This window comes from Streptomyces sp. Isolate_45, assembly GCF_024721315.2.
Lineage (GTDB): Bacteria > Actinomycetota > Actinomycetes > Streptomycetales > Streptomycetaceae > Streptomyces.
Window position 1 is genome coordinate 1 of record NZ_JANFAK020000075.1, and the last position, 40,838, is coordinate 40,838.

General features: G+C 73.8%; 42 protein-coding genes and 2 pseudogenes. 22 read left to right on the top strand and 22 right to left on the bottom strand.

Translation table 11 applies throughout. The features are described from left to right. The 5 genes and pseudogenes from NOD94_RS23065 to NOD94_RS23085 all read left to right on the top strand — a co-directional run. Positions 1-336: pseudogene (locus NOD94_RS23065) on the top strand (histidine kinase); the annotation flags it as partial. A 334-nt stretch (positions 337-670) separates the two neighbouring features. After that, positions 671-1,279: a sortase gene (locus NOD94_RS23070; protein ID WP_281207963.1), complete on the top strand. Its 609-nt coding sequence runs from the start codon at positions 671-673 to the stop codon at positions 1,277-1,279. A 137-nt stretch (positions 1,280-1,416) separates the two neighbouring features. After that, positions 1,417-2,004 carry a sigma-70 family RNA polymerase sigma factor gene (locus NOD94_RS23075; RefSeq protein WP_281207964.1) on the top strand — a complete coding sequence of 196 codons (588 nt, stop codon included), beginning with the start codon at positions 1,417-1,419 and terminating at the stop codon, positions 2,002-2,004. Beyond that, positions 1,995-2,654 (top strand): hypothetical protein, encoded by a 660-nt coding sequence (locus tag NOD94_RS23080; protein ID WP_281207965.1) that lies wholly within the window; start codon positions 1,995-1,997, stop codon positions 2,652-2,654. Before NOD94_RS23075 ends, NOD94_RS23080 begins: the two co-directional genes overlap by 10 nt. Further along, a complete protein-coding gene (locus tag NOD94_RS23085; protein WP_281207966.1) occupies positions 2,651-3,001 on the top strand; it encodes an Asp23/Gls24 family envelope stress response protein in 351 nt (116 codons plus the stop codon). Before NOD94_RS23080 ends, NOD94_RS23085 begins: the two co-directional genes overlap by 4 nt. Positions 3,002-3,040: 39 nt before the next feature. Here NOD94_RS23085 and NOD94_RS23090 read toward each other — a convergent pair whose 3' ends face one another. From NOD94_RS23090 to NOD94_RS23100, 3 genes are all read right to left on the bottom strand, one after another. Beyond that, a complete protein-coding gene (locus NOD94_RS23090) occupies positions 3,041-3,613 on the bottom strand; it encodes a helix-turn-helix transcriptional regulator (RefSeq protein ID WP_281207967.1) in 573 nt (190 codons plus the stop codon). Between the two features lie 981 nt (positions 3,614-4,594). Continuing rightward, on the bottom strand, positions 4,595-4,780 hold the full coding sequence (locus NOD94_RS23095) for a hypothetical protein (protein WP_281207968.1): 186 nt from the start codon (positions 4,778-4,780) through the stop codon (positions 4,595-4,597). A 113-nt stretch (positions 4,781-4,893) separates the two neighbouring features. Further along, positions 4,894-5,517 (bottom strand): TetR/AcrR family transcriptional regulator, encoded by a 624-nt coding sequence (locus tag NOD94_RS23100; RefSeq protein ID WP_281207969.1) that lies wholly within the window; start codon positions 5,515-5,517, stop codon positions 4,894-4,896. Positions 5,518-5,643: 126 nt separating this feature from the next. Here NOD94_RS23100 and NOD94_RS23105 point away from each other — a divergent pair, with 126 nt between their 5' ends. After that, entirely contained in the window at positions 5,644-6,594 is a 951-nt protein-coding gene (locus tag NOD94_RS23105; protein WP_281207970.1) for an alpha/beta fold hydrolase, read from the top strand. 57 nt (positions 6,595-6,651) lie between these two features. Here NOD94_RS23105 and NOD94_RS23110 read toward each other — a convergent pair whose 3' ends face one another. Then, the gene (locus NOD94_RS23110; RefSeq protein WP_281207971.1) at positions 6,652-6,879 is read right to left on the bottom strand and encodes a hypothetical protein; all 228 of its coding nucleotides are present in this window, start codon (positions 6,877-6,879) and stop codon (positions 6,652-6,654) included. Between the two features lie 106 nt (positions 6,880-6,985). Here NOD94_RS23110 and NOD94_RS23115 point away from each other — a divergent pair. From NOD94_RS23115 to NOD94_RS23125, 3 genes and pseudogenes are all read left to right on the top strand, one after another. Further along, positions 6,986-7,229 (top strand): annotated as a pseudogene (locus tag NOD94_RS23115) (transcriptional regulator); the annotation flags it as partial. A 236-nt stretch (positions 7,230-7,465) separates the two neighbouring features. Beyond that, positions 7,466-8,389, top strand: a complete 924-nt coding sequence (locus NOD94_RS23120) for an AraC family transcriptional regulator (RefSeq protein ID WP_281207972.1) — start codon at positions 7,466-7,468, stop codon at positions 8,387-8,389. A gap of 60 nt (positions 8,390-8,449) precedes the next feature. Continuing rightward, positions 8,450-8,671, top strand: a complete 222-nt coding sequence (locus NOD94_RS23125; RefSeq protein WP_281207973.1) for a hypothetical protein — start codon at positions 8,450-8,452, stop codon at positions 8,669-8,671. 58 nt (positions 8,672-8,729) lie between these two features. Here the strand turns inward: NOD94_RS23125 and NOD94_RS23130 are convergent, their stop codons facing one another. The 4 genes from NOD94_RS23130 to NOD94_RS23145 form a co-directional block, all read right to left on the bottom strand. After that, the gene (locus NOD94_RS23130) at positions 8,730-9,542 is read right to left on the bottom strand and encodes an ABC transporter permease (RefSeq protein ID WP_281207974.1); all 813 of its coding nucleotides are present in this window, start codon (positions 9,540-9,542) and stop codon (positions 8,730-8,732) included. Beyond that, positions 9,539-10,585: an ATP-binding cassette domain-containing protein gene (locus NOD94_RS23135; protein WP_281207975.1), complete on the bottom strand. Its 1,047-nt coding sequence runs from the start codon at positions 10,583-10,585 to the stop codon at positions 9,539-9,541. The genes NOD94_RS23130 and NOD94_RS23135 overlap by 4 nt, the downstream gene beginning before the upstream one ends. A gap of 96 nt (positions 10,586-10,681) precedes the next feature. Beyond that, positions 10,682-11,098, bottom strand: coding sequence for a DUF2809 domain-containing protein (locus NOD94_RS23140; protein WP_281208000.1), 417 nt, complete (start codon positions 11,096-11,098; stop codon positions 10,682-10,684). A 79-nt stretch (positions 11,099-11,177) separates the two neighbouring features. Beyond that, entirely contained in the window at positions 11,178-11,546 is a 369-nt protein-coding gene (locus tag NOD94_RS23145) for a hypothetical protein (protein WP_281207976.1), read from the bottom strand. A 226-nt stretch (positions 11,547-11,772) separates the two neighbouring features. Here NOD94_RS23145 and NOD94_RS23150 point away from each other — a divergent pair, with 226 nt between their 5' ends. After that, positions 11,773-12,117, top strand: coding sequence for a hypothetical protein (locus tag NOD94_RS23150; protein WP_281207977.1), 345 nt, complete (start codon positions 11,773-11,775; stop codon positions 12,115-12,117). A 40-nt stretch (positions 12,118-12,157) separates the two neighbouring features. Here NOD94_RS23150 and NOD94_RS23155 read toward each other — a convergent pair whose 3' ends face one another. Next, the gene (locus NOD94_RS23155; protein ID WP_281207978.1) at positions 12,158-12,694 is read right to left on the bottom strand and encodes a hypothetical protein; all 537 of its coding nucleotides are present in this window, start codon (positions 12,692-12,694) and stop codon (positions 12,158-12,160) included. A 95-nt stretch (positions 12,695-12,789) separates the two neighbouring features. Further along, positions 12,790-13,455, bottom strand: coding sequence for a GNAT family N-acetyltransferase (locus tag NOD94_RS23160; protein ID WP_281207979.1), 666 nt, complete (start codon positions 13,453-13,455; stop codon positions 12,790-12,792). 155 nt (positions 13,456-13,610) lie between these two features. Between NOD94_RS23160 and NOD94_RS23165 the strand changes: the two genes are divergently transcribed. Together NOD94_RS23165 and NOD94_RS23170 are read left to right on the top strand one after the other, a co-directional pair. Continuing rightward, positions 13,611-14,825: a winged helix DNA-binding domain-containing protein gene (locus NOD94_RS23165; protein WP_281207980.1), complete on the top strand. Its 1,215-nt coding sequence runs from the start codon at positions 13,611-13,613 to the stop codon at positions 14,823-14,825. Positions 14,826-15,039: 214 nt separating this feature from the next. Then, on the top strand, positions 15,040-15,642 hold the full coding sequence (locus NOD94_RS23170) for a uridine kinase (RefSeq protein WP_281207981.1): 603 nt from the start codon (positions 15,040-15,042) through the stop codon (positions 15,640-15,642). A gap of 177 nt (positions 15,643-15,819) precedes the next feature. Here the strand turns inward: NOD94_RS23170 and NOD94_RS23175 are convergent, their stop codons facing one another. The 10 genes from NOD94_RS23175 to NOD94_RS41440 form a co-directional block, all read right to left on the bottom strand. Beyond that, positions 15,820-16,065, bottom strand: a complete 246-nt coding sequence (locus tag NOD94_RS23175) for a hypothetical protein (RefSeq protein ID WP_281207982.1) — start codon at positions 16,063-16,065, stop codon at positions 15,820-15,822. 173 nt (positions 16,066-16,238) lie between these two features. Further along, entirely contained in the window at positions 16,239-16,775 is a 537-nt protein-coding gene (locus NOD94_RS23180) for a DoxX family protein (protein WP_281207983.1), read from the bottom strand. Positions 16,776-16,930: 155 nt separating this feature from the next. Beyond that, positions 16,931-17,797 (bottom strand): hypothetical protein, encoded by an 867-nt coding sequence (locus NOD94_RS23185; protein WP_281207984.1) that lies wholly within the window; start codon positions 17,795-17,797, stop codon positions 16,931-16,933. After that, a complete protein-coding gene (locus tag NOD94_RS23190) occupies positions 17,794-18,156 on the bottom strand; it encodes a PadR family transcriptional regulator (RefSeq protein WP_281207985.1) in 363 nt (120 codons plus the stop codon). Before NOD94_RS23190 ends, NOD94_RS23185 begins: the two co-directional genes overlap by 4 nt. Before the next feature lie 93 nt (positions 18,157-18,249). Continuing rightward, complete coding sequence (locus NOD94_RS23195; protein WP_281207986.1) at positions 18,250-20,823, bottom strand: acyl-CoA reductase; 2,574 nt, start codon at positions 20,821-20,823, stop codon at positions 18,250-18,252. Between the two features lie 2 nt (positions 20,824-20,825). After that, positions 20,826-21,974, bottom strand: a complete 1,149-nt coding sequence (locus NOD94_RS23200) for an acyl-protein synthase (RefSeq protein WP_281207987.1) — start codon at positions 21,972-21,974, stop codon at positions 20,826-20,828. Beyond that, positions 21,971-23,116 carry a GNAT family N-acetyltransferase gene (locus NOD94_RS23205; protein ID WP_281207988.1) on the bottom strand — a complete coding sequence of 382 codons (1,146 nt, stop codon included), beginning with the start codon at positions 23,114-23,116 and terminating at the stop codon, positions 21,971-21,973. The genes NOD94_RS23200 and NOD94_RS23205 overlap by 4 nt, the downstream gene beginning before the upstream one ends. Next, the gene (locus NOD94_RS23210; RefSeq protein WP_281207989.1) at positions 23,113-24,519 is read right to left on the bottom strand and encodes an MFS transporter; all 1,407 of its coding nucleotides are present in this window, start codon (positions 24,517-24,519) and stop codon (positions 23,113-23,115) included. Before NOD94_RS23210 ends, NOD94_RS23205 begins: the two co-directional genes overlap by 4 nt. Beyond that, positions 24,516-25,796: an AMP-binding protein gene (locus NOD94_RS23215; protein ID WP_281207990.1), complete on the bottom strand. Its 1,281-nt coding sequence runs from the start codon at positions 25,794-25,796 to the stop codon at positions 24,516-24,518. Before NOD94_RS23215 ends, NOD94_RS23210 begins: the two co-directional genes overlap by 4 nt. A 436-nt stretch (positions 25,797-26,232) precedes the next feature. Beyond that, positions 26,233-26,520, bottom strand: a complete 288-nt coding sequence (locus tag NOD94_RS41440) for a hypothetical protein (protein WP_348652348.1) — start codon at positions 26,518-26,520, stop codon at positions 26,233-26,235. A gap of 173 nt (positions 26,521-26,693) precedes the next feature. Between NOD94_RS41440 and NOD94_RS41445 the strand changes: the two genes are divergently transcribed. The 3 genes from NOD94_RS41445 to NOD94_RS23230 all read left to right on the top strand — a co-directional run bounded on the left by NOD94_RS41445 (position 26,694) and on the right by NOD94_RS23230 (position 28,418). Next, a complete protein-coding gene (locus NOD94_RS41445; RefSeq protein ID WP_348652349.1) occupies positions 26,694-27,254 on the top strand; it encodes a hypothetical protein in 561 nt (186 codons plus the stop codon). Positions 27,255-27,473: 219 nt separating this feature from the next. Continuing rightward, on the top strand, positions 27,474-27,677 hold the full coding sequence (locus NOD94_RS23225; RefSeq protein ID WP_281208001.1) for a cold-shock protein: 204 nt from the start codon (positions 27,474-27,476) through the stop codon (positions 27,675-27,677). A gap of 201 nt (positions 27,678-27,878) precedes the next feature. Further along, entirely contained in the window at positions 27,879-28,418 is a 540-nt protein-coding gene (locus tag NOD94_RS23230; RefSeq protein WP_281207991.1) for a 2'-5' RNA ligase family protein, read from the top strand. Between the two features lie 22 nt (positions 28,419-28,440). Here NOD94_RS23230 and NOD94_RS23235 read toward each other — a convergent pair whose 3' ends face one another. Beyond that, positions 28,441-28,980 (bottom strand): EF-hand domain-containing protein, encoded by a 540-nt coding sequence (locus NOD94_RS23235; RefSeq protein ID WP_281207992.1) that lies wholly within the window; start codon positions 28,978-28,980, stop codon positions 28,441-28,443. A 341-nt stretch (positions 28,981-29,321) separates the two neighbouring features. Between NOD94_RS23235 and NOD94_RS23240 the strand changes: the two genes are divergently transcribed. The 5 genes from NOD94_RS23240 (at position 29,322) to NOD94_RS23260 (ending at position 35,570) form a co-directional block, all read left to right on the top strand. Beyond that, on the top strand, positions 29,322-29,738 hold the full coding sequence (locus NOD94_RS23240) for a hypothetical protein (protein WP_281207993.1): 417 nt from the start codon (positions 29,322-29,324) through the stop codon (positions 29,736-29,738). 159 nt (positions 29,739-29,897) lie between these two features. After that, positions 29,898-30,641 carry a two-component system response regulator CseB gene (cseB, locus tag NOD94_RS23245; protein ID WP_281207994.1) on the top strand — a complete coding sequence of 248 codons (744 nt, stop codon included), beginning with the start codon at positions 29,898-29,900 and terminating at the stop codon, positions 30,639-30,641. 5 nt (positions 30,642-30,646) lie between these two features. Further along, entirely contained in the window at positions 30,647-31,903 is a 1,257-nt protein-coding gene (locus tag NOD94_RS23250) for a HAMP domain-containing sensor histidine kinase (RefSeq protein WP_281207995.1), read from the top strand. A gap of 173 nt (positions 31,904-32,076) precedes the next feature. Then, complete coding sequence (locus tag NOD94_RS23255) at positions 32,077-32,859, top strand: ABC transporter ATP-binding protein (protein WP_281208002.1); 783 nt, start codon at positions 32,077-32,079, stop codon at positions 32,857-32,859. A gap of 176 nt (positions 32,860-33,035) precedes the next feature. Then, positions 33,036-35,570: an FtsX-like permease family protein gene (locus NOD94_RS23260; protein WP_281207996.1), complete on the top strand. Its 2,535-nt coding sequence runs from the start codon at positions 33,036-33,038 to the stop codon at positions 35,568-35,570. 23 nt (positions 35,571-35,593) lie between these two features. Here the strand turns inward: NOD94_RS23260 and NOD94_RS23265 are convergent, their stop codons facing one another. After that, positions 35,594-36,433 carry a class I SAM-dependent methyltransferase gene (locus NOD94_RS23265; protein WP_281207997.1) on the bottom strand — a complete coding sequence of 280 codons (840 nt, stop codon included), beginning with the start codon at positions 36,431-36,433 and terminating at the stop codon, positions 35,594-35,596. Between the two features lie 381 nt (positions 36,434-36,814). Between NOD94_RS23265 and NOD94_RS23270 the strand changes: the two genes are divergently transcribed. Together NOD94_RS23270 and NOD94_RS23275 are read left to right on the top strand one after the other, a co-directional pair. Further along, positions 36,815-39,838, top strand: a complete 3,024-nt coding sequence (locus NOD94_RS23270; protein WP_281207998.1) for an AAA family ATPase — start codon at positions 36,815-36,817, stop codon at positions 39,836-39,838. 224 nt (positions 39,839-40,062) lie between these two features. Beyond that, a complete protein-coding gene (locus NOD94_RS23275) occupies positions 40,063-40,656 on the top strand; it encodes an RICIN domain-containing protein (RefSeq protein ID WP_281207999.1) in 594 nt (197 codons plus the stop codon). Positions 40,657-40,838 lie beyond the last annotated feature (182 nt).

Sequence of the window (40,838 nt, forward strand, 5' to 3'; positions counted from 1 at the left end):
CGGCGCCGCTTCGCCGCCGCGGCCGCCGTCCCGGCCGGCTTCGCCCTCCTGACCCTCGTCTGCGTGGCGTACCTCGCACGGCAGCTCACCGCCTGCGTCCTGACGCCGACCGACTTCGCCACCCTGCGGCCGGGCCAGCAGCGGGCGGAGATCGCCCGCGTGCTGCCCGCCCAGGAGTTCCGCTTCGTGCCGGACGCGGTGAGGGCCCGGCCGGCGCCGGAGGGCACGGTGTGTGTGTTCTACCGCTCGAACGGCAACCTCCTGGACCCCGCGGACGTGTACCGGCTCTGCTACGCGGGCTCCCGCCTGGTGGTCGCCGACGTGCTGCCCGGCTGAGCGTCGGGGTGGCCGGCCCGAGAGCCCGGACCGCCGGGGCGGGGGCGGGGCGACCGGGGCAGGGCCCCGGCCGGTGTGGTTTCCCCGGGTGGTGGCGGGTAGGCGCCCCTTCGCAGACCGCTGACCTCCCCCCGCTCCGGACGGGACGCGGGTCCCACAGCACCCGCGACGACGGCCGGGGCGGCCTATCCGCGACAGGAGCCCGCCATGACCCGCACGCCGTCCTCGCCCCGCACGCCGTCCGCGCCCGTACCCCGTCGCCCCGGCCCCGGACGCCGCTCCGCAATCCGCACCGGCTCCGGCGCCGGGCTCCACCGGGACCGGTGAGGCCGCGATGTCACCGCGACTGCTCCTCCTCGCAGGAGCCGCCTGTACCGCACTGCTCGCACCCGCCGCGGTTCCTGTGGCCGCCGCCGAAACGGTCGAGGCCCGCAGTACCGGAACGGCCGTGATGTCCATCCCCGCGATCGGCCTGTCCGGCCTCCCCGTCGTCCCGTACCAGGGCAGCCCCGACGACGCCCCGGGCACCCGGATCCAGGACCGCGGCCTGGCCGCCAGCCCCCACGGCCCCAACGGCGGGGCCGGTCCCGGCGAGGTCGGCAACTACATCGTCACCGGCCACCGGGTCGCCGCGGGCGGGCCACTGCGCGACCTGCCGTCGTTGCCGACGGGTTCCTCGGTGTTCATCACCGCTGACGGGGTCACCTACCAGTACACGATCACCACGACCCGGACCACCTCCTTCCGGCAGCCGGCGTCCATGGCGGCGCAGCGCGCCGCGGTTCCCGGCTCGCCCGGCGCCGTGCCCCTCCGGGCGATGATCACCGTCACCACCTGCCTCACTCCCGAGGACGACGCGGCGGGCAACTTCTGGCGCGACGCCCAGAACAATCCCGAGCACCGCCTCGACAAGATCGGCGTTCTCACCTCCACCAAGTCCTGAGCGCCCGCGGTCCGTCCGGTCCCGCTCCCATCCCGCGACGCACCGGCTCCGAACCCGGTCGGAGGAATCACCCCGAGGCGCCGTCACGCGGACGCGCCCGCGGTGTCCAACGACGTGTGGGCGACAGGAGACGGCGGGTGACGGCTGTGTGCGACCAAGGGCGGGAACGCCCCCCGACAGGGGTGTGGCCGGACGACCCCCTGCTCGCGGTCCGGGCCTCGGAGGGCGACGAGCAGGCCTTCGAGACCCTGGTCCGCAGGTACGGGCCCGCCATGCTGCGCCTCGCCGACCAACTCCTCGGCGACCGAACGGAAGCCGAGGACGCCGTCCAGGACGCGTTCCTCAACGCCTGGCGGAAGCTCCCCGAATTCCGCGGCGACTCCGCGTTCGGCACCTGGCTGCACCGGATCGTCACCAACCGCTGCTTGAACGTCCTGCGGTCCCGGCGGCCCGTCGCGGACCTCGCCGACGTTCCCGAGCCCGCCGCACCGGAGCACCAGTGCTCTCCGGGCCGCGCGGCCGAGTCCCAGGCCGCCGTCCGTGAACTCGGCAGGGCGATGGGGGCCCTCTCCCCGGAACAGCGCGCCTGCTGGGTGCTGCGCGAGGTCGAGGGAGTCCCGTACGAGACGATCGCGGAACTGGTGGGGATCAGCCAGGAGGCCGTACGCGCCAGGGTCTTCCGGGCACGGCGCTGTCTGACGGAGGCGATGGGCGCATGGCGATGAACGAATCCCCCGGACCCCGACACGACCCGGCGGACGACGAAGGGTTCCTGCCGTGCGGCCGGGACCTCGCCGATCTGTGGGAACGTCAGGACCCCGCCCCCCGCACCGTCGATGACCACCCCGACCCCGAAGCCGATCCCGATCCCGAAGCCGATCCCGACGCCCACCCGGACGGCTGCCCCCACTGCGCCGGCGCCCTGGCGGAACTGGCCCGTCTGCGGGCCGCCGTACGGCACGGCACCGCGGTGGCCGCAGCCGGCCGAGAGGCGGACGCCTCCCGGCTCGCGGCGAACGTCATGGATGTCGTACGCCTCGAACTGCGCCCCGGCCGAACGCTGGCCCTCGGGGACGAGGACGCCTGGATCCAGGAGGCCGTCGCCGCCCGTGCCTTCCGGTCGGCGGCCGAGCAGGTTCCGGAGGTCAGGGCGGGCAGCTGCAGGGTCGGCCCCGATGAGGGTACGGGCGCACGGACGCCCGCCCGGGTGCGGATCGAGGTCTCGATCGCCGTGGACCACGACCTCCGGGCCGCCGCGGACCGGATCCGCCGCGGCATCGCCGACGCGGCCCGGCACGACCTGGGCATGCCCCTCACATCCATCGACGTGGTCGTCACCGACCTCCACCACGCACTCCGGGAAGAGGCCCCGTGACGACGAGGGAGAACCCCGCCGAACAGGCCGCCACCCGGATCGCCGAGGCCGTCCTCGCGGTCCCCGGGGTGGCCTTCATGCGCCCGGGACTCGTGGACCTCCTGCGGTCCCACACCGTCACCCGGGCGGTGCTCGGCTCCCCGAAGGCCCGCCCCGGCACCGGCTCGGGTGTACGGATCACCCGCACACCCGGCGGGCACGGCACGGCCGTCGAGGTGTACGTGGTGCTCCGCCACGGACACCGGGCCCTCGACGTGACCCGGGCCGTCCGCGACGCGATCCACTCGGCACACCCGGCCGGGCCCCGCCCGATGCCGGTGCGGGTCACCGTCACCGGCATCGTGTGAGGGCGGACGGCGGAGTGCGTCGTCGGCGGGCGGCCCGGTTCAGCCGTCCCAGGCGGGCAGGTAGGCGCCGAGGAGGGCGAGCACCAGCACCCACGCGGCGAGCGTCACCGCGACCGCCCCCACGCGCGGCAGCAGTCGGCCGCCGTCCTCGGCCGCCCCGTCGGCCCTCCTCGGGGTCGGCACCCGCGCGCCGGACACGGCCGTGCCCGCCTCCTGCGAGCGCAGCCCCTCCGAGGGGACCCGTTCGGTGGACATGGCCTCCGTGAACCCCTCATCCGCCGGGCGGGAGGACTCGGGGATGCCCTGGGCCGGCGCGGCGCACCCGGGTGCGCTACGGGCGGGTGGAGTGGTGGGGCGGGGCCGGCCGTCGGCGTGCTGGGCGAGGCCCTGGAGGAAGCGCCGGTAGGCCTCGCGGCGCTTCCCCGTCGGCGTGCTGCGCCCCGACTCCCAGGAGCGGACCGTGGTCGGCCGCACGCCGAAGGCGAGGGCCACCTGCTGGGGCGTCAGACCCCACGCCTCACGGAGCCTGCGGCGTTCTCCGGGCTCGGGGAGGTGGGGGCGGTGGGTGGTCGGGCGGGCCGATTGCCGGGACAGCGTGTGCGAAGTCGTCATACCCGTAGGACAATCCTCCCGGTCGCCCGTGACGGGGGCCGCCACGGGTTCACCCGTATGCCGGACCGGCCCGAGACGCCGCAGGTAGGCGGCGGGAACACGTCCGATACGCCGAGCGGCAGCCGGCCGCCGGGCCGGCGGAGCGGATCGAGGCGGGGCCCGTCGGCAACGTCGGCGCGGAGCCCAGGCGCGTACGAGCCCCCGGGGGTGGAAGCGGCAGCCGCCGATCCCGGGCAGGTCATGCTCGAACGGCATCAACGGCATCCCGGGACGCACCCCTACCGCCAACGGACGCCACGAAGGCGGTGACGGCCAGTGCGAACCGGGTCGCAGCGGACGCAGTTTGCCCCGGGCCTCGCCGATCCCGCGCCTCCGCGCTGTCGGGCATTCGCGCCACCGCGCGCCTCCGGCCTCCGCGCGACCGCAAGTTTCCGGCCGGGCCGAGCGCCTGCCCTTCCCCGGCGGCGGTTTCGAGGCGGCCATGCCCGTGATGGCCGTGCACCACCGGCCGGATCCGCCGCCTGTGGGTCCGCGGGGCCGCGCCGCTCGGCACGCCGTCAGGTGGCCTTCACCCGGGACCCCGCCCCCACTCCGGAGCCGCGGCTGATCAACTCGTACGTGCCCGGGATCCGGGTGCGATGGAGCAGGCGCTCCACCCCGCTCCCCACCCTGCCGCAGGAGCCCGGCGTCCGCACGGTCCGGCCGGTGCCAGTCCCGCACGACTGCGGGGACGGCTTCCGCATCGCGGACCGGCGGACGCCTGCGGCCCGTCCGGACCCCGCCGTGGGGCGCACCGGTTCGACCTTCGCCCAGCTGCCCGCGCCGGTGGGGGAGCCGCTCGTGGAACGGCTCCGGGCGGACCTGAACCCCCGCACCCGGCAGGTGGACCACGGCCACCGGCTCCCGGTGGTGGAGGACACCCGGCACCGGGTAGCAGTCGGCCGGCGGTGGGTCCGCACCGCCGGCACGGAACGTCCCGGCTCAGCCGGAGGGCCGCTGCTGCGGTGGCGGGTCGTGCTCGGGCAGGAGCCCCAGGATGTCGAGGAGCGTGTGGAGGTCGGCGCGGTCGGTGGCGTGGGCGGCGACGGCCCTGCGGGCCGCCGCGCGGTCGCCCTTTCCGAACGGGGCGAGCAGGGCGGGGTCGTCACAGCCGAAGGGGTCTTTCATTCCGCTGATGCGACCAGGCTCCCGCTCGGTCCGCAGCCGGGCTTGCTCCACTTGGCCTCCGGTGCCGCCCGCGCGCGGGTCAGGTCGCCGCAGGGGTCAGGTGGCCGCACGGGTCAGGTCGTGCCGACAGGTTCCGCGGCGGTGAAGATCCGGTCCAGGTGGTGGTCGAGAAGGGCGACGGCCGATTCCGGGTCGCGCTGGCCGACGAGGATGCTGGTGCCCATCGTCGCGGTCATGGCCAGCAGGCTGACCGCCTCCGTGCGGGCGTCGGCGCGGGAATCGGCCAGGCCGTCGTCCTGCGCCTGCCGGATCAGGCCGGTCAGGGCGTTCTCGGCGGCGTCGGGGTTGGCGATGAAGGGCTGGGCGGCCAGCGCCTCGTCGGTCACCGAGAGGATCGCGTAGGAGCTGTAGAGGAGGTGGAACGTGCGGCTCTCCTCGTCGGTCGGGAGGGAGGCCAGCAGTAGCGCCTCCACGGTCGCCCGGGGCCCCGGGTCGGGGCCGACGGCGCCGAGGCGGGCGCCGACACGGGCGGTGAACCGCTCGGTCAGGTGCTGGAGCCCGTAGAACAGCAGGTTCTCCTTGGTCTGGAAGTAGTACTGCACGAGGCGGAGGGAGACGCCCGCCTCGGCGGCCACGTCGCGCATGCCGACGGCGTGCAACCCCTGACGACCGGCGACCCGGACGAGTGCCTCGGCGAGCAGGGTCCGGCGTTCCTCGTGGTCCACGCGCTTCGGCATGTTCGGTGTCTCCGCCCGTCGGTGCTGATCCGGGACCGGTGTCGGCCCCGGACGCTTCATGATACCGCCGTACCATCAATGTGGTACGTTCGTATCACGAAGAATCGATCTTCCCGGAGGTGCCCCGTGCCCGATACCACGACCCCGACCCGGCCGCGCCGCGACATCGGCCGCTACGTGAACGACACCTTGCGCGACCGGTACTTCGCCGCCTGCGACGCCCTCTACGCGCTCGGCGCCCCGACCCGCGCCGAGACGGACGTCGAGACGAGCTTCGGCACCACGCACGTCTACCGGTACGGTCCCACCGACCCCGCCGCCGAATCCCGTACGCCGATCGTCCTGATCCACGGCGCGGGCTACTGCAGTGCCATGTGGTACCCGAACACCCCCGGGCTCAGCGCGGAACGCCCCGTCTACGCGCTCGACACCCCGGGCGACGCGGGCCGCAGCCTCCACCGCGAGCCGATGTGGCAGCCGGAGCGTGCCGCGCAGTGGCTCGACGAGGCCCTCGACGCGCTCGGCCTCGACCGCGTCCACCTCGTGGGCTCCTCCTACGGCGGCTGGCTGGTCCTCAACCAGGCCCACCGCAGGCCCGGCCGGATCGCCTCCGTCACCGCCCTCGACCCCGGCGGCCTGGAGCGAGTGGGTCTGCGCTTCTTCGCCTGGGTCTTCGTGAGCCTCTTCGCCAGCTTCGCCCCCAAGGCGCTGCGGCCGCGCCTCGCCGCCTGGTTGGAGCAGCCGGTGCTCGTCGTTCCCGAACTCCGCACGTTCGTACAGACCGGCGCCCGGGCGTTCCGGATCCGCCGCCCGGCGCCGCTTCCGCTGGCCGAGGACGCGCTGGGCTCCATCCGCAACCCGCTCTACCTGATCATGGGCAAGCGCAGCCTGCTCGTGCACCCGCAGCGCCAGCTGGAGCGGGTCCCGCGGCTGATCCCCGGGGCTCGGGCCGAGATCATCGCGGCGACCGGGCACGGGCCCCAGATCGACCACCCCGACGTCGTCAACGCCCGGATGCTGGGCTTCATGGAGGACGTCGACTCCCGCGACCCGCACCCCGGCCGCGTCGACGGGTGACCCGTGCAGCGGGAAACCCGTCGGAGCGCATCCCCGGCACCGGCCCCCGGCGCACCCTCAGATGATGTGGATGCGCTCCAGGGCGCCGGCCGTGTCGCGGATCATCAGGTCGTTGCCCTTGGCCCGCTCGCGCTCGATGAAGCCGAGCAGCAGGACCGCCCGGTTGATGACGTCGGACTTGCTGACACCGCTCTCCGCCGTGAGTTCCGAGACGATGGTGACCGCCGGCGGGCACAGGGTCACCGAATAGCGCTCACTGTCGGGATGGGAGGGGAGCCGGTCCATGGTGTTGCCTTCCTGCGGGATGACCTGTGCACCAATACTGCACCGCAGGCGTGCATCGGCGCACCGCATTTACATCGAATCCGCGCGATGACATCAGCCCGCGCACGTGCGCCGCGACGTCGACCGGCCGCGCGAACTCGGCTGTCCCGTGGTCGCGTTCAAGGGCCCCGACGGCGGCTACCGGCTCGACGCCGGTGGCGAACTGCCGCCGCTGCCGTTCGACGACGAGCAGGCCGTCGCCCTCGCGGTCGCCCTCCGGAGCGCCCCACCGGTGGCGCGGCACCGAGGAAGCCGCGGCGCGAGCGCTGGCCACCGTCCGTCAGGTCATGCCCGCGCGACCGCGCCACCGCGGCCCCCGCAACCGCGGGAGGCCTTCGCCCGCCCGGCCCGCCGCCGCGCCGCCGCCGGGGAGCCCGGACCGACCGCACACCGGACCGACCGCACACCGGACCGGCCGCACACCGGACCGACCGCACACGGCAGCGGCCGGACGGAACCCACCCGACATGATCGGGCACAGGATGTCGGGTGCGGCCTCAGGTCGGATGCCTAGCGTGGTGATCGTAAGAAAGGAAGGTGACCGGGCGTGTTGGACCGACTCAACCAGGTCATGGAGCACATCGAGGACCACCTCGACCAGCCCGTCGACGTGGCCGAGCTGGCGCGCGGTGCGGCGACCTCGGAGTACCACCTGCGCCGGATGTTCTCCGCCCTGGCGGGGATGCCCCTGTCGGAGTACGTCCGGCGGCGGCGCCTGACCGTCGCCGGTGCCGAGGTGCTCGCCGGACGTGAACCGCTGCTGGACATCGCGGTCCGGTACGGATACGGCTCGGGGGAAGCGTTCGCGCGGGCGTTCCGCGCCGTGCACGACGTCGGCCCGGGTGAGGCCCGCCGCACCGGCACCGCACTGGTCTCCCAGGCCCGGCTCACCTTCCGCCTCACCGTCGAGGGGAGCAACAGCATGCGGTACCGCGTAGTGGACAGGCAGGCCTTCACCGTCGTGGGTTTCAAGGCACGGGTGCCACTGGTGCACACGGGCCCGAACCAGGCGATCATCGACTTCGTCCGGGGCATCGACCCGCGGCGCATGGGGCCGGTCGAAGCCCTCTCCGACCAGGAGCCGAAGGGCATCGTGGCGGTCTGTGACGATCTGGACCCGAGCCGTGCGGAGGGCACGGAGCTGGACTACTACCAGGGCGTGATCACATCGGCGCCCGCCCCGGAGGGAACCACCTCCCTGCCCGTGCCGGCGGGCACCTGGGCCGTGTTCACCACCTCCGGACCGGCGCCCCGAGCCATCCAGTACCTGTGGCGGGACGTGTTCACCCAGTGGTTCCCCTCCAACCCGTACCGCAGCCGGCCCGGCCCCGAGATCCTGCGCACGCACTTCTTCCCGGAGACGTCCGAAGCCGACGCCGAGCTGTGGCTCCCGGTGGAACGGGAACCAGGACGAACGGGGCCCGGCCCCGCAGCCGACCTCGCGGGGGACGGAGGGGAGTCAGCCCGCTGATCGGCGGGTAGTCGTCCTTCGAACGGATTCGGAACGGCCGGCGGTCAGGGGGTCGCGCACATGTCCCGGAGCAAGGTTCCCGACTACGTGACCGGCAGGCACGGACCGCACTGGACGCACTCCCTGCGCGCGGCGCAGCGGGCGGGCGCCGTGATCGTCGCCGACGATTCCGGCGAGCCCGTCCGCTACGCACGCGCGGACGGCGGCCCCGGCCGTTTCCGTCCCTGGATCGACGTCCACGGCACCCGTTACGACAGTCACGACGTCCACCCCGAGTGGTGACGCGCCGCGCAAGCCCGCGCCGCGCAAGCCCGCGCCGCGCAAGCACGGCCGCGCCGGGTCAGCGGTCCCGCGAGCGGTACGCACGCATCGCCAGGGGCATGAACACCGCCGCGATGCCCACGGCCCAGACCAGGGACCACATGATCGGACGGCCCGCGGGGGTCCCGAGCAGCAGTCCACGGAGGGCGTCCGACAGTTGCGTGACGGGGTTGACCTTCACCCATGCCTGGAGCCAGCCGGGCATCGTGTCGACCTGGGCGAAGGCGCTGCTGGTGAACGTGATCGGGAAGATGAAGGTGAACGCGTAGACCTGCACCTTCTCCGGGTCGCCCGCCATCATTCCGATGAGGACCGCCGTCCACGAGACGGCGGCGGCGAACACCAGCAGCAGCAGTGCCCCGCCGAGGAACCCCGCGAAGCCCCCGGTGACTTGGAAGCCGAGCAGCACGCCCAGGACGATCATCAGGACCATGGCCCACAACTGTTTGACCAGGTCGGCCGTTATCCGCCCGAACAGCGGCGCCGACCGCGCGATGGGCAGACTGCGCAACCGGTCGAAGACGCCCTTCGTCAGGTCCGTGTTCAGGGACATCGCGGTGTAGGTGCTCATGAAGAGGGTGTTCTGGACGATGATGCCCGCGAGCGCGTACTGGAGGTAGTCCTGCGGGGATCCCGCCATCTGCCCACCGAAGACGTAGGTGAACAGGAACACGAACATGATCGGCGTGATGCTGTAGTCGACGAGTTCCAAGGGGTTGTGCTTCACCGAGACCAGGCTGCGCCACGCCATGGTGGCGGTCTGCCGCACGGCGGCCAGGGGGTGCACCCGGCCGGCCTCGCCCGTGCCCCGGGCGATCGTCCCACTGGTCATGACGGGCTACCGGTCCTCATGTGCGTCCCGTCGGGGTTCGCGCCGGTGCCATGCGCACGGACACCCTCCGTGCCGCCGTCGCGGGGGGCCGCGTCCGGTGGCGGACCGCCCGGCTCCGCGCGATGGCCGGTCAGGACCATGAACACCTCGTCGAGCGAGGAACGTCGAAGGGTGAGCTCCCCGACCTCGATACCGGCCCGGTCCAGCCGGCGCACGACCGCCGGCATCAGAGCCGGGTCGGTGACGGGCACCGTGATCCCATCGCCCTCGATCTTGGTCTGGGGCCCGGCCTGCTCGCTGATCAGTGTGTGGGCCGCGCCCAGATCGGCCGCCCGCGCCGGACGCAGTTCCAGCACCTGACCGCCGACCTGCGACTTCAGCTCGTCCGGGGTGCCGTCGGCGATCACCGTTCCCTTGTCGATCACCACGATGTGGTCGGCGAGCCGGTCGGCCTCGTCAAGGTACTGGGTGGTCAACAGGGTCGTCATGCCCTCGGCGACCAGAATCCGCAGCATGTCCCAGACCTCGCCGCGGCTGTGCGGGTCGAGACCGGTGGTGGGCTCGTCGAGGAAGAGGACCTGCGGCCTCCCGACGAGGCTGGCCGCGAGGTCGAGGCGGCGCCGCATTCCTCCCGAGTAGGTCTTCGCGGCCCGCCCCGCCGCGTCGGTCAGATGGAACCGGTCGAGCAGCTCGGCGGCGCGGGCCCGGGCGTCCCCGCGCGGCATGCCGAGCAGTCGGCCGATCATGAGCAGGTTCTCCGTGCCGGTCAGGTTCTCGTCCACGGCGGCGTACTGGCCGGTGAGCCCGATCAGGGACCGCACCCGGCCCGCCTCCCGCACCACGTCGTACCCGCCGACCTCGGCGCGCCCCGAGTCCGGCAGGAGGAGCGTGGCGAAGACGCGGACCGCCGTCGTCTTGCCGGCGCCGTTGGGACCCAGCAGGCCGCACACCGTCCCTGCCGGAACCTCAAGATCGATTCCGGTGAGGGCGCGCGTCTCCTTGAACCGCTTGGCCAGGCCCTCGGCCCGGATCGCGTGCCTCATGGGACCACCTGATTTCCCCGTGGGAAGCGCCGACAGTTCCTCCCACTGTGACCCATGCCACCGACAGTGCGCCTCCCGCGGCCCGGTCCCGGGCCCTCAGGCCCGCGACCGGCGTCGCAGCGCGGTGTGCGCGAGGCAGCCCGCCGCCGCGCCGACCACGTACCAGAACAGGTCGGGCGCGTTGAAGGTGGAACCGAGTACGAGGCGGGCCACGGCACTGCGCCGGGACAACTCCGCCGGCAGCGGGCCGAGCTGTAGGAACTCGACCGCCCAGCTCGCTGCCAGGGCCACCGCGGCAGCCCGCAGGGGCGTCACCCGCGGGGCGGCCAGGACGACGAGGGTGAGCAGGAGGACGGTGTACAGCGCGTCCCCGCCGTACTTCGGGACGTTCCCGGCGGCCACGGCCCTGAGCGCCAGGCCCGCACCGACGGTGAGCAGCGCGGCCAGGGCGGCGGCCGCACGGATCCGGGTCGGGTCGGTGGCGGGGCGGTCGAGGCTCGCGGACGTGGAGATCACGGGATCATCCTGCCGGACGGCCGCGCGCCCGCCGCGCGCGGCCCGGCAGGGGAGCGCCCGGTCCGGGTCGCCCCGGTCAGTGCCGGCCCCTCCACCGGGCGAGGAGTTCGCCGGGAGTCCGGGGCGAGGGGTTCCGCTCGGCCGGCCACTCCTCCTGCGGTGTGAGCGCGACGCTCGGCATGAGGTAGCGCATGCCGTCCTTCTCCAACACGCACAGGGGCTCGCCGCCCGGGACGTCGGGGCGTTCGAGACGGACCAGGAACCCCTGCGGTCGGCCGGCGCCCGCGATCTCGCCCCGCAGGACGGTGGCCTCCGAGCGGCTCGTCCGCCCCGAGGACACCGTCTTTCCGTCGACGAGGACCTCGGCGTGACGGTGCCGGAGGTCCCGGACGACGGTGATCGAGTGTCCGTCCTGGTCCAGGTGGAAACGGTGACGGTCCGCCACGACGACCTCCCGGGAGCTGTGCCTGGCACCAGCCTAGGCCCCGTCGTCCAACTCCCGTCGTCGCCCGGCCGTCAGCCTCGCGGCGTCCCGGCGCCCACCCGTACTCGCCGTCCCCAGGGCCATTGAGTACGTGTACTCAGGCGTGGCGGGCGCGGCCCGGTCACGATGGTGATCACCACGCACGGCGGCGTCGCCCGTCCCCGCGCCGCGATTCCCGAGGAGAAACATGCGTTTCCTGCGCACGTTCGTACGTCTGACCTTCTGCAACCCGCTCTCCGGCCCCTACCTCGGACTCGGGTGCCTCCTCCTGCTCGTCGGCGCCGGGGACGACGGGAACCCGGCGGCGGGCCTGTTCGCGCTCCTGCTGACCGCGCCGACCGGAGCCGTCCTCATCGGAACCGTCAACTCCGCGGGCTCGGGAGCGCAAGGAGACGCGGCGATCTGGATCGTCCTCGCGGTCTCTTACCTCTTCCAGGCGTTCCTGCTCGGTCTCCTGGCGCGGGCCGTGCGCCGCGGCCTCACCCGCGGGCGGGGCGGCTCGGCCGACGGTGACCTGCCCGTCATTCACTGAGCGGGGCGGAAGGACGCGGGCGGCGCGAGCGGCGACGGGTTCAGTAGCGCACCGCCCTGGCGGTCTCGGCCTGCGCCGTGCCGGCCAGCTTGTGGGTGCTGCGGGCGGAACCCTGCCCCGTGCCGTTGCCCGCGACGTCGGACACGGTCACCACGACCGTGTCGAGCCGGTTGCCGCTCTCGTCCTTGTAGTCGACCTGCACCGCGAACGACTTCTTCGAGGCGTCGGTGTTCTTCACCGTGACGGGGACGACGGTGTATCCCTGGCCATCGGTCGCCACCGTGCCCAGCGTCACCTCGTCCTTCGCTTCCACACCGTTCTTGATCTCCGCGAACTTGTCCTGGGCCACGGCCGCCGCGGACGTCGCCGCGTCCGCGGCGGCGGACGCCGCGGAGGACACCTTCGCTCCGGCCGACTGCACGGCCGACGCCGCCTTCGACGCGGCGTCCGACGCGGAGCCCGTCCCGTCGGAGCAGCCCGCCGTACCGCAAACCGCCATCACGATCACCGCACCCGCTGCCAGACCACGCCTCACCACGACCACCAGCCTCTCCACGACGCTCTTCCTGGCGCCCATCCAACGTCTCCCCGTGCCCGCACCCGGGCCGACCCGGCAACGCAACCGGGTGAACGCCCGACCGGTTGCCGACGGGCAGACGGTCGGGCGTGGTCTCACCCGCCGTTGGTGGGAGCGGCGCCCGGGTCCGGGTCGCGCCACATGGGCCACAGGGTCGGCCCGTCGTCCGGCAGCCGGATCTCGGCCGTGACGCGGAAGCCGAGCCCTTCGTAGAAGGGGACGTTGGTCGACTTGCTCGACTCCAGGTAGGCGGGCTGCCCGAGCCGGTCGCAGTCGGCGAGCTGCTGGCGGACCAGGGCGGAACCGACGCCCGCGCCCTGGACGGCCGGGTCGGTTCCCAGGGTCGGCAGGTACCAGTGCGGGGTGTCCGGGTGGGCTTCGTGCATCGTGTTCTGGACCTCCGCGGCACGCCGAAGCCCACCCGGCCCGAAGACGCGTACGTACGACGGCATGGCGGCCAGTTCCCGGACCGCGGTGCTGCTCCAGCGTCCCGGCGCCGACCACAGCGCGGCCCCCAGCAGCAGCCCGTCACCGGTCGCGGCCACCCGGACCCCACCGGTACGCGGCCGTGGCTGTCGTTGGGCGAGCTTGAAGTAGCGGGCGATCCTGCGCTCCCGGTCGGACGGGCCGGGGAGCATCCACACCATGACGGGGTCGTCGGCGAAGGCGCGGGCGAGCAGCGTCGCGACCGCGCCCGCCTCGGCCCGCCCGGCGCACCTGATGCCGTACCCGGCGGACAGCAGCGCTGTGCGTGCGTTCATGGGGCCACCGTAGGGAGCACGCCCGGTCGCCCCGGGCCGTGCGCGCAGGGACACGCCGGGCGGGGCCCCCAACGCGCGCCTCGGAGCGTCCAGCGGAAGCAACGGCGCGCGACGTACCTACCCGTCCGCCGGACGGCCGGGGCAGAATCCATGGTGTGATCATCACCGCGCGCGAACTGAACCGGGCGACCCTGAGCCGCCAACTGCTGCTCCGACGCGAACCGTTGACCGTCCCCGAGGGGGTGCGGCGGGTGGTGGCGCTCCAGGCACAGGACCCGGCCTCGCCGTACCTGGCCCTGTGGAACCGGCTCACCGACTTCACGCCGGCCGAGCTCGACGGCGCGTTCACCGCCCGGTCGGTGGTCAAGGCGACCCTGATGCGGATCACCCTGCACGCCGTGCACGCAGAGGACTACCCGGCGTTCCGCGCGGCGATGCGGCCCACCCTCCACGCGTCCCGGCTCGGCTCCCGGTTCGCCGAAGCGGGCCTGACCCCGGCGGACGCCGAAGAACTGCTCCCCGAACTGCTGGACTTCGCCCGTCGGCCACGTACCTCGGCGGAGATGCGGGCCTGGACCGAGGAGCGGCTCGGCGCGGCGAAGCGGGACGGGGCGTGGTGGGGGCTCAAGGGGTACGCACCGCTGCACCACGCCCCGACGGGAGCCACCTGGTCCTTCGGCCCCCGCCCGTCGTTCGTCGCGGCCGGAGCGGATCCCGATGTCGATCCCGATGTCGATCCCGAAGCCGAAGCCGAAGCCGAAGCCGAAGCCGAAGCCGAAGCCGCCGTGTCCGTGCCGGTGAGGCGGGAGGCGGAGCCCGGAGCGTTGCGCGCCCTGATCCTGCGCTACCTGGCGGGGTTCGGACCCGCGTCGGCCGCGGACGTGGCGCAGTTCGCCACGGTACGGCGGACGTCCGTGCACGCGGCGCTCCGCGACCTGGACGGCCTCGTCGAGCCGCTCCGGGGGCCGGCCGGCGAGACGCTGTTCGACCTCCCGGGCGCCTCCCGTCCGCCCGCCGACACGCCTGCGCCGGCCCGGCTCATGGCCATGTGGGACAGCACTCTGTTGGCCTACGCCGACCGCAGCCGGGTGATACCCCCCGCCTACCGCCCGCTGGTGATCCGGCGCAACGGCGACGTACTACCGACCCTGCTGGTGGACGGCCAGGTCGCCGGGGTGTGGCGTCCGGTGGACGGCCACGTCGAGGCCACGGCCTTCCACCCCCTGTCGGCCGCCGACTGGGACGGACTCGCCGAGGAGGCCCGCTCCCTGACGGCCCTCCTCGCCGGCCGCGAGACGGCCGTCTACCGCCGCTACCACCACTGGTGGTCGAAGCTTCCCGAGGCGGAGACGCGAATCCTCAGGCCGTAGTCGGGCGGTCAGTGCTGTGGTGAGGCCGCCGGCGTCGAAGTCCCCTCGAAGTCGCGGCAGTCCACCTCGCGTCGCCCGGCCGGGAACAAGCGGACGGCCGACGGGGCCGCGCGGGCACCGTGGCGCACAATGGTGGTCCCATCGGCCGGTGCGGTACGGGACGCGGGACCCCGCGCGGCCACGTCCGGCGAAACCCGGAGGTGAATCACCCACCATGACCGGAGCACTCCCCGACATCGAGGAACTGGCCGCGACCGTCCGCGCCGTCGCCGCCGGCCGGGGTCGAGCCGTCCTGCTCGGCATCGACGGCCCCGGCGCGTCCGGCAAGAGCACCCTGGCCGCGCTGCTCGCCGACAGGCTCGGCCCGGCGGCCGTCGTCCACATCGACGACTTCCACCTCCCCTCGGCCGAACGCCGTCGCGTCGACCCCGTGGCCGTCGCCGCCCACTTCGACCTGCGGCGGCTCCACGAGCAGGTGCTACGCCCGGCCGCCGAGGGCGCGGCCGTGCGGTACCAGCACTACGACTGGGACCAGGACCGCCTCGCCGGGTGGACGTCGCTCCCGCCCGGGACCCCGCTCGTCGTGGAGGGCGTCCACGCCCTCCACGCGGACCTGCGCCACCTCTACACCTACCGGGTGTTCTGCGACGCGCCCCGGGAGCTGCGCCTGAGCCGGGGACTCGAACGGGACGGGGAGGAGGCCCGTTCGCTGTGGGTCGACGAATGGATGCCGGCCGAGGACCGCTACCTGGCCGCCCACACCCCGCACCGCCACGCGGACATCGTCCTCGGCACCACATCGGACCCTGCCCCGTAGGACACCGACACCGGCCGGCGGAGGCGTCCGGGGCTCGCTGCGCCCACCTCGGCTCCGGAACGCCGCAGGGGCAGTCGACGCGGTGTCGACTGCCCCTGCCCTACTGCTTCCGCTCTACTGCTGCTCCTGTTCCACTGCTGCGGAACCGCCGGCAGGTCTCGCGCTGCCGGCGCGGCATCAGTTGGTGGCGAAGTGCCCGAACTCCGCCCACTCCTTCTCGCCCTCGGCCGCGCACGTCGAGGTGTAGGCGGGGCCGAACGCGGCCGGCACGGCGGCGGCCGACGAACAGGTGGACGCGAAGCTCTTGTGCCCGCCGGAGAAGTACTCGCTCTCGACGCCGTCGTTCGCAAGGGCAGCGCCGGCGCCACCCAGCAGGATGCCCGCGGCCAGGACGGAGGCGGTGAGGGCAGAGCGCATACGCATGATTTCTCCCAGGAGGATCTTTGGATGACGCGCCAGGAATGGTGCGCGTCGGCCGGTTCAACGTCACGGAAAGTCACGGGAAACGGCACTTCACTCCAATGGCCCGCAGCGTTCCTGACAGCGCCTGAGCCGTTCGTGTCCTCCCCGCTCCCGACGGGCCGGCGGCCGCCGGATCAGTCCCGCAGCAGCAGCACCACGGCGGCCAGTACGACGGCCAGCGCGAGGGCGAGGATGCCGTAGGACACCCGGTGGTGACGGAGCACCGGCAGGAACCGGTCCAGGGCGAAACGGCCCGGTCCTGTGAGGGCGAGGGTGACGGCGGCGGCCGTGATCAGGGCCTCGAACTCGACCCCCTCCATGCCGACCACGTCGCCGGTCCACTTGATGGTGATGGCGTTGATCATGATGCCGACGACGGCGGCTGCCGACAGGGGGGTCAGCAGACCGAGGACGAGTCCCAGACCGCCAAGGGTCTCGGTCAGGCCCGCGATCGCGGCCATGGTTTCGCCGGCCGGGTACCCGGCCTTCTTGAAGAACATGCCCGTGCCCTTGACGCCGGGGCCGTCGAACCACCGGAACAGCTTCTGGGTTCCGTGGACGAACATGATCGCGCCGAGCACGAGGCGCAGGACGGGCAGGCCGACGTCGTACGGAGTGGTGGTGTTGCCGGTTCCGGCGAGAGGGGCGGCGGGGTAGGTGGTCGTGGCCATCGTGGCCCTTTCTGTCGGGGGAGTGGTGCCAGCCGTGCCCACAGTGACGAAAGATCGCCTGAAATGCCCGGTACGGGGATGTGCGAGTCGTCGCCCGCCCCCGGCGGCCCCCACCCACCGACCGCCCCCACCCCGGCCGCCTTACCCCCGAGCCCTCACAGGGACGGCCGCGAACCGCCCCGGCGGCGGCGGATGCTCACCGCGGCCGCCGCCGCCAGCAGCAGGCCGAGCGTGCCGGGCAGGACCAGGGCGCCCGGTGCGCCGGTGAGGGAGACCAGTGCGACGAGGGGCAGGCCCGCGACGAGGACCGCGGGCGCCGTGCGCAGCCGGGCGAAGGCCGGCCGCCCCGCCAGCAGCAGCCCGGCCGCCACCGGTACGGCCGCGCGCAGCCCGTCCAGCGGGTACGGCAGCTGCCACCGCGCCGACGCGACGGCCAGCACCGCGGTGACGGCCAGCGCACCGGCGACCGTGGTCGCCGTGCGCAGGCGCGGGGTCGGTCGCAGATCTGGCGGGCAGAGCGCGGGCAGCAGCGCCAGCAGGAGAACCGGCCCGCTGCTGACGGCCGCGAACTCCAGGCCCATGCCCGGCCGGAACGCCTGCGCGGCGAAGGTGGCGGCGGTGCCGGCCAGTGCGGTCCACGCCCCGAGGCCCCATCGCCCGGTCAGGGCCAGCAAGGCACCCACGAGAGCCGCGACGGCGCCCGGTCCCCACAGGGCGGTGAGGTCCACCTGCCCGACCGGGCCACCCATGGTGAAGGCGGCGATCACCAATCTGGTGGAGGACAGCGCGTGCACACCGACCGCGAGCACCGCGAACGGAGCCACGGCCGCCAGGAACCGCCCGGCGCGCCCCGCCGAGCCCAGGCCGAGCCGCATGCGCAGCGCGTGTCCGGCGACGTCGCCGGCCTCGCGCAACCGTGCCGTCCGGCCCGCACCCTCGATGGCCTCACGGTAGGCGTGGGCGATCTCCTCGCCGAACTCCCGCCGGTATCCGGCCGGGTACAGCCTGACCAGCGCGGTCACGCGGTCACCGCCGAACCGAGCCCGTCGCGGCCGCCCAGTCCGCCCAGCCCCAGACGTCGGGTCGCCTCCTCGGCGGTGCGCGCGATCCGGGCCGCCTCCGCGGCCAGGACCTCGCGCCCGCGCGGCGCCAACGCGTAGCTGCGCCGCCTGCGCCCGTCGACGACCTCCTCCTCGTGGACGGCGATGAGTTCCTGTTCGAGGAGCCGCTCCAGGGCCCCGTACAGGGTTCCCGTGCGCATCTTCGTGCGGCCCTCCGAGATCTTCTCGACCTCCTGGGCGATGGCGTACCCGTGGCGTGGCGCGTCGGCGATCGCGGTGAGGATCAGCAAGGTCGGTTCGCGCAATGGTTGTTCGTTCACGATGATCACGATAGCTCGGTCACCGACATATGTCGATGGCCGAGCTATCGTGATGTCCGGCCCGCGTCCGAGGCCGAGTCGCGGCGACCGGCCTCAGCGGCGGGTGTCCACCACCGCGAGGAGTTTGCCGCTCATCGGGCTGCGGTCCAGGGAAACGCCGTCGACCGCCTCGACCAGCAGGTCCAACAACCCCTCCGACACGGCCGACCGGAGCTCCGGGTACCCGGCCAGGAACACCTCCCGCAGGCGCACCGGATCCGTGGACCCGCTCCGCTCCGCCCGCACGGTCAGCCGCTCCCGTGCGCCCCCGCCGTCGAGCCGGATCTGCAACTCCCCCCGGTGGGAGCCCTGTTCCTCGGCCAGCGCGAGGAAGCGGCGGTGGTTGAGGAAGTGCGTCGCCACCCGCATCACGTCACCGGTGCGCCCCCTCAGCTCGAAGCGCGGTGCGTGCCGGCCGCAGGGGCAGCGGCCCGGAACCTCCCGACCGAGGTCGCCTATCAGGTACCGGCCCAGGTTCTGGCCGCGCCGGGCGTGCGTGGTGAACACCAACCGGCCCGTCTCGCCCGGAGCGACCGGCCGGTCCTCGGCGAGGTCCACGACCTCCATCGTGTGGAGGTCCGCGTGCAGGTGGTGGACGCCCCCGGAACTCTCGGCGCACTGGTAGCCCAGCGGGCCGAGGTCGGTGCTCCCGTACGTGATCGAGCGGACGGTCTCGATCCCGAACCTCGCCGCCAGCGTGCGCCGTTGCTCCGGCGTGAAGTGCTCGCCGCCGTAGAAGACCTTGCGCAGGCCCCCGTACGCGCGCAGCGCCTCCTCCTCCGCATGCAGCAACTGCCACAGGTAGGAGGGCATCCCGAACAGGGTGTCGGCCCCGTGCTCGACGAGCGCCCGCGCCGTCTCCCGGTGGTCCGGCCCCGCCGACAGCGGCAGTTGGACCCCGCCCAGCCGTTCCAGGACGGAGAAGAAGCTGATGAAGCTGCCGTACATCCCGCCGCAGTAGAACAGGTTGGCCGTACGGTCCCCGACCGGGTCGTAACCGGCGGCGAGCAGGCCGCGGGCGGCGGCGTGCATCTGGGTGTCGTAGTCGTCGTAGCTGAACACCGACAGGGCGGGCGCGCCGGTGCTGCCACCGCTGCGGAAGTACAGCTCGGCGTCGACGCGCGCCGGCTTCCGGGCCGGCTCCCGCACGTCCTCCTTGCCCACCAGCGGGCCCGCGGGCGGCGGCAGGACGACCGGCCCGGCCAGGTCGTCCAGGCAGGCGGTAGTGGCGAAGCGGACCGGGTCGGCCCGGACGGCGACGCGACGGCTGTAGCGCTGCAGGGCGTACACGCCGTCGTGCGGCTCGCCCGCGTAACTCTCCAACATGGAGCCGACCGGTGTGACGCGGGTGACGCCCGCCGCCAGGACGGTGCGCGACAACTCGGCGATGTCGGTCACGGAGCCGGCGAGGCCCGCCGTCTGCAGGTAGCGCCGCATCGGGCGCAGCGTGGCGATGAGCCGTTCGCGGGGCAGCGGTTTGACCCACACGCTGCGGTGCAGCGGGGAGGCGGTGAGCGGGGACCGGGTGTCGGCCATGACCCGCCACGAACCGTCCGGGGCGGCGAACACCTTGGTAAGGCCGAGGTGTTCCTCCAACCGGGCCACCAACTCGGTGGTGGTCGTCTCCGCCTCCGCGGCGGGATCCGGCCCACCCGCCGCCGGAACGGTCACGGCGGGCGGCCGGGCCGCGAGGACCGCGGCGAACCGCTCCGCGAACGCGAAGACCTCGCCCTCGTCCGCCGTGTCGAGGTAGACCACCTGCGGGCTGGAACAGGCCTGCTGCTCGTGCAGGCACACGTCGTCCGCGAGGGCGTCGAGCGTCCCGGCGTCCGACCGGGCGGCACCCGCCAGGTAGGCGAACGAGATCCGGTGCCCCCACTCCACCAGCCGGCAGCCGGCCGGTACGTGCGCCGCCACTCCCTCGACGGCGTCCTCCCCGCCCCACACGGCGACCGCGTCCGCGGGCGCGCACATCAGGCGCAGCCACTCCTGCCGGGAGGACGGGAAGCGCAGGACGACGATCCGCGCCGCGACCGCACCGCCGGGGTCCATGGCGGCGAGCTCGGCCATCAGGTGCTGGGTCAGCAGGGTGTCGCCGCCGCTCGTCCTGAGGACGTTGACGTTCCCGGCGAGCAGGCCCTCGACGATGCTCAGCGGCGCCACCGTCACGGCGTTGCCCGGGGCGATGTGGGCGACCATGCCGACCGGCGCCCACGCCTCGTACACGGACTCGCGCGGATCGGCCCGGTTCAGCCGGCCGGGAGAGGCGCCGCCGAGCTCCCGGCGCAACTTGCGGGTCAGCTCGCGCCGGCCGAGGAGGGCGCCGAGCTCCGCCAGCACCGACGGGTCCTCCCCGGCGGGCAGGTGCGCGGCGAGCCGGGCGCGCACCGGGTGGCCCGGATCGCGCAGGGCGGTGGAGAGGGCGTCGCAGGCGGCCAGGACGGTCTCGGTCTCCAACACCGAGGACAGCGCCGCCTCGACGGCCGCCGGCAGGTCGGCGAGCCGGCGCCGGGCCTCCGCGTCGTGGATGAAGGAGCCCTGCCAGAAGTGGGGCGCGATCCCGTCCGGGCTCGTGGAACCGTCCGTGTTCGTGGTCCCGGAGGCGGTCTCGGTTTCGTTCTCGGCCATGGTCACGCCATTCCCTTCATCAGTTCCGCCGCGGCCACCGCGCAGCTCCGGTTGCGGCTCACCCCGGCACGGCCGTGGACGGTGAACCAGGGGGTCTCCAACTCGCAACCGCAGGCGTCGCCGGGCCGGAGGGACGCGAGGTCGCCCATGACCACGCTCTGCGCCGGTACCGATGTGATGTACGGCGACACCAGGTGCAGGTAGCCGGGCTCCCCGTACGGCAGGGGTTCCAGCGTGCGGGTGGAACGGATCGTCACCCGCGACCAGACGGGGGCGTGCAGCCGGTGGTGGTCGCACTCGACGTACGGGACGCAGTGCTCCACCGACCCGAAGGTGTCCCGGATCCGCTCCGCCGGGATGCCGAGCTGCTCGGTGACGCGGGCGTACAGCTCCTCCTTGCCGACGCGCCGGTCGGCGTGGCCCTTCCAACCGCCGCCGAGGACGACCAGGGAGCCCTCGGGCAGGCGCAACGGGGGCAACCCCATGGCCCGCATCCGCTCCAGGGTGAAGAAGAGGAAGGCGGGGAAGCCGAGGACGCGCACCGGGGCGTCCTCCCGCTCGAAGCGCCGCAGCGCGGCGATGCAGCCGAACGGGTCGAACTCGTGGTCACCGCCGGTGTTGCGCAGGGCGTACGCGACACTGCGCGCCGGGGCGAAGTCGCACAGGTAGTTGTCGGTGAAGGCGGTCCCGAGGTTCAGCGAGGGCGCCGGTTCGTAGCTGTACAGAAGGTAGTTGACCTCCTGGTCAGGAGTGATCCAGCCGTTGCGCTCGAAGATCCGGGCGACCATGCGCTGCGCGGAGCGGATGGTCCAGTGGTCGAAGAACATTTGCGACTTCTGGCCGGTGGTCCCGGAGGACGTCAGATGGAGCTCGACGTCCTCGCGCGGGACGGAGAGCACCTCGTGCCGCTTGAAGAAGTTCGCGTGGACGAGCGGCGCGCGGTACGGCTCCGCCGGGGGAGTGGCCTCGTACACGGAGCGGAAGAACGGGGAGCGCTCGGCGTGCCAGGCATTGGTCTCGGCCATGGCGGCGGCGAACAGCTCGTCCTCCGCGCGCCCGTGGGCGTACGGATCGGTCAGGTCGCACAGCCGTTGCACGTGCGGCAGAAGGGCCGGGTCGGGTACGGAGACCGGCGAGAGATGGGGGTTCACGGGGCAACCTCGGATGGTGTGGGCAGGTGTGCCGACGCCCAGGCCGACACGTAGCAGTCCAGATAGGGCTGGAGGGGCGGTTCGACGGCGACGCCGCGGAAGTCGATCCGCTCGCCGGAACGGGACAGGACGGCGTAGTCGTGGAAGCCGTCGCCGTCCGCGCGCATCGCCGGGTAGAGGGCGCCGGCCACGAACCCCTGGGACAGGAACGCCGAGAGGGCCTCCTGGTGCGCGAGCGGCACCAGGGCCTCGATGTAGCCGGCTCCCGCGCGGGCCAGGGCCCGCGTGACGGGTTCCAGGTATCCGGCCGCGGCGGCCGGGTCGGGGTGGACGGTCAGCAGGGAGCAGTACCCGCCGGCCCGGTTGAGGTAGGCGTACACCTCGAACCGGCCGTCCTCCGGGGTGAGCAGCACGTTCGGCGTGTGCAGCGGGTAGAACCAGCCTTCGGAGCCGGGGAACCGCTCCCGGAACCGGCGGCGTACGAAGGCCGGTGCCTCGACCATCTCCAGCCGCTCGACGGCCCCTTGCGGCGCGGGTGCCGCAAGCGGGACGGCGGAGGCACGGACCCCCGGGTAGCGGATGCCGAGGGCGGCCTCGGAGGTGCGGAGCAAGGGCAGCAGTGGGGCGGGCACTTCGGCGACCGGGATCCTGCGGTCGAGCACCCCGGCGGAGTGACGCGCGTAGAGCGCGAGGCTCTCGCGACTGCGGAGGTCCACCGCGTTGGGCAGGATGCCCAGCGGTCGGAACCCGTTGCGTGCGACGACACGTTGCGGACCGGCGCTGACGGTGCGCACGGTCGCGTACACCGAGTCCAACCGACCCGTGTCCAGCATCCCGGCGCAGAGGGCCTCGGTGAGGGCGGCGGCCAGGCCCGCCGAGCGGTGCCCGGGATGGACCGCGATGCCCTCCAGGCGGCCGATGCGACTGCCCGCCTCGCCGTGAACGGCGGCGGACGCGGTCAGGGCCCCCGTACGGGGGCACCGGCCGACGAGCCACAGGGAGTGCGGGTCCGCCATGAGCCGGGCCATCTCGACCGGGTCCGTACCGAGGGCGACGGGGTAGTGCGGCCCGTAGACGGCGTAGTAGAGCTGGCGCAGTTCGGCGATGTCCGCCGGGCCTGCCGGGGCGATGAGGGGATTCACCGAGCGCCTCCGACGGCTTCCGCGTCGAGGCCGGCCGACGGCGTACGGAGCGTCGGTAGGGCCAGCGCGCAGGCGGCGGGAAGCAGCCCGAGGCCCTGCACCAGGCACAGCGTCCGAGGGGAGAGGAGGTCGCCGGCGAAACCGAACAGCAGGGAGGCCAAAGGCAGCGAAGCACCGAGGACGGCCTGCATCACGGCGAAGAAGCCGGGCTTGTCCGCCGCCGGCACCAGCCGCTGGAACAGGGCGACGAAGCGGACGCTCACGGCCCCCGCACACCAACCGGCGACGGCCAGGCACCCCGCGACGACCGGGCGTTGCGCGACCAGTCCGGGCAGCGCCAGCGCGACGGCCATCAGCCCCAGGCAGTAGGCGCCGGCGACCGTGGGCCGTCCCGGCAGGCGGGCACCGGTGACGGCGCCGAGCAGCGCACCGGCGCCGAGCGAGGCCTCCAGCAGGGCGACCGTCTCGCCACCGCCCCCCAGGACCGAACGGGTGTAGAGGGGGATCACGACGAACACTGCGGTGGTGAAGAGGTTCGCCGCGGTGAAGCAGATCAGGATCCGGCGTACCTGGGGGAGGTCGGCGAGGATGCGGCGCAGCGTACGCCGGCGGGGCGCGGCCGGCGCGGCGCCGGCCGGGGCACCCTCGCTGCCGTCGCTGCCGTCGCTGCCGTCGTTGTCGCCTTTGGAGTCGCTCGCCGTGTTGATCGTGGGGGCACCGCGGAAGCGGGCGCCGGCGATGAGCAGGGCGGCGCCGAGCTGGGCGACCGCACAGCCGGCCGCCAGGCCGGCCACGCCCGCCGATTCGACCGTCAGGGCACCGAGCAGCGCCCCGCCGAGACCGGCCAGGGACTGGGTCGACAGCTCGAATCCGGTGGCGGTCTCGATGTCGGCGTCGTCGACGAGTTCGGGGACCGAGGTGGTCAGGCAGGGGTCGAAGAATGCCTGACAGGTGGCCAGGGCGAGCGCGGCGGCGTACACGGCGGCGAGCGGCGGCCCGGCGAGGTGGGCCCACAGCGCGAGGGCCCCGGATACGGCTCCGGCCAGGACCGCGACGGTCCGCAGGACGGAACGGTGCGGGAAGCGGGCGACGGCCGCGGCCACGACGGGCGCCAGAGCGACGGCCGGCAGCGTGCAGGCCGCCATGAACAGCCCGGAGGCCAGGCCGGGGGCGTCGCGTACCGCGTGGGAGACGATCCACCAGGACACGCCGACCTGGAACATGCGGGCGGCGGCCTGGGTGAGGACCTGGCCGAGCCAGACGGCGCCGAAGGAACGGTTCCGCAGGACCAGCGGAGCGCGCCGCGCCGCGGCCCCGTTCGCGGCTCCCTCGGTAGGACCGGCCCCGGCTCCCGGTCCGGGAGCGGTCGCGGTGCCGGGTGCGGGCACGGGCGGGGCGCTCACGCGGTCGGCCTCTCGTCCAGGACCCGGACGAGCTTGCCCGACCGGGGATTGACGGAGAGGTCGCGGTGGCGTGCCCACTCCACGGACAGGGGGTGCACGAACCCGGCGCGCACGCTGTCCGGGTACAGCGGCCGTGCGGTCTCCAGCTCCTTGACGACGGCCCTGGCCAGGGCGTCCCGCCCGCCGGACGCCTCACCGGACGCCTCGCCCGGCGCCGTGGCCAGCCGCAGGACGAGGCCGTCGCGGCCGTCCCAGCGGCGGACGACGAGCTGCACACCGACCACGCGCCCCCCGGTGTCCGCCGCCGCGACGGCTGCCCGGGCGTCCTGGGTGTGGAGGGACACGGGACCCACCCGCACGCCCTCCTCGGCGCGGCCGAGGATGCGGAAGTGGCCGGGACCGGTGCCGGTCCATTCGGCGCGGTCACCTGCGGGGTAGCGGATGATCGGCATGAGCCGGCGGAAGAGGCTGGTGACGACCACCCGGCCGGGCCGGCCCGGTTCGGTGACGGGCTCACCGGTGGAATCGTCGAGGATCTCCACGATGGAGTAGGGGGTGAAAGCCCGGTGCACCCGGGCGTCGGCGCCGGGGACGGGCCGGCCGAGGAGACCGGCGTCGACGCTCGCGTACCCGACGGAACGGGCGTCGGCGCCGGGGAACGCGGCTGCCAGCAGGCGGCGTTGGTCGTCGAAGAGGGCCTCACCGCCGAAGAGGAGGAGTTCCACCGAGTCGAGCCGGACTCCGGCCGCGACGACCTGTTCGGCGAGCCGGCACAGGGTGGTGGGCGTGCCGGTCAGTACCTGGGCGCTGAGGTCCCGCAGCGTGGGGATCGTCGATTCCAGGGGCGCGCCGCCCCCGATCGGCAGGCGCACGTTGTCCACGGGCGCGTGGGCCAGCGAGTCGAGGACGAAGAGGAAGCTCGCGTACAACTCCCCGGCGTAGAAAAGGTCGGCGACGCGGTGCCCGGGGCGCAGGCCCGTGTCGACGAGTCCCTGGCCGAAGGAGGTGACGAACGTGCGCCACTCGTCCCGGGTGTAGACGGAGAACTTGGGCGACCCGGTGGTTCCGCCGGTCTTGTAGACCGTCGCCTCGCTGAGGGGGCCGGTCAACACCCTGCTGTCGGGGAGGGAGTTGGCGGCCCAGAAGTCGTTCTGATCGATGACCGGCAGGTCGTCGAGGCGCTCGACGCGGGGAGGGAGGGACGCGTAAAGCTCCCGGTAGAACGGTGAGTTGTGACGGGCGAAACGTATGAGGTCCGAGAGTTGCAGGGCGGACATGGGCCTTTGCCTAGGTGACGTGGATGTGACGATGACGGGTACGGGGGACCCCCCGGAGCCCCCGCCTCCGCGACGCGCGTCGGGAACTGACGTGCGGTCACGATGATGAAACATCGTCACTCCTGTCACCAAACTGACCAAAGATTTCCGGCCACTGTGGCGTGAGGCCTCAATTCTTTCGGAATCGCCCGGCGGTGAGGTCCGCTTCGACATGCCCCGCGCGTCCCCGGGCGCCCTCCGCGCACAGGGGCGGGGGCCGCCGCCGCGCCCAGTACGTCCTGCAAACGGTCCGCGTCCCGACCGGGCGGGGATCCGGGACGGCGGTGCACGCGGCTGAACCGGGACGGGATGTCGCACCCCACGGCGTGGCCGGAACTCGGGCACCGACCGGGGCGACAATGAACCCATGTGGTCACGACTGGTGTTCGGGGACGGGTTACGGGCCGAGCTGGGAGCGCCGAGGAACCCGCGCAGGCTGGGCAGCAGCCCCCGCTCGCGCGTGTGGCGGGTCGAGCTGCCGGGCGCCACGGCGGTGGTGAAGCAGCTCGTCGACGGCCTGGAGGCCGACGACCGGTACGCCCGCGAGGTCACCGCCCTGCGGCTCGCCGCCCGAGCGTCGGCTCCCGTGGCACCCGCGCTCCTGGCCGTCGATCCCGCCTCGCGCGTCCTCGTACTCGAACACCTGGATCACCGGCCGCCGCGCGAGGACTGGGTCGTCGACCACGCGACGGCACTGGCACGCCTGCACGCCTGCACGCCACCGCCGGACCGGCGGACGCGGGGGCCCTGCCCCGGTGGCGGGGCCCGGACCGGGCCGACATCGACTCCTTCCTCGCGCTGGCCGAGGCACTCGGCGCACGGGTCGCCCGCGGCGTTCCCGAGGAGCTCGACGCACTGGTGGACCGGCTCGGTCGGGCGCCCGGTCACGCCCTGCTCCATGGCGATCCCTGTCCCGGGAACGACCTCCACACCCCCGCCGGCACCCGGTTCGTCGACTTCGAACAGGCCTCACTGGGGAACGGTTTGACGGAGCTGGCCTATCTCCGCATCGGATTTCCCACCTGCTGGTGCGTCACGGCGACGCCGGCGGCGCTGCTGGAACGCGCGGAGAACGCCTACCTCGCGCAGTGGCGCACCGCGACCGGTTCGCGGATCACCGGCGCCGAGTTGCGCGACGGCCTCGCCGACGCCTGTGCCGGCTGGCTGCTGCGCGGCGACGCGCTCGTCGAGCGGGCCCGCCGCGAAGGCGCCGACCACCTGGCCCGGATGGCGCGTCGGGATTGGAAGTGGGGCACGGCGACGGCCCGCCAACGGTTCGTGCACCGGCTGGGCGTGGTCGGCCGGACGGCCGCCGACCGGCCCGCTCTCGCCGGTGTGAGCGCCCTGGCCGGCGCCATGCGGCGGCACGCCGCCGCTCTATGGCCCGCACTTCGGCCACTGCCGACAAAACGGCCGTAGTGGTCGCCCGCCAGGGCGGTCCATGATCCCCCGCCCGAAATTCCGTGGTCGTTGCTCTCTGGTGATGGGCGGTTCCGGCGTGTAGCTTCAGCTCAGCTGTCGTGGTTCGCAGTTCCTGCCCGCGCCCTGGCGTGGGCGTTTTGCTGTGCAGTGCCGGACCAGGGCGATCACCTCCGGGTCCGCGCGGTGCGGATCCGACATCGACTGAGAGGCATGACCATGGCCAGCGGAACCGTGAAGTGGTTCAACTCCGAAAAGGGCTTCGGCTTCATCGCGCAGGATGGCGGCGGTCCCGACGTCTTCGCGCACTACTCGAACATCAACTCCACCGGCTACCGCGAGCTCCAGGAAGGTCAGGCCGTGACCTTCGAGATCACCCAGGGCCAGAAGGGCCCGCAGGCGGAGAACATCACCGCCGCCTGATTCGCGTCGCAGCTGTCCAGCCGCCCCGGAGCCCACGGCTCCGGGGCGGTCCTGGATCCGCCGCCCGGACCCGCCCGGATCCGTCAGGGCCGACACCCGGCCCGGTCGGAACCCGCTCGAAGCCCTCTCGGGCATCGCTCGCGAGCCGTCTCCGGGCGAACCCCCTGCGCCGGGCACCGCGCGGGTGGCACCATCCGTGCCATGGCAGATGACAGCGGCGCCGCCTTCGAGGCGGGTCAGACGGGACTCATCATCCCGATCCCGGAGGCGGAGCCGACCCTCCGGGGGTGGCGCGAACGGCTCGATCCGTCCGCCGAGGCCGGGGTACCGGCACACGTCACCGTGCTCTTCCCGTTCCTCGACGCGAGCCGACTCGACACGCACGTCGACTCCGCCCTCGCTGACCTGGTGGGACGCCACCGCGCGTTCGACCTGCGGTTCGCGACCAGCGGGCGCTTTCCGGACGTGCTGTACCTCGTGCCCGAGCCCGACGCCCCCCTGCACCGGCTCACCCGGTCGATCGTCGAGCGTTGGCCGGAAGCCCCGCCCTACGGCGGCCGGTTCACCGAGACGGTGCCGCACCTGACCGTAGCCCAGGGCCAGGAGGACACCGTCCTGGACGTGATCGAGGCCGACCTCGCCGGCACCCTCCCGTTCACGTCGCACGTTTCGACGGTCGAACTGATGGTGTACGACGGGTCGCGCTGGCAGGAACGGGCCTCCTACCCACTCGGCGGCTGAGCGGGGGCGGCGGCGGGGGCCCTCAGCCGGAGAAGCGGCCGCAGAGCCAGTTGCCCGGTTCCGCGGGATCGTCGCTGGTCCAGAACTGGACCCAGAGCAGGGCGAACTCCTCCCGGCTGAGATGGCCGTCGCCGTTCAGGTCGAGGAGCTCGAAGACGCCCGTGAGGTCCGCGGGCTGCCCGTTCCACGTCTCGACGAGATCACGGTGCTCCTCCGGGGAGATGCGGCCGTCTCCGTTCGCGTCGACGGCGTCGAAAACCGTGTCGGCCGTCGCGGTGACGTCCGAAACCATCGCGGGGAGCTGATCGACCAGGGAGAGCAGTTCGCCCATGTCGACCGCACCGTCCCCGTTGGCGTCCCCCGCTTCCAGCAGCGCCGCCCACCAGCCCATCAACAGGGCCTCCACCCGCCTGCGCAACTCCGTGCCCGGCCCCACCGCCGGCAGCCGGCTCCAGCGGGCGACCAGCGCGGTGAAGTCCTCCTCGCGCAGGTAGCCGTCACCGTCCGCATCGAACGCGGCGAACATCCCCCTGAGCTTGCGCTCCTGAAACGCACTGGCCACGAGCGGCCTCCCTCGACGCCGAACCGAACCGTGAACGCCGCCCGTACCCGAGCGGGTCGGCGGGCGGCGCGGGTAACTATAGGTCGGCCCGCGCGCACGCTCCCACGGGTACAAATGGGCGAGCGTTCACCCTTCCGATCGGGAGCCGCCGATGCCGAACGGGCGGCGAGTTGGGCGAGGTGGCCGTCCGGGCAATGGGGCCCGGCGGCCATGCCCGAGGTCCTCGCCGGTGACCACGCGAGACGGGTCGAGGGAGCGGGTGCGTAACGCCTGGGCCCGGAGCAACGCGAACAGGCCGAAGTTGACGTCGCCGATCCCGGCCCACTTCAAGTGCTGCGAGCGTGACCCTTGTTGAGGGCGAGGAATTGTTCGAGGGGGCCGACGCGGTGGCCGGTGTTGGAGTGCTGGAGCAACAGGTGGACGACGGGCGCGAGGTCGGGGCGGCGGAGAAGAGCGCCGGGTGCGCGGGCGGTGTTTCCGACGCCGTCCGGGTGCTCCTCGCGGTGGCCGAAGCGCCGCTGCCGTCGCCAGTCATCGTTCCACGGGGACGGGCGGGCGGGACGGGGACGGCCACCGGGGTCGGCGCGTGTATCGGGCGGGTATCGGTGAGCGCTTTGTCCCGCATCGATCCGTACGGGCCGGAGGAGGAGACGGGGTCGTCCGAGTCGGCGTCGTGCCGCCCCGCGGCGGGCGTCCGGCCGGTGCTGTCCGGCCCCGACCCGGTCAGGAACGGACGGACGCTGCTCCCGGGGGCGTGAGGCGTGTCCGCCGTGGGACGCGGTCACCACACCGTGGTCTGCCATATCGTTCCTGACAGGTCGCCGCCCGCCATTCGCCGCGTCCGCCGTCCGCCGTCCGCCGTTCCGGGCGTCCCGCCGTCCCGGGCGTCCCGCCGTCCGACCAGGAGCCGTCCGCCCGTGTCCTCGCCCGACTCCCGCCCTCCGGCCTCCCCGCAACCCGTGCGCGTGCTGCTGGTGGAGGACGACGACCTGATGCGCCGGTCCTTCACGGTCGCCCTGGAGCGGTACGGCTACCTGATGCGGACCGCCGCCGACGGCCTCACCGGGCTGGAGCTCTTCCGCGATGAGGACTTCGACCTGCTGATCCTCGACGTCATGCTGCCCGGCCTCGACGGCATCGGCCTGTGCCGCAGGGTCCGGGAGACCAGCCTGGTGCCCGTCCTGATGATGTCCGCGCGCGGCGACGGGCTCGACGTCGTCGCGGGTCTGGAGGCCGGCGCGGACGACTACGTCGTCAAACCCGTCGACACCTTCGTGCTCGTGGCACGGATCCGTTCGCTGTTGCGGCGGGCGACCTACGCACCCGCTCCGGCCCCCGGGCGACCCGCCGCGCAGGAGGCGTCGCCGCCGGCGGGCGAGCTGCTGGTCTTCGGGGACCTGACCATCGACACCGGCGGTCTGGAGGTGCGCGTCTCCGGCAGCCGGGTCGCGCTGACCCCGACCGAACTGAAGCTGCTGCTGGAGTTCGCGGCCCACCCCGGGATCGTCCTGGAGCGGCACACCCTGCTGCGGGACGTGTGGGAGTACGGCTGGGACGGCGACAGCCGGGTCGTGGACCTGTGCGTGCAGCGACTGCGCGGCAAACTCGGCCGCGACCGGATCGAGACGGTCCGCGGCTTCGGCTACAAGCTCAGGCGCTGAGGCCGGTGCCCCCGTCCATCCACCTGCCGGGGCGGCGCCGCGTTCCGCTGCGCTGGAAGATCGCCGCACTGGCCGCGTCCACCGCATGCCTGGTCGTGGCCGCCGTGGGCCTACTGGTCCACCTGTGGACCGCGCAGGACATCCACCAGCGGGCCCGGGCGCAGGCCCTCAACGCCCTGTACTCGGCCATGGACGTCCACCGGCGCACCGGAGCACTGACGGACGGCGCCGAACTCGACCCGCCCGGGCTGCCCGCGTCCCTGCGGCACCCGGCGGACGGCGACCGCCAAACGGCGGACGACGACCGCGTCGACGGCAACCTCGGGCCGAGCGTCTGGGCCGCGCAACGGGTCGCCGGACCGGGCAGTCCGGTGCTCGCCCACCGCGTCAACATGAGCCCGGAACTGCACGAACTACGACGCCTCGACGTGACCATGGCGCTGGCCTCGCTCCTCGCACTCGCGGCGGCCACCCCCCTGGCCGTGTACGGAGCCGGGCTGCTGGCCAGGCGGCTGCGGCAGGTCTCCGAGACCGCGGGCCGGATCTCCGCGGGGGACCTGGACGCCCGGACCGGCCCCACCGGAGGCCGCGACGAGGTGTCCGACATCGCCGCCACCGTCGACCTGATGGCCGACAGCCTGAGCCGACGCCTGCGTACCGAACGCCGGTTCACCGCGGACGTGGCACACGAGCTGCGCACCCCCGTCGGCGGTCTGCTGGCCACCGTCGACCTGCTGCCCGCGGGTGAGCCGGAGGACCTGCTGAGAGCCCGGGTGCGCGATCTGCGAGGCCTGGTGGAGGACCTGCTGGAGATCTCCCGACTGGACGGGGGAGCCGAGCAGCCGGTCCGAGCCCGCGTCCCTCTCGGCGCGGTCGTCACGGAAGCCGTGGCACGGACCGGCGTGGGGGCGGAGGTCACCGTCACCGCCCCCGGGACCGCGCCGACCGTGGAGACCGACCCGCGTCGCCTCGAACGGATCGTCGGCAACCTCGTCCTCAACGCGCACCGGCACGGAGGAACCCCGGTGCGGGTCACCGTCGAGGGGCGGACCGTCGTCGTGCGCGACCACGGCCCCGGCTTCCCCCCGGACCTGCTGCGCGACGGCCCCCGCCGCTTCCACACGGGCGCCGCGGAGCGCGGCACGGGCCACGGCCTGGGGCTGACCATCGCCCTGGGACAGGCCCGGGTCCTCGGCGCCGACCTGCGACTGGACAACGCGCCGGACGGCGGAGCCGTCGCCACCCTGCGCCTTCCCGCCTGACGGTCCTCGCACGACTGCTACCCGGCCGAGCGGCAGCCGATACACAGCGGACCGGGCGCCGATACGTTCCCCGGACACCCTTCGAAGTGCACGTGCCGCACCTTGCGCACCTTGCGCACCGCGCGTCTTCCGCACCCGAAGTCTCGAAGGAGTCCTCCGTGACCGTCGACCCCTTGTCAACGCGCACACCGTTCACCCCGCACGCGACGGCGACCGGCACCGCGGCCGCCGGGACCACCGACCTGTCGAAGGTCTACGGCAGCGGCGACACCCGCGTCGTCGCCCTGGACCGGGTCAGCGTCTCCTTCCAGGAGGGCGGGTTCACCGCGATCATGGGGCCCTCCGGCTGCGGCAAATCCACCTTGATGCACTGCGCCGCCGGGCTCGACTCGTTCACGTCCGGATCCGTCCGCATCGGCACGACCGAACTGGGCACGCTCGGAGACCGGCAGCTGACCCAACTGCGCCGCGACCGGATCGGTTTCATCTTCCAGGCGTTCAACCTGCTGCCGACCCTGACCGCGCTGGAGAACATCACGCTGCCGCTGACCATCGCCGGGCGCCGCCCCGACCCCCGGTGGCTGGACCGGGTGGTGTCCATGGTCGGTCTCTCCCAGCGCCTCGGACACCGGCCCGGACAGTTGTCGGGCGGGCAGCAGCAGCGGGTCGCGGTGGCCCGGGCCCTGGTCTCCCGTCCCGCGATCATCTTCGGCGACGAACCCACCGGAAACCTCGACTCCCGGTCCGGGGCCGAGGTACTCGGCTTCCTGCGTGACTCCGTGCGCGAGCTGGGCCAGACCGTGGTCATGGTCACCCACGACCCCGTCGCCGCCGCCTACGCCGACCGCGTGGTCTTCCTCTCCGACGGCCGGCTGGTCGACGAGATGACGCAGCCGACCGCGGACCGGGTGCTCGACCGCATGAAGGCGTTCGACTCCCGCTCCCGCACCGTCTGACACCGACCGAGACCGACCGAGTCCGGCCGACACCGACCTACAGCGACCGAGACGGACCGACAGCCGCCGACAGTCGCGACGCCGGCCGAACCTCCCTCCCGGTCCCGCCCGAAAGCCACCCGCCCCCAAGCCACCCGCTCGCAGCCGTCGAGCCCGCATCCCAGGATCCGCACCCCATGTTCCGTACCGCCCTGCGCAACGTGTTCGCGCACAAGGCCCGCCTGCTGATGACCGCTTTCGCGGTCATGCTCGGCGTCACCTTCGTCTCCGGGAGCCTCGTCTTCGGCGACAGCCTGAGCCGGGCCACCGCCGCCCGGGCGACCGACGGCTACGAGCGCCTCGCCGTCAGCGTCTTCCCCGAAGGTTCCCCCACCGGCGGGGGGCCGGCCGGCGTCGACGCCGCCACCGTCGCCACCCTCGCCAAGGTTCCGGGCGTCGCCGGCGCCGCCGGCCGGGTCGACGGCTTCGCCGCCGTGGCCGGCCGCGACGGCCGCCCGATCGCGAACGACACGTCCCACCGGGGCGGCAACTTCGCCCCGGGAACGGACGGCACCGACCCCGCCTACCGCTTCGTCCGGGGTTCCGGGCCGACCGGTGACAAAACGATCGCCCTGGACGAGGCCACAGCCGCGAAGGGCGGCCACCGCGTCGGCGACACCGTGCGCGTCGGCACCGACCAGGGCGCCTCCTCCTACACCCTCAGCGGAATCTTCCGGACCGACGGGACCAAGCTGCCCTCCGGCGGCAGCCTGACGTTGTTCCACGAGGCCACCGCGCAGCGGCTCTTCCTCCTGCCCGGCCGCTACAAGACCGTCGAGGTGACGGCCGCGCCCGGCACCGACGCCGCGCAGGTCCTGGCCCGCGTCGAATCGGTGCTCCCGCCGAACACCGGCGCCGCCACCGGCTCCCAGCTCGCCCGGATCCAGGAGAACCTCGCCACCAACGACAGCGACACCATGAGCCAGATCCTGCTGGGGTTCGCGGCGGTCGCCCTGTTCGTCGCCACGTTCCTCATCTCCAACACCTTCACCATGCTCGTCGCCCGACGGACCAGGGAACTGGCCCTCATGCGGGCCGTCGGAGCGTCCCGCAGGCAGGTACGACGCATCCTGCTGGCCGAGTCCCTCCTCGTCGGCGCCCTCGCCTCCGTGGCCGGCCTCGCCGTCGGCACCGGGGTCGCCGCCCTGCTGCGGACGCTCTTCTCCTCCGCCGACACCCCGTCCGGCCCGCTGGTCCTCACCCCGGGCACCGTGATCACGTCCCTGCTCGTCGGTACCGCGCTGCCCACGGTCGCCGCCTGGCTTCCGATCCGCCGGGCCATGGCCATTCCGCCAGTCGCCGCGCTCGGCGCGGCCGAGCCCGCGGTGCCCGCCCGCACCGGCTCCCCGCGCACCGGTATCAGCGCCGCCCTGCTGCTCACCGGCACCGCCGCCTCGCTGTACGGGGCCCTCGGCGCGGCCGAGGACGCCCGAACCGTCATCGGCCTCGGGGCGGCCCTCACCCTGACCGGGGCGATCGGCTTCATCCCGCTGCTGTCCAGGCCGTTCGTGGCGCTGCTCCGGCCGCTGCTGACCCGCCTCCACCCGGTGTACGGCGACCTCGCCGCCCGGAACACCGTGCGCGACCCGCGTCGTACCGGCGCCACCGCCGCGGCGCTCGCCATCGCCCTCACGCTCGCCGCGGGCCTCTCCGTCCTCGGTGCCTCCGCCGCCCAGTACCTCGACCGGGCGACCACGCACGACTTCACCGCCGACTACCTGATCAAGCCCGCCGAGGGCGGCATGCGGATGACCCCCGCCACCGCGGAGCCCCTGAAGGGGCTGCCCGGCGCCACGTTCAGCCCGCTCAACCAGTCCACCGCGTACCGACTGGCGGGCGTCCCCTCGGTACTGACCGGGGTCGACCCCGCCACCATCGGCCGACTGCTCCGCTACGACGTGATCGAGGGCTCCCTCGACTCCCTCGCCCAGGGCCGGATCGCCGTGGCCGACTTCAAGGCCGCGAAGGCGGGCTGGCACGTCGGCCAGACCCTTCCCCTGCGGCGTGAGGACGGTGGGCAGGGCGACGTCACCATCGGAGCGATCTACCGGGCGGACGAACAGAGCAACCTGCTGCCCAGCATCACCGCACCCGACGCCCTCGTCGCCCGCTACGACCCCGACCCGAGCACAGCCGGGATCCTGCTGGACACGGACGGCGGTCCCGGTCCGAGCGCCCTCGGGAGCGTCACCCGCGCCCTCGGCGACAACCCCGCCCTGGCCGTCCTGGACGAGTCGGGCATCCGGGAGCGGGAGAGCGGCTCCATCGGGGAGCAACTCAACGTCTTCTACGCCCTGTTGAGCATGGCCCTGTCGATCGCCGCGCTCGGCATCGCCAACACCCTCGCCATGTCCGTCCTCGAACGACGCAAGGAGATCGGGACCCTGAGGGCCCTCGGTATGGACCGCTCCGGCGTCACCCGCATGATCCGACTGGAGGCCCTGCTCCTCGGCGGACTCGGCGCGACCCTCGGTACGGCCCTGGGCGTCTTCCTGGGCTGGGCCCTCGGGCGCACCCTCCAGGAGAGCGTGGCCGGCTACGCGTTGGTGATTCCGTGGGGGCGCCTCGCCCTCGGCGTACTCATCGCCCTGGCCGGCGCGCTCCTCGCCTCGCTCTGGCCGGCCCGCAGGGCCGCCCGCGTCGACATTCCCGCGGCGACGGCGGCGCAATGACGCCGGCCCGAACGCGGGGCGGGTCAGGCGGCCGAGCCGGTCCGGTGGGCCGTGAGGAGCAGGTACTCCCACTCCATGACCCCGTCGCGGGTGTTCTCCTCGGCCAGCGCGTCCAACGCGCCGTCCAGCGCCGCCACCCGGTCGGCGTCGTCCCCGATGGCACGGTAGACCGCGATCGTCGGCCCGTAGCAGGCCTTGAAGAAGGTGCGGAAGGCTCCCGGCTGCGGGAAGGCGTCGATCCGGACGGTCCGACGCCGGGCGTCGACGTCCGTGACGCGGTCGCCGAGGAGCCCGTACACGTATTCCTCCTCGCCCCAGAGGGGCGGCGGCTGGGCTCCGGGCGGTGGGGGCGGCGCGTACGGCTTCATCGTCGCGAACATCCGGCCGACGAAACCCTGCGGTGTCCAGTTCGCCAGGCCCACCGTCCCGCCGGGGCGGCAGACGCGCACCAGCTCGTCGGCGGCGGCCTGGTGGTGCGGGGCGAACATGACCCCGAACGAGGACATCACGACGTCGAACTCCGCGTCGGCGAAGGGCAGGTGTTCCGCGTCCGCCTCGCGCCACTCCAGGTCGGCCCCGCGCCCGCCGGCCAGGTTCCGGCCGATTTCGAGCAGCTCGGGGGTGAGGTCGCCGGCCACGACGTCCGCCCCCGCCAGGGCGGCGGGGATGGCTGCGTTGCCCGCGCCGGCCGCCACGTCCAGCACCCGGTCACCCTGCCGGACCCCGCACGCGCCGACGAGTTCGGCACCCACCTCCGGGATGACGCGAGAAGCCACGGACGGGTAGTCGCCCCAGGCCCACATGGCCCGGTGGCGGGCCTTCAGCGCGCGATCGGCCCCGACCGCGTCGTTCCCTTCGGACATGACCCACCTCCAGGGCTCGGACAGACCCTTCATCCGAGGGTATGCGTCACGGGACGGGGGCGCAGTCCGACAGCCGCCGCCGGGGCGGGGAGACGGTGGCGACAGCGCCGCCCTCCTCCTCCCGGCCCGTGCGCGGTGCCGGCGGTAGGACCGGGTGGCCGGACCGCGCGGGCACGACCGCGCGCGGCTCCCGGCCGCTTCGGGTTTCGGTCAATCCCGCTTCAATTCGGCCGACTTGGCCCGACTGATGCCCTTTCAGGCAAATCTGACCGAAGATCATCCATCTTCCCGCGCTCCGTCCCCGCATGATTCTCACGGACGCCCGGCAGGCGGCCGTCACGGGCGGCACACAGCCGTCGGCAGCAGTGTGGGAGGGCGGAAGTGACACACGTACTGGTCGAACGCGACGACGTGCTCCGGGCCGCGGCCGCCGCCCTGGACCGGGCGCGCGCCGGCAGGGGCAGCTGGCTGATGCTGACCGCACCGCCCGGCCGGGGCCGTACCGCGGTCCTCGACGCCGTCGCCCGCGGCGCGAGCGCCGACGACGGCGTGCGCGTACGGTCCGCGCGGTGCGCACCCGAGGAGAAGGACTTCCCCTTCGCCCTCGTGCGCCAGGTCTTCCCCACCACCCGCGGCATCCCCTTCAGCGACCCCGCCGGCGGGCAGGAGCAGGAGGTCTTCCACCGGTTGCTCGACCTGCTCGCCCGCGGCGCCGACGGCCGTCCGGTCCTGCTCACCGTCGACGACCTGCACTGCGCGGATCCGGTCTCCCGCCGCTGGACCGGCTACCTGGCCCGCCGGATCGCCGGGCTCCCGGTCCTGCTGCTGGCCACCGCCGAATGCCGTGAGCACACCGATGTCGGCTGGCTGCCCCGGGCCACGGGGGTGTGCCACCCCTTGCCCCCGCTCGGGCCGGAAGCCGCGGCGGGGCTGGCGCGCGACCAGGGGTTGCCGCCCGAACGGCACGCGATGTGCTGGGACGCGACCGGCGGCAACCCGGCCCTCCTCCAGGCCCTCCTCGCCGACCTGACCCGGCCCCTCGACCCGATCCGTCCGCCCGCCGTCGCCCTCGCCTTCGCCCCGGGCGGCCCTGTTGCCGGCGCCCTGGACGCGGCCCGCCCTTGCGACGGTCCCGCCGCCCCGGACGGCCCTGTTGCCGGCGCCCTGGACCGGGCCCGCCCCTCGGCGGCCGCCCGCTCCCGGCGTGACCCGGGCGCGGGCCGCCCCCGGTGTGCGCCTGACGCCGATGGGCCCCGGCCCGTCCGGTACCGCGACGCCGTCGCCCGCTGGATCCGGCACCGCGCCGACGAGGAGACCCGGCGTACGGTCCTCGCCCTCGCGGCGACCGCCCAGTGTTCCGACGCCACCGGCCCCGACCTGCTCCGAGAAGCCCTGCCGTTACTGCCGGCCCGGCAGGCGGCGGCGGCCACACCGGGCACCCCACCCCTGGCCCGGATGCTTTCCCACCCGCTCGCCCTCGAAGCCGTACTGGACGCGGCCGATCCCGCCGAACTGGCCGCCCTGCACACCCGCGCCGCCCGGCTCCTCCACGACAGCGGAGCCCCCGCCCCGCAGGTCGCCGCCCGGTTGCTGCGCCTGGACCACCCGCGCGAGCCGTGGATGGCACGCTGCCTGGAGGACGCCGCCGACGACGCCGTCCGGGCCGGGCACACCGAAGAAGCCGCCGTACTGCTGCGCCACGTGCTGCGGTCCCAGCCACCGCCGACCGGGGAACGGTACGCCGATCTCACCCTGCGCCTGGGATCGCTGGAGTTCCCGCACAGCGCCGAGGCGGGCATCCGCAGGCTCCGCGAGGGCCTCGACCTGCACCCCGACCGCCAGGAACGCGCCGCCGCCGCACCCGCCCTCGGCGCGGCCCTCGCGGCCAGCGGCCGCACGGACAGCGCGCTGAGCGTCCTGCACCGGGCCAGTCACGGCGCCGACGACGACGAACTGGTACATGTCCTGCGCACCGTCACCGCTCTCATCTCCTCGCACGACGCCGTCGCCTGGCGCAACGCCATAGCGGGCCTGCGCGCCCTCGCGCCCACGGCCCCCGTCACCGTCGAACCGCTGGTCTGCGGTCTGATCACCGAGTACGAGACCGGTGCCGGGCTCCTCTCCGTGGCCGAGGTGCTGACCCGGATCCGGCCCCGACTCGCCGCGGCACCGGTCCACCCGCTGCTGCGCACCGCCTGGCTGGGCAGCGCCGCCACCCTGCTGCAGTGGGCGGACCGGCTGGAGGACGCCCGTACCCTCGCCGAGCAGGGGCTTCCCGTACCGCCCGCACGGCCGGACCTCACCGACGCCGGCCTGCAGTGCCTGCTGAGCGCCAGGGCGGAAGCCGCGCTCTGGGCCGGGGACTTCCGGCGGGTGATCGCCGAGAACACCCAGCTGGCCCACACCTGCACCGGACGCGGCATCCGCGCGCCCCACCTCGTCTCGATGGTGGCGCTCGCCCGGTACGAACTCGGGCAGCGCGACCGGGCCTGGCAGCTCCTCTCCACCCCCGACACGACCACCGCCGACAGCTCCTGGGAGTGGAACGAACTGCGCTATGCCCGCGCCCTGCTCCACGCCATCGAGGGGCGGTGGAACGCCGCCCTCGACGACTACCTCGCCTGCGGCACGGGCCAGAGCGCCCGCGACTTCGTCAGCCCCGTGGCCACGCCGTGGCGGTCCGGCGCGGCCCTCGTCCTGGCCCGGCTCGGCCGCGCGGCGGAAGCCCGCGAGCTCGCGGAGGAGGAACTGCACCACGCGCGCCGCTGGGGAACCCCCCGTACGGTCGGCAGGGCGCTGCGGGCCCACGCCGCGGCCATCGGCGGGCGACGGGGCCTGGACTCGCTCGTCGAGGCGGCGGCCCTGTTGGAAGGGGCGCCCGCGCCCGTGGAACGCATCGAGACGCTGATCGACCTGGGCCGGGCCCGCGTCGAAGCCGGACTCGGCCGCCGGGGCCGCGACGACCTGCGCGCCGCCGACGCCGAGGCGACCGGCTTGCTGTCCCCGCAGCCCGGCACCGGCGGCGACCCGTACGCCCCGTACGGCCACTTCGGTGCCGCCCCGGGCGACGCGGGCGCGGGTGCCGCCGCCGTCACCGGCTCGGAGCCCGTGCCGACCGGGCGGCTCCTGCGGGCGACGCGCGCCGCGCTGCGCGCCGCGAACGCCCGCACCACGACGCGGGCGACGACCGGTCCGAGCGCACTCACCGGAGCGGAACGCCGGGTCGTCGACCTCGCCGCCCTCGGGCACACGAACGCGCAGATCGGCGAGGCACTGCACTTGACGCGGCGCACCGTGGAGTCCCACCTCACCAGTGCCTTCCGCAAGCTCGGCGTGACCCGCCGCACGCAGCTCGCGGTCGGCCTCGCCGGATCCGACCCCGCCGGGGGGACGCCACCTCGGTGAGGGGCCGGGGCCCTGGGTGGTCGGGGTGGTCGGGTGCCGGGGGTCGGATTGCCGACCACGAGAACGGGCAGGGCGCCGTGTTCGTGGTCTTCCACGATGTGTGCGGACCGGACCGGCGGACAGAGTGGGCACCGCGCCGGACCGGCCCCCGCGGTCCGGCGCCACCTCCGTCGCCACCGGCACGGTCGCACCCGCGGCAGGGCCGCGTACGAAAGGCACTCAGCATGAACTTCACGAAGCGCACGTCCGCCCGCTCGGCGCTGGTCGCCCTGATCGCGGTCGCCGGGACGAGCCTCCTCCCCGTGACCAGCGCCGAGGCCCGCCCCGCCGCGGCTCCCACCGCGCAGACCGCCTCGGACGCGAGCGCGAACCTGGCCCCGAACCAGCTGTGGCAACTGCGCAAGCGGGGAAGCCGGTTCGAGATCGTCAACAACCACAGCGGCATGTGTCTGAAGGTGAAGAGCGGCTCGAACGACAGCGGCGCCCCGGTGGTGCAGGCCGAATGCGGCACGGCGAGCGAGGGGTTGTGGAAGTCGGAGGTCACGGACGGCGGCAACTTCATCCAACTGCGCAACGCCAACTCCGGCAAGTGCCTCGACATCTCCGGGGGCAGGGCAATACGGGGCGCCAAGATCGTCCAGTGGGACTGCAACGGCGGTCTGAACCAGAAGTGGTGGGACACGGACAACATCGACGGCAACAACGGCTACTGGATCAGCGGCACCACCCCCGGCGGCGCCCCCTCCTGGATGTGCCTGGACATGCCCGGCCTCAGCACCAGCTCCGGTACGCAGGCCGCCATGTGGGAGTGCTCCTAGAAAGTGATCCGCGAGTGATCCGGGAGTGATCCGGGAGTGATCCGGGAATCCCGCCCGGCATCGCCGGCCGGGCGGGACTCTCGCCACGAGCCCCGGACCACGACCGCCCCACCTGCCCGGCAGGGGAGGGCAGGAACACGGGCGGGACCACCGGCGGGCCGCGGGCCGGCGGGGAGCCGAGC

Coding starts and splice junctions, on each gene's coding strand:
- NOD94_RS23070 (WP_281207963.1), top strand. CDS start 671: ATGTCACCGCGACTGCTCCTCCTCGCAGGAGCCGCCTGTACCGCACTG.
- NOD94_RS23080 (WP_281207965.1), top strand. CDS start 1,995: ATGGCGATGAACGAATCCCCCGGACCCCGACACGACCCGGCGGACGAC.
- NOD94_RS23090 (WP_281207967.1), bottom strand. CDS start 3,613: ATGACGACTTCGCACACGCTGTCCCGGCAATCGGCCCGCCCGACCACC.
- NOD94_RS23095 (WP_281207968.1), bottom strand. CDS start 4,780: ATGAAAGACCCCTTCGGCTGTGACGACCCCGCCCTGCTCGCCCCGTTC.
- NOD94_RS23100 (WP_281207969.1), bottom strand. CDS start 5,517: ATGCCGAAGCGCGTGGACCACGAGGAACGCCGGACCCTGCTCGCCGAG.
- NOD94_RS23110 (WP_281207971.1), bottom strand. CDS start 6,879: ATGGACCGGCTCCCCTCCCATCCCGACAGTGAGCGCTATTCGGTGACC.
- NOD94_RS23125 (WP_281207973.1), top strand. CDS start 8,450: ATGTCCCGGAGCAAGGTTCCCGACTACGTGACCGGCAGGCACGGACCG.
- NOD94_RS23130 (WP_281207974.1), bottom strand. CDS start 9,542: ATGACCAGTGGGACGATCGCCCGGGGCACGGGCGAGGCCGGCCGGGTG.
- NOD94_RS23135 (WP_281207975.1), bottom strand. CDS start 10,585: ATGAGGCACGCGATCCGGGCCGAGGGCCTGGCCAAGCGGTTCAAGGAG.
- NOD94_RS23150 (WP_281207977.1), top strand. CDS start 11,773: ATGCGTTTCCTGCGCACGTTCGTACGTCTGACCTTCTGCAACCCGCTC.
- NOD94_RS23155 (WP_281207978.1), bottom strand. CDS start 12,694: ATGGGCGCCAGGAAGAGCGTCGTGGAGAGGCTGGTGGTCGTGGTGAGG.
- NOD94_RS23160 (WP_281207979.1), bottom strand. CDS start 13,455: ATGAACGCACGCACAGCGCTGCTGTCCGCCGGGTACGGCATCAGGTGC.
- NOD94_RS23170 (WP_281207981.1), top strand. CDS start 15,040: ATGACCGGAGCACTCCCCGACATCGAGGAACTGGCCGCGACCGTCCGC.
- NOD94_RS23175 (WP_281207982.1), bottom strand. CDS start 16,065: ATGCGTATGCGCTCTGCCCTCACCGCCTCCGTCCTGGCCGCGGGCATC.
- NOD94_RS23180 (WP_281207983.1), bottom strand. CDS start 16,775: ATGGCCACGACCACCTACCCCGCCGCCCCTCTCGCCGGAACCGGCAAC.
- NOD94_RS23195 (WP_281207986.1), bottom strand. CDS start 20,823: ATGGCCGAGAACGAAACCGAGACCGCCTCCGGGACCACGAACACGGAC.
- NOD94_RS23215 (WP_281207990.1), bottom strand. CDS start 25,796: ATGTCCGCCCTGCAACTCTCGGACCTCATACGTTTCGCCCGTCACAAC.
- NOD94_RS23225 (WP_281208001.1), top strand. CDS start 27,474: ATGGCCAGCGGAACCGTGAAGTGGTTCAACTCCGAAAAGGGCTTCGGC.
- NOD94_RS23230 (WP_281207991.1), top strand. CDS start 27,879: ATGGCAGATGACAGCGGCGCCGCCTTCGAGGCGGGTCAGACGGGACTC.
- NOD94_RS23260 (WP_281207996.1), top strand. CDS start 33,036: ATGTTCCGTACCGCCCTGCGCAACGTGTTCGCGCACAAGGCCCGCCTG.
- NOD94_RS23265 (WP_281207997.1), bottom strand. CDS start 36,433: ATGTCCGAAGGGAACGACGCGGTCGGGGCCGATCGCGCGCTGAAGGCC.
- NOD94_RS23275 (WP_281207999.1), top strand. CDS start 40,063: ATGAACTTCACGAAGCGCACGTCCGCCCGCTCGGCGCTGGTCGCCCTG.